At 70.6% G+C, this 56631-nt stretch carries 56 protein-coding genes, 1 tRNA gene and 2 pseudogenes (1 of these 59 only partly in view); 35 read left to right on the top strand and 24 right to left on the bottom strand.

The window, feature by feature from the left end; all coding sequences use genetic code 11:
- Positions 1-163 precede the first annotated feature (163 nt).
- Both BU204_RS23470 and BU204_RS23475 read left to right on the top strand, forming a co-directional pair.
- Positions 164-679: an RNA polymerase sigma factor gene (locus BU204_RS23470; RefSeq protein WP_075127902.1), complete on the top strand. Its 516-nt coding sequence runs from the start codon at positions 164-166 to the stop codon at positions 677-679.
- Between the two features lie 5 nt (positions 680-684).
- Positions 685-1590 (top strand): FHA domain-containing protein, encoded by a 906-nt coding sequence (locus BU204_RS23475; RefSeq protein ID WP_143229674.1) that lies wholly within the window; start codon positions 685-687, stop codon positions 1588-1590.
- A 78-nt stretch (positions 1591-1668) separates the two neighbouring features.
- On the opposite strand, the gene BU204_RS23480 is transcribed toward BU204_RS23475, so the two are convergent.
- The 4 genes from BU204_RS23480 to BU204_RS23495 are packed head-to-tail and all read right to left on the bottom strand — an operon-like array spanning position 1669 to position 6471.
- A complete protein-coding gene (locus BU204_RS23480) occupies positions 1669-2421 on the bottom strand; it encodes a hypothetical protein (RefSeq protein WP_143229675.1) in 753 nt (250 codons plus the stop codon).
- A 5-nt stretch (positions 2422-2426) separates the two neighbouring features.
- Positions 2427-3071 (bottom strand): hypothetical protein, encoded by a 645-nt coding sequence (locus BU204_RS23485; protein WP_075127904.1) that lies wholly within the window; start codon positions 3069-3071, stop codon positions 2427-2429.
- A 2-nt stretch (positions 3072-3073) separates the two neighbouring features.
- Entirely contained in the window at positions 3074-5509 is a 2436-nt protein-coding gene (locus BU204_RS23490; RefSeq protein ID WP_075127905.1) for an nSTAND1 domain-containing NTPase, read from the bottom strand.
- Positions 5506-6471 carry an SIR2 family NAD-dependent protein deacylase gene (locus BU204_RS23495; protein ID WP_158073501.1) on the bottom strand — a complete coding sequence of 322 codons (966 nt, stop codon included), beginning with the start codon at positions 6469-6471 and terminating at the stop codon, positions 5506-5508. Before BU204_RS23495 ends, BU204_RS23490 begins: the two co-directional genes overlap by 4 nt.
- Positions 6472-7187: 716 nt before the next feature.
- On the opposite strand from BU204_RS23495, the gene BU204_RS39290 reads away from it, so the two are divergent.
- Complete coding sequence (locus BU204_RS39290; RefSeq protein ID WP_143229676.1) at positions 7188-7448, top strand: hypothetical protein; 261 nt, start codon at positions 7188-7190, stop codon at positions 7446-7448.
- Positions 7449-7864: 416 nt separating this feature from the next.
- On the opposite strand, the gene BU204_RS23500 is transcribed toward BU204_RS39290, so the two are convergent.
- Positions 7865-7941, bottom strand: a tRNA-Leu gene (locus BU204_RS23500).
- 192 nt (positions 7942-8133) lie between these two features.
- Between BU204_RS23500 and BU204_RS23505 the strand changes: the two genes are divergently transcribed.
- Complete coding sequence (locus BU204_RS23505; protein ID WP_075127907.1) at positions 8134-8742, top strand: ANTAR domain-containing response regulator; 609 nt, start codon at positions 8134-8136, stop codon at positions 8740-8742.
- Here the strand turns inward: BU204_RS23505 and BU204_RS39295 are convergent.
- Positions 8735-10690 carry a fibronectin type III domain-containing protein gene (locus BU204_RS39295; protein ID WP_075127908.1) on the bottom strand — a complete coding sequence of 652 codons (1956 nt, stop codon included), beginning with the start codon at positions 10688-10690 and terminating at the stop codon, positions 8735-8737. The genes BU204_RS23505 and BU204_RS39295 overlap by 8 nt on opposite strands.
- A gap of 273 nt (positions 10691-10963) precedes the next feature.
- Here BU204_RS39295 and BU204_RS23515 point away from each other — a divergent pair, with 273 nt between their 5' ends.
- From BU204_RS23515 to BU204_RS23535, 5 genes are all read left to right on the top strand, one after another.
- Entirely contained in the window at positions 10964-12202 is a 1239-nt protein-coding gene (locus tag BU204_RS23515) for a branched-chain amino acid ABC transporter substrate-binding protein (RefSeq protein ID WP_075127909.1), read from the top strand.
- An 87-nt stretch (positions 12203-12289) separates the two neighbouring features.
- On the top strand, positions 12290-13207 hold the full coding sequence (locus BU204_RS23520; RefSeq protein ID WP_075127910.1) for a branched-chain amino acid ABC transporter permease: 918 nt from the start codon (positions 12290-12292) through the stop codon (positions 13205-13207).
- The gene (locus BU204_RS23525; RefSeq protein WP_075127911.1) at positions 13204-14973 is read left to right on the top strand and encodes a branched-chain amino acid ABC transporter permease; all 1770 of its coding nucleotides are present in this window, start codon (positions 13204-13206) and stop codon (positions 14971-14973) included. The genes BU204_RS23520 and BU204_RS23525 overlap by 4 nt, the downstream gene beginning before the upstream one ends.
- On the top strand, positions 14970-15839 hold the full coding sequence (locus tag BU204_RS23530) for an ABC transporter ATP-binding protein (protein ID WP_075127912.1): 870 nt from the start codon (positions 14970-14972) through the stop codon (positions 15837-15839). The genes BU204_RS23525 and BU204_RS23530 overlap by 4 nt, the downstream gene beginning before the upstream one ends.
- A complete protein-coding gene (locus tag BU204_RS23535; RefSeq protein WP_075127913.1) occupies positions 15836-16552 on the top strand; it encodes an ABC transporter ATP-binding protein in 717 nt (238 codons plus the stop codon). Before BU204_RS23530 ends, BU204_RS23535 begins: the two co-directional genes overlap by 4 nt.
- A gap of 53 nt (positions 16553-16605) precedes the next feature.
- Here the strand turns inward: BU204_RS23535 and BU204_RS23540 are convergent, their stop codons facing one another.
- Positions 16606-17487, bottom strand: a complete 882-nt coding sequence (locus BU204_RS23540; protein ID WP_075127914.1) for an LLM class flavin-dependent oxidoreductase — start codon at positions 17485-17487, stop codon at positions 16606-16608.
- Complete coding sequence (locus BU204_RS23545) at positions 17484-17888, bottom strand: PaaI family thioesterase (RefSeq protein WP_075127981.1); 405 nt, start codon at positions 17886-17888, stop codon at positions 17484-17486. Before BU204_RS23545 ends, BU204_RS23540 begins: the two co-directional genes overlap by 4 nt.
- A 93-nt stretch (positions 17889-17981) precedes the next feature.
- Here BU204_RS23545 and polA point away from each other — a divergent pair, with 93 nt between their 5' ends.
- From polA to BU204_RS23565, 4 genes are all read left to right on the top strand, one after another.
- Positions 17982-20714, top strand: a complete 2733-nt coding sequence (gene polA, locus BU204_RS23550; protein WP_269844655.1) for a DNA polymerase I — start codon at positions 17982-17984, stop codon at positions 20712-20714.
- Positions 20698-21132 (top strand): helix-turn-helix domain-containing protein, encoded by a 435-nt coding sequence (locus BU204_RS23555; protein ID WP_075127915.1) that lies wholly within the window; start codon positions 20698-20700, stop codon positions 21130-21132. The genes polA and BU204_RS23555 overlap by 17 nt, the downstream gene beginning before the upstream one ends.
- 32 nt (positions 21133-21164) lie before the next feature.
- The gene (locus BU204_RS23560) at positions 21165-21602 is read left to right on the top strand and encodes a VOC family protein (protein ID WP_075127916.1); all 438 of its coding nucleotides are present in this window, start codon (positions 21165-21167) and stop codon (positions 21600-21602) included.
- A gap of 63 nt (positions 21603-21665) precedes the next feature.
- A complete protein-coding gene (locus BU204_RS23565) occupies positions 21666-22208 on the top strand; it encodes a Rossmann-fold NAD(P)-binding domain-containing protein (RefSeq protein ID WP_198942975.1) in 543 nt (180 codons plus the stop codon).
- Between the two features lie 18 nt (positions 22209-22226).
- Here the strand turns inward: BU204_RS23565 and BU204_RS23570 are convergent, their stop codons facing one another.
- Positions 22227-22964, bottom strand: a complete 738-nt coding sequence (locus tag BU204_RS23570) for an AfsR/SARP family transcriptional regulator (protein ID WP_075127917.1) — start codon at positions 22962-22964, stop codon at positions 22227-22229.
- Between the two features lie 144 nt (positions 22965-23108).
- Between BU204_RS23570 and BU204_RS23575 the strand changes: the two genes are divergently transcribed.
- Complete coding sequence (locus tag BU204_RS23575; RefSeq protein ID WP_075127918.1) at positions 23109-23567, top strand: hypothetical protein; 459 nt, start codon at positions 23109-23111, stop codon at positions 23565-23567.
- 57 nt (positions 23568-23624) lie between these two features.
- Here BU204_RS23575 and BU204_RS23580 read toward each other — a convergent pair whose 3' ends face one another.
- Complete coding sequence (locus BU204_RS23580; RefSeq protein ID WP_075127919.1) at positions 23625-24557, bottom strand: GNAT family N-acetyltransferase; 933 nt, start codon at positions 24555-24557, stop codon at positions 23625-23627.
- The gene (locus BU204_RS23585) at positions 24554-25441 is read right to left on the bottom strand and encodes a class I SAM-dependent methyltransferase (RefSeq protein ID WP_075127984.1); all 888 of its coding nucleotides are present in this window, start codon (positions 25439-25441) and stop codon (positions 24554-24556) included. Before BU204_RS23585 ends, BU204_RS23580 begins: the two co-directional genes overlap by 4 nt.
- 263 nt (positions 25442-25704) lie before the next feature.
- Here BU204_RS23585 and rpsA point away from each other — a divergent pair, with 263 nt between their 5' ends.
- Positions 25705-27204: a 30S ribosomal protein S1 gene (gene rpsA, locus BU204_RS23590; RefSeq protein WP_075127920.1), complete on the top strand. Its 1500-nt coding sequence runs from the start codon at positions 25705-25707 to the stop codon at positions 27202-27204.
- Positions 27205-27621: 417 nt separating this feature from the next.
- Here the strand turns inward: rpsA and BU204_RS23595 are convergent, their stop codons facing one another.
- Positions 27622-27840, bottom strand: a complete 219-nt coding sequence (locus BU204_RS23595) for a hypothetical protein (protein ID WP_075127921.1) — start codon at positions 27838-27840, stop codon at positions 27622-27624.
- A 142-nt stretch (positions 27841-27982) separates the two neighbouring features.
- Here BU204_RS23595 and coaE point away from each other — a divergent pair, with 142 nt between their 5' ends.
- Positions 27983-29155: a dephospho-CoA kinase gene (coaE, locus tag BU204_RS23600; RefSeq protein ID WP_075127922.1), complete on the top strand. Its 1173-nt coding sequence runs from the start codon at positions 27983-27985 to the stop codon at positions 29153-29155.
- Here the strand turns inward: coaE and moaA are convergent.
- The 5 genes from moaA to BU204_RS23625 form a co-directional block, all read right to left on the bottom strand.
- Complete coding sequence (gene moaA, locus BU204_RS23605; RefSeq protein WP_075127923.1) at positions 29152-30192, bottom strand: GTP 3',8-cyclase MoaA; 1041 nt, start codon at positions 30190-30192, stop codon at positions 29152-29154. The genes coaE and moaA overlap by 4 nt on opposite strands.
- 103 nt (positions 30193-30295) lie before the next feature.
- Complete coding sequence (locus tag BU204_RS23610) at positions 30296-30916, bottom strand: response regulator (RefSeq protein WP_075127985.1); 621 nt, start codon at positions 30914-30916, stop codon at positions 30296-30298.
- Positions 30917-30933: 17 nt separating this feature from the next.
- On the bottom strand, positions 30934-32217 hold the full coding sequence (locus tag BU204_RS23615; RefSeq protein WP_075127924.1) for a sensor histidine kinase: 1284 nt from the start codon (positions 32215-32217) through the stop codon (positions 30934-30936).
- A 178-nt stretch (positions 32218-32395) separates the two neighbouring features.
- A complete protein-coding gene (locus BU204_RS23620; protein ID WP_075127925.1) occupies positions 32396-32917 on the bottom strand; it encodes a DUF402 domain-containing protein in 522 nt (173 codons plus the stop codon).
- Positions 32918-33052: 135 nt separating this feature from the next.
- The gene (locus BU204_RS23625) at positions 33053-33562 is read right to left on the bottom strand and encodes a DUF402 domain-containing protein (RefSeq protein ID WP_233160531.1); all 510 of its coding nucleotides are present in this window, start codon (positions 33560-33562) and stop codon (positions 33053-33055) included.
- A gap of 81 nt (positions 33563-33643) precedes the next feature.
- Here BU204_RS23625 and uvrB point away from each other — a divergent pair, with 81 nt between their 5' ends.
- Complete coding sequence (uvrB, locus tag BU204_RS23630; RefSeq protein ID WP_075127926.1) at positions 33644-35785, top strand: excinuclease ABC subunit UvrB; 2142 nt, start codon at positions 33644-33646, stop codon at positions 35783-35785.
- Positions 35786-35962: 177 nt separating this feature from the next.
- On the opposite strand, the pseudogene BU204_RS42415 reads toward uvrB, so the two are convergent.
- Positions 35963-36120 (bottom strand): annotated as a pseudogene (locus BU204_RS42415) (IS110 family transposase); the annotation flags it as partial.
- 256 nt (positions 36121-36376) lie between these two features.
- On the opposite strand from BU204_RS42415, the gene BU204_RS39305 reads away from it, so the two are divergent.
- Both BU204_RS39305 and BU204_RS23635 read left to right on the top strand, forming a co-directional pair.
- Positions 36377-36835 carry a hypothetical protein gene (locus BU204_RS39305; protein WP_143229677.1) on the top strand — a complete coding sequence of 153 codons (459 nt, stop codon included), beginning with the start codon at positions 36377-36379 and terminating at the stop codon, positions 36833-36835.
- Positions 36836-37959: 1124 nt separating this feature from the next.
- The gene (locus tag BU204_RS23635; protein ID WP_075127987.1) at positions 37960-38697 is read left to right on the top strand and encodes a DinB family protein; all 738 of its coding nucleotides are present in this window, start codon (positions 37960-37962) and stop codon (positions 38695-38697) included.
- Positions 38698-38703: 6 nt separating this feature from the next.
- On the opposite strand, the gene BU204_RS23640 is transcribed toward BU204_RS23635, so the two are convergent.
- Entirely contained in the window at positions 38704-39024 is a 321-nt protein-coding gene (locus BU204_RS23640) for a hypothetical protein (RefSeq protein ID WP_158073502.1), read from the bottom strand.
- Between BU204_RS23640 and BU204_RS40210 the strand changes: the two genes are divergently transcribed.
- From BU204_RS40210 to BU204_RS23660, 4 genes are all read left to right on the top strand, one after another.
- The gene (locus BU204_RS40210) at positions 38998-39498 is read left to right on the top strand and encodes a hypothetical protein (protein WP_158073503.1); all 501 of its coding nucleotides are present in this window, start codon (positions 38998-39000) and stop codon (positions 39496-39498) included. The genes BU204_RS23640 and BU204_RS40210 overlap by 27 nt on opposite strands.
- Positions 39499-39528: 30 nt before the next feature.
- Entirely contained in the window at positions 39529-40101 is a 573-nt protein-coding gene (locus tag BU204_RS23650) for a dihydrofolate reductase family protein (protein ID WP_075127929.1), read from the top strand.
- Positions 40102-40167: 66 nt separating this feature from the next.
- On the top strand, positions 40168-40824 hold the full coding sequence (locus BU204_RS23655; RefSeq protein WP_233160533.1) for a hypothetical protein: 657 nt from the start codon (positions 40168-40170) through the stop codon (positions 40822-40824).
- Positions 40825-40840: 16 nt separating this feature from the next.
- The gene (locus BU204_RS23660) at positions 40841-42763 is read left to right on the top strand and encodes a hypothetical protein (protein WP_075127930.1); all 1923 of its coding nucleotides are present in this window, start codon (positions 40841-40843) and stop codon (positions 42761-42763) included.
- Between the two features lie 16 nt (positions 42764-42779).
- On the opposite strand, the gene BU204_RS23665 is transcribed toward BU204_RS23660, so the two are convergent.
- The 3 genes from BU204_RS23665 to BU204_RS23675 form a co-directional block, all read right to left on the bottom strand.
- Entirely contained in the window at positions 42780-43421 is a 642-nt protein-coding gene (locus BU204_RS23665; protein ID WP_083661570.1) for a TetR/AcrR family transcriptional regulator, read from the bottom strand.
- A complete protein-coding gene (locus BU204_RS23670) occupies positions 43393-44955 on the bottom strand; it encodes an MFS transporter (RefSeq protein WP_075127931.1) in 1563 nt (520 codons plus the stop codon). The genes BU204_RS23665 and BU204_RS23670 overlap by 29 nt, the downstream gene beginning before the upstream one ends.
- Positions 44956-45062: 107 nt before the next feature.
- On the bottom strand, positions 45063-45302 hold the full coding sequence (locus tag BU204_RS23675) for a hypothetical protein (protein ID WP_075127932.1): 240 nt from the start codon (positions 45300-45302) through the stop codon (positions 45063-45065).
- Between the two features lie 172 nt (positions 45303-45474).
- Here BU204_RS23675 and BU204_RS23680 point away from each other — a divergent pair, with 172 nt between their 5' ends.
- Both BU204_RS23680 and BU204_RS23685 read left to right on the top strand, forming a co-directional pair.
- On the top strand, positions 45475-46308 hold the full coding sequence (locus tag BU204_RS23680) for a crotonase/enoyl-CoA hydratase family protein (RefSeq protein WP_075127933.1): 834 nt from the start codon (positions 45475-45477) through the stop codon (positions 46306-46308).
- Between the two features lie 30 nt (positions 46309-46338).
- On the top strand, positions 46339-48045 hold the full coding sequence (locus BU204_RS23685; protein ID WP_075127934.1) for an AMP-binding protein: 1707 nt from the start codon (positions 46339-46341) through the stop codon (positions 48043-48045).
- Positions 48046-48069: 24 nt separating this feature from the next.
- Here BU204_RS23685 and BU204_RS23690 read toward each other — a convergent pair whose 3' ends face one another.
- Complete coding sequence (locus BU204_RS23690; protein WP_075127935.1) at positions 48070-49611, bottom strand: FAD-binding oxidoreductase; 1542 nt, start codon at positions 49609-49611, stop codon at positions 48070-48072.
- A gap of 78 nt (positions 49612-49689) precedes the next feature.
- On the opposite strand from BU204_RS23690, the gene BU204_RS23695 reads away from it, so the two are divergent.
- Both BU204_RS23695 and BU204_RS23700 read left to right on the top strand, forming a co-directional pair.
- Complete coding sequence (locus tag BU204_RS23695) at positions 49690-50496, top strand: TetR/AcrR family transcriptional regulator (RefSeq protein WP_083661571.1); 807 nt, start codon at positions 49690-49692, stop codon at positions 50494-50496.
- Between the two features lie 130 nt (positions 50497-50626).
- Positions 50627-50765: pseudogene (locus tag BU204_RS23700) on the top strand (helix-turn-helix domain-containing protein); the annotation flags it as partial.
- Positions 50766-50892: 127 nt separating this feature from the next.
- On the opposite strand, the gene BU204_RS23705 reads toward BU204_RS23700, so the two are convergent.
- On the bottom strand, positions 50893-51279 hold the full coding sequence (locus BU204_RS23705) for a MerR family transcriptional regulator (RefSeq protein ID WP_408608041.1): 387 nt from the start codon (positions 51277-51279) through the stop codon (positions 50893-50895).
- 60 nt (positions 51280-51339) lie between these two features.
- Between BU204_RS23705 and BU204_RS23710 the strand changes: the two genes are divergently transcribed.
- The 8 genes from BU204_RS23710 to ftsR all read left to right on the top strand — a co-directional run.
- The gene (locus BU204_RS23710; RefSeq protein WP_233160535.1) at positions 51340-52545 is read left to right on the top strand and encodes an MFS transporter; all 1206 of its coding nucleotides are present in this window, start codon (positions 51340-51342) and stop codon (positions 52543-52545) included.
- Positions 52545-53432, top strand: a complete 888-nt coding sequence (locus BU204_RS23715; RefSeq protein ID WP_075127936.1) for an NADP-dependent oxidoreductase — start codon at positions 52545-52547, stop codon at positions 53430-53432. Before BU204_RS23710 ends, BU204_RS23715 begins: the two co-directional genes overlap by 1 nt.
- Before the next feature lie 181 nt (positions 53433-53613).
- Positions 53614-54411, top strand: a complete 798-nt coding sequence (locus BU204_RS23720; protein WP_083661572.1) for a class I SAM-dependent methyltransferase — start codon at positions 53614-53616, stop codon at positions 54409-54411.
- A 98-nt stretch (positions 54412-54509) separates the two neighbouring features.
- Positions 54510-54722, top strand: a complete 213-nt coding sequence (locus BU204_RS23725; protein ID WP_075127938.1) for a hypothetical protein — start codon at positions 54510-54512, stop codon at positions 54720-54722.
- 36 nt (positions 54723-54758) lie between these two features.
- On the top strand, positions 54759-55379 hold the full coding sequence (locus BU204_RS23730) for a CDP-alcohol phosphatidyltransferase family protein (protein WP_075127939.1): 621 nt from the start codon (positions 54759-54761) through the stop codon (positions 55377-55379).
- 42 nt (positions 55380-55421) lie between these two features.
- Positions 55422-55805 (top strand): glycine cleavage system protein GcvH, encoded by a 384-nt coding sequence (gcvH, locus tag BU204_RS23735; RefSeq protein WP_075127940.1) that lies wholly within the window; start codon positions 55422-55424, stop codon positions 55803-55805.
- A gap of 115 nt (positions 55806-55920) precedes the next feature.
- Positions 55921-56367 (top strand): glycogen accumulation regulator GarA, encoded by a 447-nt coding sequence (gene garA, locus BU204_RS23740; RefSeq protein ID WP_075127941.1) that lies wholly within the window; start codon positions 55921-55923, stop codon positions 56365-56367.
- Positions 56368-56385: 18 nt separating this feature from the next.
- Positions 56386-56631 carry the start of a transcriptional regulator FtsR gene (gene ftsR, locus BU204_RS23745; RefSeq protein ID WP_075127942.1) on the top strand. The gene runs 492 nt beyond the window's last position, so 246 of the gene's 738 nt are visible here — the first part of the coding sequence; it begins with the start codon at positions 56386-56388; the stop codon falls past the right edge of the window.

Here is a 56631-nt window from a genome sequence, read left to right on the forward strand (position 1 = left end):
GACCTGGCCACCCTCACCCTCTGGCTTTGAGGACGCTCCCTAGGGACGTGGCCCGTCGGAGGAGCCTCGAACATCTCGTCGGTAGCGTTACCGCGCCGGTGCGAGTCACCGACCGGGCAGCCGACGGTGGCGTGATCGAGATCGTTGTTGATCGGTGTGATCAGTGACAGACTCAGTCGAGGACTTCTACCTCTCGACGGCCGAGCGGACCTTCGCAGCCGCACGCAGGGTTTCGGGCAATCTGCATGTCGCCCGGGACGCCACTCACGACGCGTATGTGGTGATGTTGGACCGGTGGGCGGAGCGGATGAACTGTTCCCTTGCCGACAACCAGCGCTATGTGATCGGCATCGCGGTCAAGAAGGTCGCGGACTGGTACCGAGCGCACGGGCGTTTCGTGGCACTGCCCGAGGATGACGACCCACCAGCGGTGGACCATTCCTATGACGACGTGCTCGATCAACTGTCCTTGTGTAAGGAAGTACGCCGGTTTCTGGAGGACCGACCCGTCGTGTCACGAACAGTCGGCATCCTTTACTTCCTCGAGGACTTCCCACAAGCGGAGATAGCGGAGATCATCGGCATCGATGCGTCTACCGTCCGCACCCACGTGTACCGCCTGCGGAAACAGCTACGGCCAATGGTCGAACGCATCAGCAAGCTGGACGAAAGGAGGTGACCGGGATGGCCGACCACAACGACGACACGTACGAAGACGAAGCCGCCCGTGAACTGGTTCGTCGGGCGTACGCCGCTGCCCCGGAAACGGGAGACTTCGACGCGTTGGCTGGACTCCAACGGCTTCGGTCCCGCCAGCCGGTCCCGGTGACATCGGGAAGCAACGCCGAGCCCGGCGTGGAGCCCCTCGGCGACGACGGCGGGGGTCTGCTGACCGTGATGTCGGTACACGGCGGATTTCGCATGGCCCGGCGCGAAGGAGCGACCCTCCTGTTTGGCCGGCATGTGAGCAACGTGCAGGTCGCGTTCGGAGTGGACGATCGGCGTGTGAGCCGGCTACAGGGTGAGGTGGTTTGCCGCGATGGTCAGTGGTGGCTGCGGAACCGCGGCCGAAACCCGATCCGAGCCGACTCTCGGTTCCTGTTGCCCGGCGACGAGTGGGGTCCGTTGCCGATCGGGCCGGCACAGGTGTTCGTCACTGGTGAGGAGGGCCGGCAGCACATGCTCGCGCTACATGTTGCCAGCCAGGGGGACTATCGGCGGCACCTGGACCCGGATCACGCGACCTCCCCTCCGCGTGCGTGGCCGCTGGACCAGAAGGAACGACTGGTACTCGTCGTCGTGTTCCAGCGGTACCTCCGTGGTGACGTGCTCCCCAGGCCGCTGCCTCGGCGGCGGGCCGCCGAACAACTCATGGCACTGGACGCGACCGGCGAATGGACGCCGAAGCAGGTCGAGCACGTGATGAGCGCTCTCCGGGAGCGACTGTCCAGCGCCGGTGTTTATGGCCTGACCTTGGAGGATGCTGAAACGCTGTCCCCAGACAGGTTGCAGCACAACCTGATCACCGAGCTGATGTCGTCCGCGACGCTAAGGCGCACTGACCTGTGGCTGCTCGAACGGACGGAATGATCCGTACCTTCCGCGCCCATGTTGAGCGACGTCGGCGGGCTGCCGACACGCTTCGGTGAGATCGACGTGCGAGCGCGACTACGGCAGCCGTGCGTTCGACCAGAGTTCCTCGAACTGGTGCGCCCAGTAGCGAAACCACCGGTCGCTGTCGCGGCGGGTCAGCGTGATGTGCATTCTCGAACCGGTGGCCTCGTTACGATAGCCGTGGAATTCGACGACGATGCGGCCGTCCCGGTGTGTCGGGTTGATGGCGACGATGCTGAAACCGGGGTTGTAGTCGACGAAGCGGTACGCGAAGTTGCCCGCGACCTGCCAGGACGACATCCGACGCAGCTGGCTCACGCTGGTGGACAGCGACGCCCGCAAGTCCTGGACGGGGTACTGGAGCGACTCGTCCAGCTGTCTCACGCCGAGAGCCACGGCCGCCTCGTTGTCCGGGTCGAGCACCGCCACCCGGACATCACCCGTGCCCTTGACCAGCACCAGCTCGCGGATTGCCGTGCAGTGTTGCGGGTTCAGTAGATTGATCGCAGACGGCGCGAAGATCCACAGCTGTGTCGCGTCGCGCAACAGGCTCGTGAACTGCACGTTGACGAACTCGTCGCGGTCCGCGAGCAGCCCGTCAACGGTAGGCGCCGGAGCAGCCGGCAGCGTGATCCGGAAGAGCAGCAGGGCCAACGCCGCGAACACCGCCGACCATTTCAGCGCCTCCGGTACCAGGTCGCCGATCACGCCGAGCGCGGCGAAGACCGCGGCAATCATGGTGACCACGTAGGCGTCGAGATTTCGCCCGGCCCGCACGTCGGACCACATCTGGCGCACGGCACGCATGTCGCTCACGCTCCCCGCGATCGCCGACGACGGCTGCCCACCATGCCGGCGAGCCCGCCAAGTACCCACAGCGCGACCGTGAGCACCGTCCAACCGAGCACCGTGATATCGACGGCCACAGTGGCGTCGAGGCGCACCTGCGCCAGTACGGAGCCAAGCGCGAACCCGCCGCACCAGCCGAAGAACCCATTGCCGAGTCGCCTCAACTGCGCCACCGCGGTGACGAGCAACAGTGCGCTCATCGCGATCTCGCTCGGTCGGATACCGACGAGCATGCCGTAGTGGTACAGGTCCGCCAGATCCCTGTCGAGGACCCCGATCGCGAGCGCCGTCATGCTGGCCGCCACCCCGAAACCGAGGGACGCCGCAGGAAGGCCCTTCCCCACGTAGAAGGTCAGGACAGCGCGGCGGATGTCGAACGAGTTCTCCGCCGCCTGCGCGCGGCCCGCGGCGAGCATCTTCGGATCCTGAAGGTCGTCGATGGCTGCCAGGAGGAACAACGTCAGCACAACCTGCAGCGCAAGCGCGTAGCCGGCCAGCGTCGGGAGCCCGCCCCGCACGGTGGGCTGGGCGACCGGGGCGAGCAACAACAGCAGGGCGCCGATGACCGTGAACGCGATTGCCGGGGAGCTGAGCCTGTACAGCCGCATCGTCATCCTCCCTGGCCCGGTGTCCGGACGACCGACAGATCCAATGTGGATCGTCCCTCCGGGGCCTGCGTGTGGCTGAACCAGAACGTGCACCTGGCGTTCCCGGCAACGTAGGCGAGAAGTCGACCGTTGACGGTGGTCATCACCTCATCCGCTTGCCTGTCGCACAACAGGGACGCGGACAGCTCGGCGGGTAGTTCCGCGGTGAGCACCGCGTCCTCGGCGAGCCGGACGGCGACGGCGCTCGTCGCCACGTCGGCGTGCAGCCCGACGCGGTAGACGCCGAAGGTGCTCAGCGCGTCGCCGCTGAACGAGCGCACGGACAGTGTGCACGCGACGCCGCCCAGGTGGTCAGCTGCGCTGGCGAGCACGATGCTGTACTCACCCGGCTGCAGCCTCAGCGGAACGATGCTGGGTTCCGGGCCGAACTGGCTTTCGACCGCGGCGTCCTCCTGGGTGTCGTTCCTGGACACGGCCACGTGCGCCGACGGGCTGCATCGGCCCTGGAGCCCGAGCGGCGTGGGGGAGTCCGGGACGGTGAAGGACACGACCTGGGCGCGGGAGAAACTGAGCGGGATCACCTCGTCCTGGTTCATCGGGCGCGGCCCGGGGAGCCGCTCGCGAAGTACCGTCGCGGACGCCGGCGGATCCGTCGACGTCAGGTCCTCCAACTGGAGCACCGTGATCTGGTCGTCGCGCGTACCTTCCACGACGGCCAACTCATCGACGTAGACCAGCACGTTCCCGCCACTCACGCCCACCAGGTCGCCGCCGTGCACGGACACGAGATGGCGTTCGTGCTCGGCCAGCACCACGCCGAGCCGCCCGTCGGACACCTCCGACACGCGCTCCGCGCCCTCCGGCATCAGCGGGAGGTCGGAGACCGACAACTGGTAGCTGACCTCGTCATCGGGTCGCTCGGCGCGCAGCACCACCTCGTACCACCGGTCGGAGCGGGTTCGAGCACCGACGAGCGAGCCCACCGCCGTGCCCGGAACGAGCTCCACCGTGTCCTCCGCGAGAACGTCGGCCGATCCACCGCGGGGCACCACCCGTAGGGTCAGCGACTGCGCCCGGGTCTGCGGGAGTGCGGAAACCCAGATGTCGACGACGACGGCCTGCTCGCCTCCCTGGAACGACACCCGGGTCTCGGTCTCTCCCAACGCCCCCGACGTCTCGGCGAGCCTGCCCTCCTCGGTGATCAGCAGGAACGGAAATGCTCCGAGCAGACCCAACAAGATCACGAACAACAGTGCCGAGACGCGGCGACGGATCTGAGCCCGCACTCGCAGCCACGCCTCGTTGGACGCGCGTACGCCGTCGGTCATGCTGTCGTGCGTCAGCTCGACGAGCCGGGAGCCGTGCCGCTGCTCGAGCTGTACCAGCTTCACCTCGGCCAGCCCTGTCAGCAGCGCGTTCGGCAGTCCGGCGGAGTCCTCCTCACCGACCTGGACGAACGCGCGCCGGCCGGACGACGTGATCAGCCGATGGCTCAGCCACCAGCGGACCGCCGCCTCGGCCCGATGGTTGTGGCCGACCGCCGCGGCGATCGCGTCGTCCACGAAACGCACCATCGAGTCGGTGAGGCTGACAGCGGAGCCGGAGGCGAGCACGGCCTGCACCGGGCCTTCCTGCTGCCGCACCTCCTCCCAGAGTTGGCGGCACACGATCTGTAGCTGGATCGTGTTGACGTAGCGGGCGCGTACGTGCGGCCGGACCGGGTCCACCAGCAACATGTCCATCAACGTCCGCAGGTCGCCGCTGGCAAGGGTGAGGCCCGTCGCCGTGAACGCCGCCCGGACCGCCTCCGTCGCCGCCTCCTCGGACAGCGGTTCCAGCTGGTAGCGGACGGTCAGACCGTCGTCCGGCAGGAGCCGCTCGTACGGCGCGAGCTCGGCCAGGTAGTCGCTGCGCAGGGCGATGATCGCGCGCAACCAGGTGTGCCGGTCCAGGGTCGAGGACAGGGTCGCGAAGAACTCCTCCCGCTCCACCCACAGCTCCGGGTCGGCGAATACCTCCTCGAACTGGTCGAGAACCAGGAGTACACGCCCCGCGGTGTCCGCCGGCCGGCACCGCTCGACCACGTCGTTGAGGTCACCCGGGTCGCCGGAGCCGCCGGAGATCGCGTCCCGTACGGCGCGGATGAAGGGGTTGGCCACGTTGCCGCCCCCGTCGGTGCGGGCTCCGGTACCAAGGTGCACAGCCGGCAGGACCCTGAAGTCGAACCGCTGCTCGAGGTGCGGCGCCACACCCGCCTGTACCAGCGACGACTTCCCGGTGCCGGAAGGCGCGTACAGGAGGGTTGTACTGGTCGACAGGACGAGCGAGGTGAGGTCCTCGATCTCGTTGGTCCGTCCGAAGAACCAGTCCCGCTCGTTCCGGCCGTAGGCCTGCGGCCCGGGAAACGGGTTGGTCTGGCACTGGCTGTCGACGGTCACGACGCCACCCGGGGTTTGGGCGACCGCTCGACCCGGCGCAGCAACTCGGCCAGGAAGGGACCGGCGTCGCCCCAGTGAACGTCAACGGACGAGGACGTCTTGAGGTAGACCTCGAGAAACTTCTCGGCTCGCCTGCGCCGGTCGGGCGGCATCCTGTTGTTGGCCAGCTGGATGCTGATGCTGTTGCGGGCGTTGTGCGGCTGGATCTTCTGCTGCTTCATGAGGTGGCGCATCAGAACCCGGAAGTTCCAGTCCTCGAGGCTGTAGCCGATGAACAGCAGGTTCGTGTTGGCCAACGCTCGCCGAACGTAGAGCGGGACCATCGGGTTCTTCTGGTTGTTGCGCTGGGCGAGGCTCACCGTGAAGTCCACGTAGTCGTCCTCGGTGAGCAGCAGGGAGCTGGGCGTCCGAAGGTGGCCGTGCAGGTGGAAGATCCGGGGGGTCGCGGCGGACTGTTCCCGCCGCGCGGGCCGGCCTGGCTCCGACTCGAACTGGTCGTGCCAGCGACATATCTCCACCAGGGGCTGGACACCGGTGATGGACGCGACCGCCCGCTCCAGGTAGTCGTCATAGTTCGTCGTGACGTAGATGGGCAGGCCGAGCCTGGCCAGGCGCAGGTGGTTCGCCGGGAGCCCGCCGCCGAGTTTCCGCTCGGCAACCCTCTGCTTTCGCTCGAGGTAAGCGCACACCCGCCGTTTGACGAAGGCCGGTTCGTGCGAGCTCGCGATGTACTGGGCGACCCGGGCGAGGTTGGTGACGTCGTCGAGCGGATACTCGTACCTTCTGGCCAGCACTTTCGCCAGAAGACCACCGGTCGGGAGGTAGGGGACGGCCACGCCGGCGCCAAGAAAGGGCGTACATTCCCCGTGCACCACCGAATCCACCAGGGTTTCCCACGTCTCTGGTTTCAGCGACTGCCCGTCCGCGTCGCCCTCGGCCGCGCCGGCGTTCAGAGAACTCATGAGGGCGTCATCCTCCCCGTACCCGCTGCATGTGAGGATCCTCGCGCGGGAGCGAGAAAATGTTTCGTCACGTCCCTGGGGCGGGGGGTTTCGCGACTGTTCTGAAACATCTGTCGGCCAACGCCAACCGAACAACGTCCATTCAGGACAATGGTGCTTCGTAAGCCCACTCGACCATGGGCTGCTCGAGCCGCCGCGGGGCGTGGACCCTCGTGGCGAGGGCGGAGCACCTCCGCGGCCACGGCAACGACCGAACCTGACAGCGTGTCCTCCGCGTCGCGGTACGCCGTCGTGTCCGTTCCTCGGATGGTCCGTCGCCATGCGCGTGCGTGCCCGAGCTCGGCTGAGACATGTACGCACATGGAACACGCTGTAACGGTTCGTCGGCGTCAGCCGACTTCACACGACAAGAGGCAACGTCGATGGCAGGGGGCGTCGGTGGCGGACCCTGGAAGCCTGTGCCTGATCTGAAACGGCACCTTGGGATCCTTGATGTCGGCATATCAAACGTACCGTTGTCTGGGAAGCGCCAGCGAGTCGCCTTCGGTGCCCGAATCTGGTGTCTGGGGCGAGGAAGCCGTAGTGGATGTCCGGGCGGCGGTCCAGCGGTCGGGTTGTGTCGAGGGGTGTCCGAGCTCCCGCGGACTGCGGGGGATCGCGTTCAATTAGACCGGTGGCGTGTAGGGGTTGAACGTATACCTCTACCCTGGTGAGCCATGAATAGAACAGATGCGCAGGCGATCGCGAAATCGGTCTGTGAGGAAGTCGCAGGATGGCCGACGCAGTTGATCGCGGATTTGTTGAATGATAAGCAGCGGCGATCGGTAAGTTTGAACGGCGTAGATTATACTGTTGTTATAGACGCTCTAGACGAATCCGATGACGAAAATATCATTCACGTCATCGTCTCGGTTGACGACGGCACCGCCATGGGTGCGATCCGTCCAGAAGTATGGGGTGCGTGGATTCGATCTTGACCGTCGCTCTCGCGGAAGCGATACGTCTTCCGGCGCCGGTCGACGACAACATCGCCCGCCCGTGCCGCATGATCACCAGCGGTAGGCCGATGAGCGCCGGCCTCTCGGGGCTTCTCGCCGAGTAAACCCACACCCGTTCGACGGGGTGCTCGCTCAGCGACGCCAACGAGCGGCGCGCCCAACTCCGCACCCAGCGCGGACAGCTCGAAGCACAGCTCGTAGAAGTCGAACAGCGCATCCTGCCCGCAACCTGCCGGGTCACTCTCACCGGGCCCACCATCACCGCCGCGAGCCGGACCGCCCACGACGCGGCAGTCGTCTCGCTCGGCAACGCGCGACAGCGTCGTGATCAGCGCAAACAAGCCGACAGGGAACCGGAGTCACCCGTAACGGGCGGCGACCTGTTCCCATCCTCGTGGTGCCCCCGGTGCGATTCGAACGCACACTGGACGGGTTTTGAATCCGTTGCCTCTGCCGGTTGGGCTACGGGGGCTGGCGGGCTAAGACTTTACGGGATCACCCACCCGCCCCCTCCCAGGCCCCGGCCCCACCCGCCATGACCCAGGTCACGGTGAATGTTGCCGGTTCGTTACGGTGTGGTGATCACCGTCTCTGGGGACGGCTCTCGGGGGGCTCCCGCCGGTAGGCTGGGGTTTCAGCGCACCGATACATCAGGAGGACCCCGGTGACCGAGCAGGCTGCCGAGGCCCAGTCCGGCCCGGCCGTACAGCGTAGTGTCCTTGTCGCCGAAGACGAGGCCTTGATCCGGCTCGACCTCGTCGAGATGCTCAAGGAAGAGGGCTATCACGTCGCGGGCGAGGCTGCCGACGGCGAGCAGGCTGTCGCCATGGCCACGGAGTTGCGGCCCGACCTCGTCATTCTCGACGTCAAGATGCCCAAGATGGACGGTATCGACGCCGCCGCGGCCATCGCGGGGGAGCGGATCGCCCCCGTCGTCATCCTCACGGCGTTCAGCCAGCGGGACCTGGTCGAGCGAGCGCGGGACGCGGGGGCCATGGCCTACCTCGTCAAACCGTTCGCCAAGCAGGATCTCGTGCCGGCCATCGAGCTCGCCGTCTCCCGCTTCTCCGAGCTGCACGCCCTCGAGACCGAGGTCGCCACGCTCACCGAGCGCATGGAGACCCGCAAGCTCATCGAACGGGCCAAGGGCCTCCTGATGACCAAGCAGGGCCTCACCGAGCCCGAGGCCTTCCGCTGGATCCAGCGCACGGCCATGGACCGGCGCGCCACCATGAAGGCCGTCGCCCAGGCCGTGGTGGAGAACATCAACTAGTCACCGTGAACGTCAGCAGCGCGGACTGGGGACGCTCGTCACCCAGCTGATACTGCCGTACCTCCACGGTGTGGTCCTCCACGCTCAGGCCCCCGACGGCCAGTGACAGCTTGTAGGTACCGCCCACCCCGGGACCATCCGTCGCGGTAGGGATGCCGGCGATCAGGGTGCCGTCCAGCCGCACCTCGATCCCGGTCACCCCGGCCACGGTCCCGGTGTCCCACTGCGCCTCGGTCGCGTCCGAGCGCACGGTCAGCACGAGCTGCCCCCGCCTCGGCACCGTCCGCGTGTCCAGCGGCTCACCGGCGGCGTTGCCCAGCTCGGGCACCACCTCCGGCGCGGCGTCCGGCACACGACGCTCCCGGTCCTCGGCCGCCCTCTCCGGCGCCCGCCAGGCCGGTGTGGGCGTGATCTCCAGGTACGTCTCGAGCACGGCCGCTGTCGGGTTCGCCCCGGCCGCGCGCAGGACGAACGGCGTGACCGTCGTCGAGCCGCGCGGGCCGAGCAACGCCGCCGGCACCTCGGCGACGACGGTCAGCGACGCTCCCTGGTGCCGCGCCGGTCTCGCCACGGCCGGTCTGGCCGGCACCCGCACCTCGCCGAACTGCACCGCGACCGCCCGCGGGTCCAGCTCACGGTTCACCATCAGCGTCGCGACCAGCCGTGCCCGGGTGGCCGAGCGCAGCGGCGTCCTCGCCATGCCCACGCCCGGCGCCGGGTCCCCCGGGGCCAGGACGCGCTGGGTCGCCAGGATCACCGGGGCCTCCACCACCGCCGGCCGCGGGCTCGACGGCCCGCTGAACCCGGCCGAGGCCAGGTGCACCCGCGCCTGCCGCCCGTCCGGACCGCGGAACCCCAGCAGCACCCACGCCTCCCGCCACTGCGGCACCACCGCGCGACCGGCCACCGCCAGGCCGTCCTGGTACACCCGCACCCCCGACGTCGTCAGCACGACCTCGAACAGATGCGTCACCCCTGGCCCGCGCCGCGGCGCGGGGTGGACCTCCGCCGACTGCGCCGAGGACCCTGGCACGTCCGGGGCGACGCCGACGAGCGTGCCCGCGTCCGAGACCGACACCCGCACCGAGCCGCCCGGCAGCGCAGGGTCCCGTTCCTCGGCCCGAGCGGCCCGCAGCGTCCCCACCCCGACCTGGTCCGCGCGGCCGGGAACCAGGTCGACGGTCAGCTCACCGCCCGGCCCGGCCGCGTCGGTGCGCACCACCACCCGCCCGAGCTCGCCCCGCCCTCCGCTCAGCCGCAGCGGCGTTCGCGCCCGCAGCACGGCCGTGTCCGCTCCGCAGTCCAGGTCGATCGGCAGCCCGCGACGGTCGGCCTGGCCGGCCCGCACCCGAACGCAGCCGCGGTAGCCGGACACGTGCCACCGCGACCCCGGGTAGTCCGCCGACACCGCGGACGTCCCGTTCGCCCCCGGCTCGGTGAAGTCCTCGTAGAGACCGGTCAGGCCGTTGCGCCAGGACCGGTCACCCCGTCCCGGTACGCCCGTCTCCTCCGTGGGCGGTGAGCGCCGGCCGTAGGCGTCCACGGTCCGCACCCGGATCCGGTAGCGGTGGCCGTCGTCCAGGCCGTCGAGCTGCACGTCCGGGGCCGCGACCAGGCGGACCCGCTCCCGCCCGACGCCGTCCACCCGCGCCCAGCGCACCTCGTAGCCGGACGCCCCGGCCAGTGGCCGGCCGGCCGGGACCGCGTCCGCCCAGTACACGCGCAGCTGGCCGGGTTCGGGGCTGACCAGGAGCCGGCGCGGCTGCTCGGGCCGGCGACCGGGGGCGGGGAGGACCACGCTGTCCGCGGCGTACCTCTCCACTACATGGCGTGACGACTCCTCGCCCTCGTCACGCGTTCCGGGGTCGGTCTCGCGTAGGACGACCACCGCGGACGTCACCAGGACCACGCCTGCGAGCCAGGCGAGCAGCCGCCTCCGTTTCGCCACGCATGCAGGGTATGAGCAGGCAGGAACCTCGGCGCTACCCGTTGTGAAGTTGGAACAGTGTTAAAGGGACATGACCGATTGGTGGGAGTTCGTCCGGTCAGCGGACGGTCGTGGCGGTTTCGTTGCAGTCTGGTCACGAGCGGTCCAGGCGCGTGACGAGCATGGCCAGGGGTTACTACGTTCCGCCCCAGCCCTCTGTCATCCCCGAGGGCGGGGTTCGGCATGCTATGCGCCAAAGCTCGGACGAACAGTGTGTGAATGAAGGGACGTCACGTGCGAAACCAGACGGTGAAGGCCGCGGCCCTGGTAGCAGCTGGAGTACTGCTACTGGCGGCCTGCAGCACGAACAAGGAGGAGACGCCGGCTGGCGAGGGCGGCAACAACAGCGCCGCCTGTGACACCAGCAAGGGCACGCTCGTGCTCGGCGTCATCGCTCCGCTGAGCGGCGAGCTGTCCGCGCTGGGCAAGGGCATCGAGAACTCGGCCCGGCTCGCCGTCGACGAGGCCAACGAGAAGTGCACCGTTCCCGGCTACAAGGTCGCCGTCCAGGCCGAGGACGACCAGAAGAACCCGCAGCTGGGTGCCCAGGCCGCGACCAAGCTCTCCGCGACCCCGAACGTGGTCGGCGTGGTGTCCACGCTGAACTCGTCGGTCTCCCAGACCGTGCAGCCGATCCTGGACCAGGCGGGCATCGTGCAGATCTCGCCGGCCAACACGGCCGACACGCTCACCAAGGGCGAGGACTTCCTCAACAGCCCGAAGCGGGCCTACAAGACCTACTTCCGTACCTGCACCGTCGACTCGCTGCAGGGCCCGTACGCGGCCGACTACCTCATCGAGAAGTCGGGCAAGAAGAGCATCGCGATCGTCACCGACGGTCTGACCTACGGCGAGGGCCTGGCCGACTCCTTCGCCAAGCGCGCGCAGGAGAAGGGCGCCACGATCGTCACCCGCCAGAAGGTCGGTGACAAGGACACCGACTTCTCCGGTGTGATCGCCACGGTCAAGCAGTTCAACCCGGACGCTGTCTACTTCGGAGGCCAGTACCCGCAGGCGGGTCCGTTCTCCAAGCAGCTCGCCAGTGCGGGCCTGAACGTCCCGGTGATGGGTGGCGACGGCATCTTCGACGACACCTTCATGGAGCTCGGCGGCAAGGACGGCGACCTCGCCACCTCCGTCGGCGCGCCGACCGAGGACCTGGACAGCGCCAAGGCGTTCGTCGAGGCCTACGAGGGCAAGGACTACGCCGAGGGCTTCAGCGCCTACGGTGCGTTCTCCTACGACGCCGCCAACGCGATCCTGTCCGCCCTGGGCGAGACCATCGGTGACGGCGAGTGGTCCGACGACATGCGGCCGGACCTGGTCGAGGCCGTCCAGAACTACGAGGGTGACGGTGCCACCGGCAAGGTCGCGTTCGACGAGTTCGGCGACAGCACGAACAAGGTTCTCACCGTGTACCAGGTGGGTGGCGGCGAGTGGAAGGCCGTCGAGACCGGAGAGTTCGCCGGCTGACAGGTAGATAACACTTCTTTCCACTGTGAACACGAATACGACGGCGGGGGTGGGCCCAGCCCACCCCCGCCGCCTGTGGAGGCGAATGTGACGACCCTGTTACAGCAGATCGCGAACGGGCTCGTGCAGGGCGCGACGATCGGACTGATCGCGCTCGGTTACACGATGGTGTACGGCATCATCCAGCTGATCAACTTCGCTCATGGCGAGGTGTTCATGGTCGGCACGTTCGGTGCTCTCGCGGTCTACCGCTGGGTGCTCCCGGAGAGCGTTCAGGACCAGTGGTACGTCGCCCTGCCCCTGATGCTGCTGGGCGGCATCGTGGTGGCCGTGGTGGTCGCCGTGTTGATGGAGCGGTTCGCCTACAGACCGCTGCGCAACGCACCCAGACTCGCGCCACTGATCACCGCGCTCGGGGTGTCGGTGGCGCTGCAGGAAGTTGTCCGCCTCTGGTTCCCGGACGCGGAGGCTGCCCAGTCGTTCCCGCGGGTCTTCGTCGATGCGCAGGTCGACCTCGGACCGGTCCAGATCTCCGCGACCGGGCTGCTGCTGATCGTGGTCTCGGTCGTGCTGTCGGTGCTGCTGCAGACCTACGTCAACCGCTCCAGGATGGGTCGCGCCATGCGCGCCACCTCCCAGGACCGGGACACCGCGCGCTTGATGGGCGTCAACCCCGACCGCGTCATCGTGCTCACCTTCGTCCTCGGTGCGGCGCTCGCCGGCGTCGCCGGCGTGCTCTACGGCGCCCACCTCAACTCCGTGGACACCAACGACGGTTTCCAGACCGGGATCTTCGCCTTCACCGCGGCCGTGCTCGGCGGCATCGGCAGCCTCCGCGGCGCGGTGATCGGCGCGTTCATCATCGGGCTGATCAAGACCCTGGGCGGCCAGTACCTGCCCGGGGGTACCCAGTACGACTACGTGTGGATCTTCGTGGTGCTGATCCTGGTCCTGGTGTTCCGGCCGCAGGGCCTGTTCGGTGAGGCGGAGAGGGTGCGGGCATGACGAGGTTGACCGGATTCCTTCCGCCCGCGCTCGCGCGTCCGTTCAACGCGGTGGGGGCGGCCCTGCTCGTCATCGCGGCGCTGCTGCCGTGGGCGACGTTCCTGCTCAACGACGGGGCCTTCCCGGACAAGGCGACGCTCCAGTTCTTCGACGCGCCGCTCGCGGTCACGGGCTTCCGCTGGCAGCTGCTGCTGATCGGGGTCGCCGCGCTGGTGCTGGCGTTCGTGCGGATTCCCGGCCAGGGTCGCGTGCTCCGGGCGCTCGGCTGGGGCGGCCTTGCCATCGGCGTCGTGGGTGCGATCTTCATCGCCAGCGAGGGCGGCGGCCTGGGTGCCATCACCGCGGCCGACGGCACGACGGCGTTCGGCAGCATCGTCGCCGTGCTCGGCGGCGTCGCGCTGGTCCTCGGCTCGACCGCCCTGGGCATCCCGGACATCCCGGACTGGCCGACGCGGTTCTTCGGCCTGAGCGGCTGGCCGCTGCGGCTGGCCGCGTGGGTCGTGCTGGTCGTCGCGTTCGGCGGCGTGCTCTATCTGGTGTCGCTGACGCTCACCGCCGGCGGCATCGGCGGTGCGGCCGACCCCTACGCCGGTCCGATCTTCCTCGCGTTCCTCGGGTTCGCCGGCGCACTGCTCGGCGCCCTGCACGGCGCGGGGGTCACCCGCTGGGTGTCCCGCCTGTCCGAGGAGCACCGGGGGTTCAGCATCCTGGTGCTGGTGGCCTGCGCCTTCGCCCTGCCGTTCACCGAGGCCGGCAGCCAGTACTGGATGCAGGTCGCGGCCACCATCGGCGTGTACGCGGCGACGGCGATCGGGTTGAACATCGTGGTGGGCCTGGCCGGCCTGCTCGACCTCGGCTACGTCGCCTTCCTGGGCATCGGCGCGTTCGTGGCGGCCAACCTGTCCGGGGCGGGCGCCTCGGCGCTCGGCTGGGACCTGCCCTTCCCGGTGGCCGCGCTGATCGCGGCGGCCGTCGCCGGCGTCTTCGGCGCGATCGTCGGCTCGCCGACGCTGCGGGTGCGGGGTGACTACCTGGCCATCGTGACCCTCGCCTTCGGCGAGATCTTCTACCGCTCCGCCCAGAACGACATCGGCGAGCTGACCGGCGGCGCGAGCGCCATCCCCGGCATTCCGCCGATCTCGATGTTCGGTACCGCGTTCAACGAGCCGCTCGAGCTGTTCGGCGCCGAGCTGCCAAGCGGTGTCCTGTACTACTTCCTGATCGTGCTGGTGGTCGCGGCCATCATGGCGGTGTTCGCGAACCTCAAGAACAGCAGGATGGGCCGGGCCTGGATCGCGATCCGGGAGGACGAGGACGCCGCCAGGGCCATGGGCATCCGCACCGGCAAGGCGAAGATCCTCGCGTTCCTGGTCGGCGCCACGCTGGCCGGGCTCGCCGGCGCGATCTTCGTGCACAAGCTGGGCACCGCCTCCTACGAGAGCTTCCAGTTCCTGGAGTCGGTGACGCTGCTGGCCGCGGTGATCCTCGGCGGCATGGGCACGATCCCGGGCGCGGTGCTCGGCGCCTCGCTGCTGTTCGTGCTCCCGGAGAAGCTGCGGGAGTTCGACGAGTACCGGCTGCTGGTGTTCGGTCTCGCGCTGATCCTCATCATGCGTTTCCGCCCGCAGGGGCTGGTGCCCGACCGGGTCCGGCGAGCCGAGCTCGCCGGGGAGACCGCGATGGGCAAGTCCATCGAGGAGGCCGAGGAACAGGCAGTGCTCGAACACGAAGAGGCGCTCTCCGCCCAGAAGGAGGACCGGCGATGAACGCGGCACGGCACAGTGCCGAGACGGTGCTCGAGGCGAGCGGCGTCACGATGGTCTTCGGCGGTCTGACCGCGCTCAACGACGTGTCGCTGTCCCTCCCCGAGGGGCGCATCGTCGGCCTGATCGGACCCAACGGCGCGGGCAAGACGACGTTCTTCAACTGCCTGACCGGCCTGTACACCCCGACCAGGGGCGCTGTCCGGTTGCGCGGCAAGGAACTGCCGCACGACCCGGCGAAGGTGACCACGGCCGGTATCGCCAGGACGTTCCAGAACATCCGGCTGTTCCCGAACATGTCGGTGCTGGAGAACGTGCTGGTGGGCCGGCACATCCGGATGCGCCAGGGCCCGCTGGCCTCGCTCTTCCACGGACCCGGGTTCCGGCGCGACGAGCGCCGGGCCCGGGAGAAGTCGCTGGAGCTGCTCGAGTTCGTCGGGCTGCGCGGTGTGGAGGACGAGGTCGCGCGCAACCTGCCCTACGGCGACCAGCGCCGGCTGGAGATCGCGCGGGCGCTCGCGACCGAGCCGGACGTGCTGCTGCTCGACGAGCCGACCGCGGGGATGAACCCGCAGGAGACCGAGGACGCCCGGCAGCTGATCTTCCGGATCCGGGAGACCGGCATCTCGGTCGTGGTGATCGAGCACGACACGAAGTTCATCTTCAGCCTGTGCGACACCGTCTCGGTGCTGGTGCAGGGCGAGGTGCTGGTCGAGGGGTCGCCCGACGTCGTCCGCGAGGACCCGCGGGTGATCGAGGCCTACCTCGGCAAGCCACGCGAGGAGGTCGAGGCGGAGGTCGCCGAGGCCGCGGCGCACCACGGGGCCGACCACCAGGGCCCGGCAGCGGGCAGGAGGGATGACGCGTGAGCGCGCTTCTCGAGGTATCCGAGCTCAGCGTCGCCTACGGCGCGATCGAGGCCGTGCGGAGCGTGTCGTTCGTGGTCGAGGAGGGGCAGATCGTCTGCCTCATCGGCGCGAACGGCGCGGGCAAGACGACGACCCTGCGCACGATCTCCGGCCTGCTCCGGCCGCGGGCGGGGGACATCCGGTTCGACGGCGAGTCGATCGCCAAGGCACCCGCGCACCTGATCCTCGGTCGGGGCATCGCGCACTCGCCCGAGGGGCGTCGGGTGTTCGCTCGGATGACGGTCGAGGAGAACCTGCTGCTCGGGGCGTACACCCGCAGGGACGAGTCCGGTGTCCAGCAGGACATGAACCGGGTGTTCGAGCTGTTCCCGGTGCTCGGCGAGCGGCGCCAGCAGAAGGCCGGCCTGTTCTCCGGCGGCGAGCAGCAGATGCTGGCCATCGGCCGGGCGATGATGTCCCGGCCGCGGCTGCTGATGCTCGACGAGCCCTCGATGGGGCTGTCGCCGATCATGACCCAGCGCATCTTCGACACGATCAGGGAGCTGCAGCAGGGCGGGACGACGATCCTGCTGGTCGAGCAGAACGCGCTGGCGGCGCTGGCGCTGTCCGACCGCGGCTACGTCGTCGACCTCGGGCAGACCACACTCGAGGGCCCGGGGCACGACCTGCTCGCCGACGAGCGGGTGCGGGCCGCCTACCTCGGTCAGGGCTGACCTCGAACGCCACGGCGCCCCCCACCCCGACCGGGTGGGGGGCGCCGTTTCGGCTACCTGACCGGCGGCACCAGCTCGCGGACCTGCTCGGCGGTGAACCGGACGAGACCCTCGAGGTCCGGCTCGTCGGCGGCGTGCTGCAGGATGACGCGGTCGGCGCCGGCGTCCACGAGCCGCAGGGCGGCCTCGGCGACGGCACCGGCGTCGCCGGCGGCGCCGAGTTCGGGACCCGGCTCGTCGCCCCAGATCTCCTTCTCGCGCTCGAGCCGTGCCTGCGCGTCGGGCCCGGTCGTCGTGTGCATGTAGACCACCAGCTCGTGGTGGTCGGTCCGACCGGCCGCGGCCCGGCCCTCGTCGATGTGGTCGCGGGCCCGGCGGACGGCCGCCGGACCGTGGCTGGCGTGGAGGACGGTGCCGTCGGCGAGCTCACCGGACAGCCGCAGGGACCGCTCGCCTTCCGCGCCGACGAAGATCTTCGGCGGCGACGGTGGCGGCCAGTCCAGTGCCACCTCCTCCAGCCGCACGTAGCGGCCCGACGTGGTGACCCGCTCGCCCCGGAGCAGCGCGTGCAGTGCGGTCAGCTGCTCCCGCATGAGGGTCAGCGGGGACTCCGGCCGGACCCCCGCCTGGCCCATCCAGTCCTGTGCGCCGTGCCCGACGCCGAGAACCACCCGATCGGGGAACATGCGGACCAGCGTGGTGGCTTCCATCGCGGTCAGCGCCACGTTGCGCAGCGGGAGGGGCAGGATCCCGACTCCCACCCGGAGCCGGGAGCTCCAGGCCAGCGCCGCGCTCATGCTGGCGATACCGCTCTGGTAGAAGCAGTCCTCCCACAGCCACAGCTCGTCCAGGTTGGACTCCTCGGCCGCCCGCACCACCTCGCGCAGCCGTTCGGGCGGGAGCTGGGGGCGGAAGACAACGCCGAGCGCGGTCACGAGCCCGGAGGCCGTTCGCGGACGATGCAGGTGAGCCGCGCGGTGCAGGTGCGGTGGCCCTCCTCGTCGGTGATCACGATCTCGAACGTCGAGGTGCTGCGGCCCACGTGCAGGGGCGTGGCCACGCCGGTCACCAGGCCGGACCTGGCCGCGCGGTGGTGGGTACAGGACAGCTCCAGCCCCAGCGCCACCTGGTCCTCGCCGGCGTTGAGAGCCGCGGCGACCGAGCCGACGGTCTCGGCCAGGGTCGCGTTCGCGCCGCCGTGCAGCAGGCCGTAGGGCTGGAGGTTCCCCTCCACCGGCATCGTCGCGACCACCCGCTTGGGGTCCAGCTCGGTGATCTCGATACCCATCTTGGTGGGCAGCAACTGGTCGGCAATGTCATGGCGCACGCCGGGCATGCCGGGCGGGAACGCCTTGTCGGGGGTACTCGTCACGCTCTCTCCTCGCTGGCGGGCGTCACCAGTGTCGGTGCTCCACCCTAGACTCGCCATGTGCCTGAGACGCCCGACACGCGCAACCACCCGAACGCCACCCCTGACCAGCGGCTCCTGTTGGTCGACGGCCACTCCATGGCCTACCGGGCGTTCTACGCGCTCCCCAAGGAGAACTTCTCCACGGGCACGGGTCAGCACACCAACGCGGTCTACGGCTTCACCTCGATGCTGATCAACCTGCTCCGCGACGAGCAGCCGACCCACGTCGCCGTCTGCTTCGACGTCTCCCGCAAGACCTTCCGCAGCGAGCAGTACGCCGAGTACAAGGCCAACCGCTCCGCGAGCCCCGACGAGTTCAGGGGGCAGGTCAGCCTGATCGAGGAAGTGCTCCGCGTGCTCGACGTGCCGGCGCTGGCCAAGGAGGGCTACGAGGCCGACGACCTCATCGCCACGCTGACCACGCAGGCAACCGCCCAGGGCTTCGCGGTGTCCATCTGTACCGGCGACCGGGACGCGTTCCAGCTGGTCAACGAGCACGTCACGGTGCTCTACCCCTCGCGCGGCGTGTCGGAGATGGCCAGGATGACCCCGGAGGCGGTGCTGGCCAAGACCGGCGTCCAGCCCGGTCAGTACGCCGACTTCGCCGCGCTGCGGGGCGACCCGTCGGACAACCTGCCCAAGATCCCCGGGGTGGGGGAGAAGACCGTCGCCAAGTGGATCAACCAGTTCGGCTCGCTCGCCGACCTGGTGGACCGGGTCGACGAGGTCAAGGGCAAGGCCGGCGACGCGCTGCGCGAGAACCTGTCCAACGTGATGATGAACCGCCAGCTCACCGAGCTGGTTCGGGACGTCCCGCTGGACGTGACGCCCGAGGAGCTCACCCGTCGGCCGTGGGACCGGGACGCGGTGCACCGGCTGTTCGACGAGCTCGAGTTCCGGGTGCTGCGCGAGCGGCTGTTCGGCGAACTCACCACGGCCGAGCCCGAGGCCGAGCACGGGTTCGAGGTCGCCGGCGGCGCCCTGGAGCCGGGGGAGCTGCCGGGCTGGCTCGCCCGCCACGCCGGGCCTGGTACCCGGGTCGGGCTGTCCTTCCGGGACGTGTCGACGGGCGTGGCCGGGGAGTCGGTCGAGCTGAGGTCGGTCACGCTGGCGCTGGCCGACGGCACCGGCGCGTTCGTCGACGTCACCACGCTCACCGAGGACGACGAGCGCGCCCTTGCGGCCTGGCTCGCCGACCCGGCGGTGCCCAAGCTGGCCTACGACGTCAAGCGGTCGCTGCACGCCCTGCGCCACCGCGGCTGGACGCTCGAGGGCCTGGTGACCGACACCCAGCTGGCCGCCTACCTGGTGCGTCCGGGGCAGCGCTCGTTCGCACTCGACGACCTGGTGCTGCGGTACCTCAAGCGGGAGCTGCGCGTCGAGCAGCAGCCCGAGGAGCGTCAGCTCTCCCTGCTCGACGGCGAGGACGGGGACGCGGCCAAGGTCGCCGAGAGCGAGATCGTGCGTGCCAGGGCCATCGCCGAGTTGGCCGACGCGCTGGACGTGGCGCTGGAGAACACCGGCGGGGCGAAGCTGCTCGCCGAGATCGAGCTGCCGCTGCTGCACGTGCTGGCCGAGCTCGAGGCCGTCGGCATCGCCGTCGACACCGCCCAGCTCGCCTCCCTCGAGGCGCACTTCGCCGCCCGGGTCAAGAGCGCCGAGCAGGAGGCGTTCGCGGTCATCGGCAAGGAGATCAACCTCGGCTCGCCCAAACAGCTGCAGGTCGTGCTGTTCGACGAGCTGCAGATGCCCAAGACCAAGCGCACCAAGACCGGCTACACCACCGACGCCGACGCCCTGACCAGCCTGCACGAGCAGACCGAGCACCCGTTCCTGCGCCACCTGCTCGAGCACCGGGACGCGAGCAGGCTCAAGGTCACGGTCGAGGGCCTGATCAAGTCGGTGTCCGACGACGACCGGATCCACACCACCTACAGCCAGACGATCGCCGCCACCGGCCGGCTGTCCTCCACCGAGCCCAACCTGCAGAACGTGCCGATCCGCACCGACGAGGGCCGCACCATCCGGGACACGTTCGTGGTCGGCTCCGGCTTCGCCGAGCTGATGACCGCCGACTACAGCCAGATCGAGATGCGGATCATGGCCCACCTGTCCTGCGACGAGGCGCTGATCGAGGCGTTCCAGTCCGGGTTCGACTTCCACGCCGCCACCGCCGCGCGGGTGTTCTCCGTCGAGCCGACCGAGGTCAGCGGCGGGCAGCGGGCCAAGATCAAGGCGATGAACTACGGGTTGGCCTACGGCCTGTCCGCCTACGGGCTGTCCCAGCAGCTGCGGATCTCCACCGAGGAGGCCCGAGGGCTGATGGAGGAGTACTTCGACCGCTTCGGCGGCGTTCGGGACTACCTCAACGAGATCGTCGCCAAGGCGCGCAAGGACGGGTACACCTCCACGATCTTCGGTCGCCGCCGCTACCTGCCCGACCTCACCAGCGACAACCGGCAGCGCCGCGAGATGGCCGAGCGGATGGCGCTCAACGCGCCGATCCAGGGCAGCGCCGCCGACATCATCAAGGTCGCGATGCTCAACGTGCACCGCGAGCTGACCGGAGCCGGGCTGCGCACCAGGACGCTGCTCCAGGTCCACGATGAGCTCGTTCTGGAGGTCGCCGAGGGCGAGCGGGAGGCGGCCGAGGCCTTGGTGCGCAAGGGAATGGGCAGCGCCTGCGAGCTCGCCGTGCCGCTCGACGTGTCGGTCGGCTTCGGACGGTCATGGAATGACGCTGCCCACTGAGTTCCACCTGAGGCGGGCGCGCGACCTCATCGACGCGCGCTACGGCGAGCCCCTCGAGCTCGACGACCTGGCCGCCGCGGCGGGGTTCTCCCGCTACCACTTCGCCCGCGAGTTCCGCAGCGCGTTCGGGGAGACCCCCGGCGGTTACCTGAGCCGGCGCCGCGTCGAGCGGGCCAAGGACCTGCTCGCCTCGGCGAACCTCACCGTGACCGAGATCTGCGTGCTGGTCGGGTTCACCAGCCTGGGGTCCTTCTCCCGCCGGTTCACCGAGCTGGTCGGCTGCTCGCCCAGCGAGTACCGGCGACGCATGGTCGCCCGCGGCGGCCCACCGCCGATCCCCGGCTGCATCGCCATGGCCTGGACACGTCCGCTGCCCCCAGCAATCGCGGATAAGCAGCCCGAGGGGCCGCGCTCGTAGGTTGGTGTCCTCATCGAACAGGAGGGCCCCAGATGATCACCAAGCTGACCCACACCACCGTCTACGTGCTCGACCAGGACCGGGCCAAGGAGTTCTACCTGGAGAAGCTGGGGTTCGAGCTGCGGACCGACTTCGCCATGGGGGAGGGGTTCGAGGAGGGCGGCCAGGGCTTCCGGTGGCTGACCGTGAGCCCGCCCGGTCAGCCGGACCTGCAGTTCGTCCTCGCCGACTGCCGGATGGGGCACTCGCCCGAGAACGCCGAGGAGCTGCGGGCGCTCGTGGCCAAGGGCGCCCTCGGCGGCGGCGTGCTGGCCGCCGACGACTGCCACCAGACCTACAAGGAGCTCAGCGAGCGGGGCGTGGTGTTCCTGTCCGAGCCCGCCGAGCGCCCCTACGGCATCGAGGCCGTCTTCCGCGACGACTCCGGAAACATGTTCAGCCTGACCCAGGGCCACGCCACCGAGTCCTGATTTCGCGCGCCCGCACGAAAAGATCGGTAGTCTGGCAGAAGCTTCCCTGGTAGCGGAGGTCGGATGACCGGACAGCGGGCTCTCGTTCTCGGTGGGACCGGCATGCTGGCGGGTTGCGCCGAGGCGCTCGTCGCCGACGGCTGGCGTGTCGTCCTGCCCAGTCGGCGTTCCACCCCGATCGCGGACGGCAACGGCGAACACCGCAAAGCGGTATGGGTCAAGGCCGACTGGTTCGACCTGCCGGCGCTGGCCCGAGACGCGCGCGAGGCCCTCGAGGGCCCGGCCGACCTGCTCGTCGCCTGGGTGCACCGCGAGGTGCGGGTGGCCGTGCTGCGCGCCGTCGCGCCGCTGCTCGCCCCGGGCGCCCCGGTGGTGGAGGTCCACGGCAGCGCGTCGGCCAACCCGGTCGGCGGCTGCCCGGACCCGGTCCTGCCCGACCACCCCACCCAACAGATCGTCCTGGGCTTCGTGCGCCACGCGGGCCGCACCCGTTGGCTCAACCACCAGGAGATCTCGGCCGGCGTGCTGGACGGCGTCCGCCGCGCCGTGGACGGAAGGCCTCCGGCGGTGCACCAGGTGGGAGAGTTCCGCCCGGTGCACCGCTGAGCCCGCGTCGGGGCTGAGTCACCCCCCTGGCCCGGTCACCACGCCGCGCCGGTCGGCCCGCAGCACCTCCTCGTGAGCGCGCCGCAGCTCGGCACCGGGGTCGACGCCGAACTCCTCGGCGAGTCGTTCCCGCACCGTCACGTAGCAGCCCAACGCCTCCGCGAGCCGACCGGCCGTGGCCAACGCCCGCATCAGCACGGCCGCGGCGGACTCGGCCGTCGGATGGTCGACGGTCAGCCGCCGCAGTCGGTGGATCACCAGGTCCGGCCCGCCGGCACACAGCTCGGCCGCTGACCAGGCGACCACCGCGTCGAGATGCCGTCGGCGCCAGGCCTCCCGCACCCGTTCCGCCCACGCGCCGGGGACACCGCAGAACGGCTCACCGCGCCACACCGTGAGCGCCTCCCGCAGCAGCAGGAGCCGGTGGTGGTCTGCCGGCTCGCACGTCCTGGCCCGGTCGACCAACCGGTCGAACCGGTGCAGGTCGACGTCGTCGGGGTCCACACCGGCCGAGTAGCCGCCCGAGTGATACGGCAGCGGGACCGTGGCGCCGGCCTGCTCGAGCAGCCGGCGCAACCGCGTCAGGTGGCTGTGCAGGGTGCGGCGCGCGTGCGGCGGCGGTCGCTCGCCCCACACGCGTTCGACCACGGTGTCGACCGGCACCACCCGGTCCGCGTCAACCACCAACGCCGCGAGCACCGCGCAGCGCTGGGGTGGGCCGACCGCCCACACCCGTTCTCCCGAACAGATCGCCATTCTTCCGAGCACGTGAACACGCACCACGCTCATCCCCCCAGTCGCCGCCCCCCGGCGGCCCGCGTCAACAGTGCGTCAATCCTGTGACAAGCGCCAGGGGTGAGGCTAGAACGCGAAGTTGTCCAGGGGGAAAGGACTTTCGTCATGAGAAACCGAGTTCTCGCCGCGGCCGCCACCTTCGCGATGACCGCGGCGGCGGTGCTCACGTTCACCGCCCCGGCCGGTGCGGAGGTGACCGTCAAGCCGAAACCGGTGCCGGCGGCGCAGGCGCCGGACACGCCCACTCCACGGCACTGTTCGGGCCACACACCGCACAACGACATCGACCAGCGCGGCTACGCCCGGTTGGTCACCGGGGACAACGTCAACCAACGCCGGTACCCGCACACCGGCTGCGTCTCCGACGGGCAGGCCCAGCGCACGCACTCCATCGACTACCACTGCTGGCGCGACGGGGACGCGGTCACCCGCAACGGCGTCACCTACTACACGTGGACCTACCTGCGCAACGACACGACGGAGGTGCAGGGCTGGGTCAGTGACGCCTACCTGGCCAGCAACCCGAACGGAACGACGGGGAGCACGGTCCACTGCGACGACTGACCACACGGGAGGCGGCCACTGACCGCGTGGCCGCCTCCCGGCGGCACTCGTCCGGGCTCAGCGCAGGGCACCGGCCGGCCGGACCTCCCAGATCGTCCAGAGTGGACGGTAGCCCTGTCGCGCCCAGAACACCGACGCGAGGGGGTTCGGGGGGTTGTAGTACAGAAAGGTCCCCAGCGCCCCGTAGGTCGCCAGCTCGGCGTGCGCCACCGCCATCAACCGCCGCCCCACGCCCGTCCCGCGGGCCTCCGGCCGCACCGACACGCAGTTGACGTACCCCCAGCGGCCCGCCGGCAGCCGCGTCGCGCTGACCGCCCCGGGCCCGGCGTCCACCAGCCGGCAGTGGGCCAGGCCGACCGGCACCCCGTCCCGCTCGGCGAGCCAGATCGGGTCGCCCTGCTCCAGGTGTCGGCTCAGCGCCGCCCGTTTCACCGCCCGCTCGTCCGGCCGCCGCACCGCCGCACCGACCAGCGCCGAGTAGGCCAGCTCGGCCAGCTCCAGCTCGAGTGCCACGTCGAGGTCGCGCATCGTCGCCAGCCGCACGGCGGTCCCACCGGCCGGCCCGCCCACCTCGGGGTCCGCCGAGGCCTGCCGCACGGCCAGGCTCGACAGCGGCGCGAAGCCGTGCGCGAGCAACGCCCGCACCGCCTGCGCGTCCCGGCTGGGCCAGGTCACCACGCACGCCGAGTCGGGGCCGGGCGTGAGCCGGTCCAGGACCCGGCGCCATTCCCGCAGCAGGACGTCCAGCCCCGCACCGCCCGCCGCGCCGACCAGCGGGTGCAGCTCCCAGACCTCCCGGGCCGACCACAGTGTCGGCGCCGTGCCCGCCTCGTACCGGTCGCGGACCAGCACGCCGGCCACCCGTTCCCCGTCGGGCAGGGCCGCGGTCAGCACGTCCCCGTCCGGCGGCGGTGCCGCGGGCGGCAGCGACCGGTCGACGAACTCGAACCACGCGGTCTGGGCCTGCAGCAGCGCTCCGGCCACGCTCATGGAGCCTGCCGGCACACGAAGATCGCCGTGCCGGGGAACAGCGCCCCGCGCAGCGGGCTCCACTGGCCCCACACCTCGGTCAACCCGTCCGGCCACTCCGGCTCGACCAGGTCCACCAGCCGGAACCCGGCCCCGGTCAGCGCGCGCACGAAGTCGCCGAGCGTGCGGTGGTGCTCGACGTAGGTGGCCCTGCCGTCCCCGTCGACCTCCACGTAGGGGGTGCGGTCGAAGTAGGAGCCGGTGACCCGCAGCCCATCCAGGCCGGGGTCGTCCGGGAAGATCCAGCGCATCGGATGGGTCACCGCGAACACCCAGCTCCCGCCGGGCCGCAGCACCCGCGCCACCTCGCCGAACACCGACTCCAGCGACGCCACGAACGGCACCGCGCCGAACGCCGAGCAGGCGATGTCGAAGGAGCGGTCGGCGAAGGGCAGGCCCTCGGCGTTGGCCCGCACCAGCGGCACGTCGATCCCGGTGGCCTCGTTCGCCGCCGACGCGTAACGCAGCATGCCGGCCGACAGGTCCAGCCCCACCACCCGCGCGCCCTGGTCGGCGAGCCACCGGGCGCAGGGAGCGGACCCGCAGCCGACCTCGAGCACGTCCCGGCCGGCGACGTCGCCGAGCAGCCGGACGTCGGCCTCCCGCACCGCCTCCGGGCACCACACGAAGTCGGCGACGCCGAGGAACTCGCCGTGCTCCACGTGGTAGTCGTCGGCGTCGGCGTCCCACCAGGCGCTGTTGGCCGCGGCCGACTCCGCCGACGAGGCGGGCCTCCGCTCGCTGCCGACGGTGCCGAGCAGCCGTTCCGCCCTGCGGACCGCCGGGTCCTCGGTGCCGCTGTCCCGACCGGCCGGTCCGGTGCTCGGCTGGCCCGGTAACGGCATCGACATGCGTTCCCCCTCGTACGCGCGCGTGCGCTGATCGGGCACCCACGTTTGCCCGGCCGACGTGCGGCCACGTAGGATACCGGCGCGCAGTGGTTTCGCGCTGCCGTCCGTCCACCTTGCTGGGAATCAGAGTCGGTCGCGCGGCGTTGGCGGTGTCGTACACACTCGTTCGCACCCGTCGGCGAACTATGCCGCCGCGCGCCGACAACTGCAAATCCTGCCCGCCTTCTCAACCAATCCGTACCGGAGCCACCTAGCCAATGTCCACCGACACCACCACTGTCCCGGCTGACACCGCGCCGAATCAGCAGGTCGCCGTTAACGACGTCGGGACGGGGGAGGACTTCCTCGCCGCCATCGACAAGACCATCAAGTACTTCAACGATGGTGACATCGTCGAGGGCACCATCGTGAAGGTCGATCGGGACGAGGTCCTGCTCGACATCGGCTACAAGACCGAGGGGGTCATCCCCTCTCGTGAGTTGTCGATCAAGCATGACGTCGACCCGAACGAGGTCGTCAAGGTCGGTGACGAGGTCGAGGCCCTCGTCCTCCAGAAGGAGGACAAGGAGGGCCGGCTGATCCTGTCCAAGAAGCGTGCTCAGTACGAGCGCGCCTGGGGCACGATCGAGGCACTCAAGGAGTCCGACGAGCCGGTCAAGGGCACGGTCATCGAGGTCGTCAAGGGTGGTCTCATCCTGGACATCGGCCTGCGTGGCTTCCTGCCGGCATCGCTGGTCGAGATGCGCCGGGTCCGCGACCTGCAGCCCTACGTGGGCCGCGAGCTCGAGGCGAAGATCATCGAGCTGGACAAGAACCGCAACAACGTGGTGCTGTCCCGCCGCGCCTGGCTCGAGCAGACCCAGTCCGAGGTGCGCAGCGAGTTCCTCAACCAGCTGCAGCGCGGCCAGGTCCGCAAGGGCGTCGTCTCCTCGATCGTCAACTTCGGTGCGTTCGTGGACCTCGGCGGCGTCGACGGTCTGGTGCACGTGTCCGAGCTGTCCTGGAAGCACATCGACCACCCCTCCGAGGTCGTCGAGGTCGGCCAGGAGGTCACGGTCGAGGTGCTGGACGTGGACATGGAGCGCGAGCGCGTGTCGCTGTCGCTCAAGGCCACCCAGGAAGACCCGTGGCGCCAGTTCGCCCGCACCCACGCGATCGGTCAGATCGTGCCGGGCAAGGTCACCAAGCTGGTTCCGTTCGGTGCGTTCGTCCGCGTGGACGAGGGCATCGAGGGCCTGGTGCACATCTCCGAGCTGGCCGAGCGCCACGTGGAGATCCCCGAGCAGGTCGTCCAGGTCGGCAACGACGTCATGGTCAAGGTCATCGACATCGACCTCGAGCGCCGTCGGATCTCGCTGTCGCTCAAGCAGGCCAACGAGGGCTTCACTCCGGACACGGAGTTCGACCCGACGCAGTACGGCATGGCCGCCGAGTACGACAACGAGGGCAACTACATCTACCCCGAGGGCTTCGACCCGGACACCCAGGAGTGGCAGGAAGGCTTCGACAAGCAGCGCGAGGAGTGGGAGCGCCAGTACGCCGAGGCGCACACCCGCTACGAGCAGCACATGAAGCAGGTCGTGAAGGCTGCCGAGGCCGAGGCCGAGGCGGAGTCCGAGGGCGGCGCCGAAGGTGCCGACGCGGGCGACGGCAACTACTCGTCGGGTGGCGGTGACGCCCAGAAGAAGAGCGGCGGCACCCTCGCCAGCGACGAGCAGCTGGCGGCCCTGCGCGAGAAGCTCTCCGGCGGTATGTGAGTGTTGTAGACACCAAGGGCCCCGCCGCCAGGCGGGGCCCTGTGTTTATTTGTATGTGTTTATTGTTCGCTTCGCTCAGTCGCTGACCCACCGTCTTCCCTCGTCACGTCCTCGGCGCTGGCGCGCCTGCGGGCGCTCCTCAGTCCAGACGGTGGACGCTCCTTCGCTTTCGCTCACGCAGCCGCGGGCCTCACCTCGCCCGAAGGAGTTGGCTGTTGTGCGTCCCGGCATGGGCAGCTGCGCGGGGTTGTGTGCACCTGGGAGTTGACTGTTGGTGCATCCGGGCCTGGGCAGCTGCGCGGGGTCGGGTGCGCTCGGGAGTGGGTGTGCTCCCGCGCTTCCGTTGATCTCTGCTCCGGTGGCGTCCGAGGACGCCCTCGTCCTCGCCGCGTCGTCGAACCCTCGCTCGACGAAGGGTCAGCCGACCGCGGGTGCCCAGGCTCGTTCGGCGGCTGCCGCGGCGGCGCGTCTGCGTAGCCCGGCCAGGCTGTGCTTCGCCGTCGGGACGAGGATCGCCGTCCACCACGTCCGCCGGTACTCCTCGAGCGCTTGCGCGACGGCGGCGTGGTCCAGACAGTGCCTCAGGCCGGGCGCACCGAGCCGGTGCCTCCCCGGCTGCCTGCGGCGACGTGGCATGGGGCCTCCATGTGGGTGACGCGGTGGCGGTCACCGTAGGGCATCGGGTGGGCCGGTCGGCGGATCTCGTGCCGCGTGTCCGGCTGACCTGACCCGAACAGGTGGCGGCAGCGGCCGGTGATCTCCCTGCCAGAATGCGGGCATGCTGCGAGTAGGTCTGACCGGTGGCATCGGCTCCGGAAAATCCACTGTGGCCGGTCGGCTGGCCGAGCACGGTGCCGTCGTGATCGACTCCGACCGGCTCGCCCGCGAGGTCGTCGAGCCGGGAACCCCCGGGCTCGCCGCGGTGGTCGCCGCGTTCGGCACGGACATCCTCGACGAGGCGGGCGCGTTGGACCGCGCCCGGTTGGCGAGCCGGGTCTTCGCCGACGAGGAGGCGCGCAAGACCCTCACCGGCATCGTGCACCCGCTGATCGGCGAGCGGACCGCGGAACTCATGTCCGCGGCCCCGGCCGACGCGATCGTCGTGCACGACGTTCCCCTGCTGGTGGAGAACAACCTCGGGCCGGCCTACCACCTGGTGATCGTGGTGGACGCGCCGGTCGACACCCGGGTGGCGCGGGTGGTGCGCGACCGGGGCATGACCGAGGCCGACGCCCGGGCCCGGATCGCGGCCCAGGCGACCGAGGAGGCCCGGCGCGCGGCGGCGGACGTGTGGCTGGACAACGGTGGCGCCATCGACGAGGTGCTCGCCGCGGTCGACGCGCTCTGGGCGGACCGGCTGGTCCGCTACGAGGGCAACCTCCGGCTCGGCCACCACAACCGCTACGGCGGGCCTCGGCTGGTGCCCTCCGACCCCACCTGGCCGGCTCAGGCCCGCCGGTTGGCCGCCCGGATCCGCACGGCGATCGGCGACCTGTCGGCGCGGGTGGACCACATCGGCTCCACCTCGGTACCCGGCCTGCCGGCCAGGGACCTCGTCGACCTCCAGCTCGGGGTCGACTCGCTCGACCGGGCCGACGCCCTCGCCGGTGCGCTGGCCGCGGCCGGGTTCCCGCGCCACCCGGGGGGCGACCGCGACGAGCCCGACGAGTGGCGTCTGCACGTCTCCGCCGACCCGGGCCGGCTCGCGCACCTGCACGTCCGGGTGACCGGCGGACCGGGCTGGCGGCTGGCCCTGCTCGTCCCCGCCTGGCTGCGCGCCGACGACGCGGCCCGCGCCGAGTACCTGGCGGTCAAGGAGGACCTCGCCAGCCGCCACGACGGTGAGGACGACATGACCGGCTACACGCGGGACAAGAAGCCCTGGTTCGCCGAGGCGGCCTCCCGGGCGGAGGACTGGGCGCGGCGCACGGGCTGGTCGCCGGAGGCCTAGCCGCCCCTGGTGTGCATCTCGAGGTGCGGGTTGGACCGCAGCATGGCGAGCGGGACGAACGGTGTCCGGTCCCGCTCGGCGAGGCGGTCGACGGCGCCGCGGTCGGTCCTGGCCGCCCACCTGCCGGTGATCAGCTGGCGCAGCTCCTCGAACGAGGCGCCGTCCCGGAGCGGGTCGCGCAGGTTGGTGCCCTCGATCGCGTAGAGGCAGCGGAACCACATGCCGTCCGCGGTGAGCCGGCTGCGGTCGCAGGTGGCGCAGAACGGCTGGGTGGTCGAGGAGATGATCCCGAACGTCGTCCCGTCGGGCAGGGCGAACCGGTCGGCCGGCGCGACGTCGGAGGCGGGCAGGGGGGTGATCGGGCCGTAGTGCGCGGTCAGCGTCTCCAGCATGTCCGCACGCGAGAGCACCAGGTCCGGCGACCAGGTCGTGGCGCCGCCGACGTCCATGTACTCGATGAACCGCACCTCGGCCGGCACCGTGCGGGCGTACTCGACCAGGTCCACCAGCTCGTCGTCGTTGATCCCGCGCAGGGCGACGGTGTCGATCTTCGTGTCGGTGAAGCCCGCCGGCGCGATCGAGGCAAGCCCGGCCAGCACCTGCGGATGGGTGTTGCGCTGGGACAGTGTCTTGGACCGCTCGGCCCGCAGGGTGTCGAGGCTGACCGTCAGCCGGCGAAGCCCCGCCGCCCGCAGCGCCTCGACGTGGTCGGCGAGCAGCACGCCGTTGGTGGTCATGGCGAGGTCGCGCAGGGGCTTGGCGGCCAGCATGCCCACCAGCGTCGGCAGGTCGTGGCGCAGCAGCGGCTCGCCGCCGGTGACCCGGACCTTGTCCACGCCCAGCGACATGAACACGTCCACCAACGTCGAGATCTCCTCGAACGTCAGCAGGTCGCGGCGCGGGAGCCAGACGTACTCCGCCTCCGGCATGCAGTACCGGCACCGCAGGTTGCACCGGTCGGTGACCGAGATCCGCAGGTTCCGCAGGGGGCGTCGGTAGCGGTCGAGGACAGGGCCGGAGGCGTCGGTGGCTGACACCCCGTCACGGTATACACAACGGCCGACAAGCGCCAGAAACAGGAAAGCGCCTTTATCGGTCGATCAATTCAGGTGATTGCGGCACATTTCCGCGGAATCGCGGTCACCGCCCCGTGCTGAGGTAGCCGCGTTCGAACGCGACGGCAACCGCGGCGGCACGGTCCTTCACCCCGAGCTTCGCGTACACGTGCAGCAGGTGGGTCTTCACCGTCGCCTCGCTGATGAACAGCGCGGCGGCCGCCTCCCGGTTGGTCGAGCCGCGGGCGATCAGGCCGAGCACCTCCAGCTCCCGCTGCGAGAGCGGTTCCGAGACTGGCTGGCGCATCTGTCCCATGAGCCTGCTCGCCACCGCGGGGGAGAGCGCGGCCTGGCCCCGGGCAGCCGACCGCACCGCCCGGAGCAGCTCCTCGCGCGGGGCGTCCTTGAGCATGAACCCGGTCGCGCCCGCCTCGATGGCCGGCAACACATCCCGGTCGGTGTCGTAGGTGGTCAGCACGAGCACCCGCGAGGGCACGCCGCGCCTGGCCAGCTCCCGGATCGCGGTGACACCGTCGACCTCGGGCATGCGCAGGTCCATGAGGATCACGTCGGGGCGCAGTCGTTCGCCCACCGCGATCGCCTCGGCCCCGTTCGCGGCCTCGCCGAGCACCTCGAACCCGGGCTCGCCGGTGAACATGCCGCGCAGCCCGTCGCGGACGACCGGGTGGTCGTCGACGATCAGCATCGTGATGGACGTCCCGCTCACCGCGCTCCCTCCGCCGGAATGGCCGGAACGGTAGCGGACACCGCCGTTCCACCCCCCGGCTCCGACTCGATCTCCAGGCGACCGGCCAGCCGCTGCACCCGCTGCCGCATGCCGGTCAGGCCGAAACCCCCGGTCGCCGAGGCCGGAGCGCTCGCGCGCCGTCCGTTCGGCTCGAACCCGACGCCGTCGTCCCGGACGTCGAGGGTGACCAGGTCCTCCATGTAGGACAGGGTCAACCCGACCCGGGTCGCCCTGGCGTGCTTGGCCACGTTGGCCAGTGCCTCCTGCGCGGCGCGCAGCAGCGTGACCTCGACCTCCGGGTGCATGGGCCGCGCGTCGCCGGTGGTGGTCAGCACGGCCGGTACCTCGTGCGTCGAGGTCCAGTTGCGGACGACCTCGCCGATCGCGTCGGGGAGCCGCGCCTGCTCGAGCGCCGCCGGTTCGACCGCGTGCACCGAGCGGCGCGCCTCGGTGAGGCTCTCCCTGGCCAGCGCCGACGCCGTCTCGACGTGCCGCTGCCACTCGGCGCGCTGGTCGTACGCCTGCTGGGCGGCCTGGAGCTGGGTGAGGATCCCGGCCAGCCCCTGCGCCAGCGTGTCGTGGATCTCCCTGGCCATCCGCTGGCGTTCGTCGTGCACGCCGGCCTCCCGGGCCTGCACGAGCAGCTGGGCGTGCAGCGCGGCGTTCTCCTCCAGCGCCGCCTCGAGCTTGGCGTTGGCCTCGCCCAGCTCGGTCAGCGCCCGCCGCTGGCGGCGCGTGCGCTGCTCGGACTGCTCGCCGGAGTACGCGAACGTCCCGGCCACGAGCGCGTTGAACACCACCAGCACCAGCCAGGCCCACCAGGTCCGGTCGTTGATGTTGGCCACCCCGCCGATCTGGCTCGTCCCGGCCAGTGCCGCCGTGACCACGACCCCGAGGATCTGCCAGCGACCGACGAGGACCTCCATCGCCTGGATGTAGCCGATGAACGAGAAGACGCCGTACCAGGGGGACACCACCACGAGGGCGGTGGCCAGCACCATGAGGCCGGCGTAGTAGACGCCCATCAGCCCGCGCCGTGTCCGCCACTGCGGATGGGTGGTGTGCAGGACGGCGATCCACCCGACGGCCAGGACCGTGAGCGATATGACCAGGGTGGACCTGTCCGGCATTCCCCACAGCGGCTGGAGCAGGGCGATGAGGGTGCCGACGGCCAGCAGGAAGTAGGGGAGTGCCCGCAGCAGCGCCGACTCCTTGCGCTCCCAGCGTTCCTGCTGGGCGACGAGCTCCGCCTCGGTCATCTCGCACCCACTCCCAGCGGACGTCGCCCGGTGATCGTACGTCCGCGTGGAGCGGTTGCCGCACGTGTCCAGTCTCGTCGTTCGGGGTCGCCGGCGGATCGCCCGCGCGGTCAGCGTGGGCCGACCCGCCGGTGGGCGGGGGCATCAACCGATCGGTGGAGCCCAATCGGGGGACGGTTCAGTACGGCGGCCAGACGTCGAAGATGTGCTTGTGGGCGAGCCAGGCGGACAGGTCGTGGCGCAGCCTGCTGAACTCCTCGAGCGTCTTGTGCACGGTGCACAGCGCGAGGTCGGCGTCGCTCGCGCGCAGGACCCGGCCCGCCACGGCCGCCGCGAACTCCTCGCAGCGCACGATCCGGGCCGTGGTGCCGCCGGGCACGGCCAGTCCCAGGAGCAGGTCGGTCGTCTTCCAGTACCGGCCGTCGCTGGTCGCCCGGACCACGGTCAGCACGCTGGGGTTGGGCTTGGCGTGGCGGGAGCGCGGCCGGTGGTGGGTCAGCCGCAGGTTCAGCTCGGGGAGCAGCCAGGTGACCTCGGCGTCGTGGAAGGGGTCCTCCGGCGTCGGGCACTCGGTCCGCAGCCCCCACCGCTCGACCTGGCAGGTGCGCAGGCGCCGGTTGCTGCCGGTGGAGACGTAGTTGCGCGACGACGTGAAAGTGTCGACGATGTCGACCAACTGGGGGGTGATCGCCGTGGCCACGGGTCCAGAGGGTAGTCGCCGGCATGCGGTGGGTGATGATCGGATACGATTCGTTATGTCACGACTCGATTCCGAACGTATATCGATCTGAGTACGAAACTCTCGAAATCGACGAGGGCTATTGACGCCTGCCCGTCAATCGGCCGTCCAGGTGAGCGGCAGGTTCAGCCACGACTCGACCACGTGACCAGCGCCGGCGATGCCCGCGACCGCGGCGAACGTCCGCTCGAACGCGCGGTGCGCGGTCGGCGCGTCGAGCAGTCCGGCGACGTGTGCGGCGAGCACCTCGTCGATGTCCAGCACCCGTACGTCACGGCCGTCTCGGACGAGGAGGTCGAGGTAGAGGTCCACCGTCCGCCAGACCGCACCGGCCGAGGTGTCGACAACCTCGATGTCGACGATGTCGATGTAGACGTCGTAGCCGAGCTCCTTGCCCGGGTGCGGCGTCCACCGGCCCAGCCGCAGGCCGTGCTCGGGCAGCAGCCAGGAGCGGAAGTAGGCGATGTCCGGGTGGTCCGCGAGCGGGCGCGCCATGTACAGGCCGAAGTCGGTCACCCGGTAGTGGTCGACCACGCGGTCGATCCCCTTGGGGTCGGTGTTGGTCATACCGGCGACGTCGAAGAGCTCGATCTTGGGCGCGTGCACGGCCCAAGCCTGGCACGTGCGGCCCCTGCCAGCGCAAAGACCTTTCTGTCGGTGCCCGGGCGTAGCCTCGTTCCCGTGGCAATGGTGAAGGCGCACTCCGAGTTCCGACCCATCGGTGACATCCCTCGCACCGAGGGACGCTTCCGCATGGTCAGCGAGTACCAGCCGGCCGGCGACCAGCCTGCCGCCATCGACGAGCTGGAGCGGCGGGTCACCGCGGGGGAGAAGGACATCGTGTTGCTCGGTGCCACCGGCACGGGCAAGTCGGCGACCACCGCCTGGCTGATCGAGCGGCTGCAACGGCCGACGCTGCTGATCGCGCCGAACAAGACGCTGGCCGCCCAGCTGGCCAACGAGCTGCGCGAGTTCTTCCCGCACAACGCGGTCGAGTACTTCGTCAGCTACTACGACTACTACCAGCCCGAGGCGTACGTCCCGCAGACCGACACCTACATCGAGAAGGACTCCTCGATCAACGAGGACGTGGAGCGGCTGCGCCACTCCTCCACGTGGAGCCTGCTCTCGCGCCGGGACGTGATCGTCGTGGCATCGGTGTCCTGCATCTACGGCCTGGGTAGCCCGCAGGAGTATCTGGACCGGACGATCGCCCTGCAGGTGGGCCAGGAGGTCGACCGCGACATGCTGCTGCGGGCTCTCGTCGACACCCAGTACACCCGCAACGACATCGCGTTCAGCCGCGGCACCTTCCGGGTCCGGGGCGACACCGTCGAGATCATCCCGGCCTACGAGGAGCTCGCCGTCCGCATCGAGTTCTTCGGCGACGAGGTCGAGGCGCTCTACTACCTGCACCCGCTCACCGGAGAGATCGTCAAGCAGGTCGACACGCTGCGGATCTCGCCCGCCACCCACTACGTGGCCGGTCCCGAGCGGATGGAGCGGGCGATCCACGGCATCGAGGCCGAGCTCGAGACCCAGCTCGCGGCGCTGGAGAAGCAGGGCAAGCTGCTGGAGGCCCAGCGCCTGCGGATGCGCACGAGCTACGACATCGAGATGATGCGCCAGGTCGGGTTCTGCTCGGGCATCGAGAACTACTCGCGGCACATCGACTGGCGCGACGCCGGCACCGCGCCGGCGACCCTGCTCGACTACTTCCCCGAGGACTTCCTGCTGGTCATCGACGAGTCGCACGTGACGGTGCCGCAGATCGGCGGCATGTACGAGGGCGACATGTCCCGCAAGCGGACGCTGGTCGAGCACGGCTTCCGCCTGCCGAGCGCGATGGACAACCGGCCGCTGACCTGGGAGGAGTTCCAGGACCGGATCGGCCAGACGGTGTACCTGTCGGCCACGCCCGGCCCCTACGAGATGGGCCAGACCGGCGGCGAGTTCGTCGAGCAGGTCATCCGCCCGACGGGCCTGGTCGACCCCCAGGTGATCGTGAAGCCCACCGAGGGCCAGATCGACGACCTCGTGCACGAGATCCGCCTCCGCGCCGAACGCGACGAGCGCGTCCTGGTCACCACGCTGACGAAGAAGATGTCCGAGGACCTCACCGACTACCTGCTCGAGCTGGGCATCCGGGTCCGCTACCTACACTCCGAGGTCGACACCCTGCGCCGCGTGGAGCTGCTCCGCCAGCTTCGCCTGGGCGAGTTCGACGTGCTCGTCGGCATCAACCTGCTCCGCGAGGGCCTCGACCTCCCCGAGGTCTCCCTGGTCGCGATCCTCGACGCGGACAAGGAGGGCTTCCTTCGCTCGGGCACCAGCCTGGTGCAGACCATCGGCCGAGCCGCCCGAAACGTGTCCGGCGAGGTCCACATGTACGCCGACCGCATCACCGACTCGATGAAGCACGCCATCGACGAGACCAACCGCCGCCGTGCGAAGCAGATCGCCTACAACGAGGAGCGCGGTCTCGACCCCCAGCCCCTCCGCAAGAAGATCGCCGACATCCTCGACCGCGTCTACAACGAGGCCGAGGACTCCGACGCCGAGGCGGTGCCGATCGGCGGCTCCGGCCGCAACGCCTCCCGCGGGCGCCGGGCGGCCGGCGAACCGGGCGGCCGCTCCTCGGGCGTGTACGTCAAGGAGAAGGTCGGCTCCATGGCCCGCTCCGAACTGGCCGACCTCGTCCAGCAACTCACCGACCAGATGATGAACGCCGCCCGCGACCTCCAGTTCGAACTGGCCGCCCGCCTCCGCGACGAGATAGCCGACCTCAAGAAGGAACTCCGAGGCATGGACGCCGCCGGCGTCAAGTAACAGGCCCCTGACCACGGTCTCCGGCCGACCAGCGACAAGACACCGGCGCGGGCGGATACCGGTCCCGGTTCCGCCGGTGCCTCCCACTGGTTGCCCCGGTGGCCGCCCGCGGTGTCGCGGCGGGGTCTCGAGAGCGGTGGTGATCGCTGCGACGAGCTAGTCGCCCATCGGTGGTGCGTGCGCGGCTCCGATCGATATCAGCGACCGCGGCTTGGGTTCACTGTTGGGCAGCGGCCCGTCGTGCAGCCGCTTCCCATCCGGGTCCAGACCGACCGCGCGGGGTTCACCCTTGTGCCGGCATCCAGGCCGAGGAGCACGGCGAAACCGCTGCTCATCCACTATGCCGCTGGTCACGACGAGACCTACAGGCTCCTTGATCAGGAAAAGGTGACTGGCCGCCCGGTGCGGAGGGTGCGGTCGGCTCGATGCGGATTCATCCCCGGTCCGTGGAATGCAGCGGACTCGCTCGCACTGGCCCGCCCCGAACGGACCAGTGCAAGAGCAGCTCGAGGCCCGTTGTCGCGTGGCAGTCCCACCACGTATGTCAACCAACTACCGTCAAGACGGCGTCTACCAGCGAGGATACCGATCATGAGCGCACCGACACGCCGAAACCGTCGCCGGTTCAAGAAGCAGACTCCCGAACGGCAGGCGGTTGTGCCGTTCACGTCGGACGACGACGCGGCGTTGTGCTGTATCCGTCAATCGCACTTTTCGGACGAGAGCACTTCCGGTGAGGTCCAGAAGCGGGAGACGCACCGATGGGCGAACGCTTACGGTGTTCCGATCGTCGACGTCGTTGCTGCCGATGGTTTGCATTGCCCCTGGGGTCGGCGATTCGTGCGGGCGCGGGGCCCCTGGGTTTCTCGGTTCGCGACCGACGGAGAACCCTCGGCACTTGGCGGAGGGTTCTCCGTCATCAGGGTCGGCCAGGTAACCGCCAGGCCCTCGGTCAGCGGGTCGCTAGTGAAGTCGCTGCACGCGGCTCAGCACTTCGCACACTGCACCGATCCTGGTCGCCACCTGGTGGACATCGGCTCCGTCAACTGACGCCCAGAGCGCGCCATCTGGACCCTGCGTGAGCGTCGCCGGAACCTGATCGGTAGCCGGCGCAGCATGTTCGTCGTGGCCGTAACCCCTTCTCGGTGGCGGTACTGTCACCGTCCGGTAGGTGCTAGTGAGATCGAAAGCATACAAGTGATCGAGGGAAAAACTTTTGATTCATTTGATTTCCATGCCGGGTTGGAGATATGGGTATACCCGGCAAGGAATGAAGGCTGGCCAAAGACCGGGCGACTCAACGGTGATATTCCGAACAAGAATACCTATCGCGGGCAGATATTCTCTCTGGCGAATGCTGGCTGCCTCCGCGCCGTGCCAACGCGGGGACGCAACGGCGCGAACATCGCCCGATCCTTTCGCCGGAAGCCCTCATGCTTTCCTCCGACGCACGTCTATGTCACCAACGTCCCTGCCGAGCGTAGACCCCCGTGGCTGTCGCGTACGGCAGGTCGAGGAGAAGCGGTGCGTCCGTCCCCAGGACGTCCTCGTGGTCCCGTTCGATCCCGGGTTCAGCCCGACCGAGCTGAAGGCCCATCAGATGGCAGATCGATGCTGCGCAACTGGGGACGATCAAGAGGTGGTATAGGCGGGTCGGCCTTGCCTCGCGAGATCTCTACCAGTCTGCCGATGCGGACACGCATCTCCGACTTTGCCGATCGAACCATGACGATCGCGAACCCGAGCAAACTCACGACGAGCGCCACTACGGCGACGGCAGCCCAGGGGCCGACGGTTGCCCATACCGATCCGGTCACCGCTAGACACCTCTCTCCTTAAATGATCAAGATGAGAGAGGAGAGGAGGTGGATGAGATATACCTAGATCGAAAACTTGTTGTCAAGGGATGCTGGGTCCCATTAAAGGGGGTGGAGACCTTGGGTTCAGGAGTTTTCGCACGTCAGAGCAGCACCCGAACGTGTGTCACCTGAACCATAGTATTGACGTGGCGTGTGGTGTTGTCGGCTGACGGACTTGGCAGGCATCCGACGCCACCGCCGAACGCCCGCAAGAACTACGCGGGAGCGCGCCTACTACGGCGGGCAATGAGCCCACAGCAGTTCCGTCGTCTGAGGAGCTGCGTGCGGGGCCTGTTGTCGGTGCTCGGACCTACCATGCAGAGCAGGACGCGGTACGTCGACGAAGATCTGCATGGTGCGGAGTTCCGCGAGTGCGACCTGACCGGGGCACGCCTGATCGGCGTGGTCATGCAGGACGCCGTGATCGACGGGCACATCACCAACCTCGTGGTGAACGGTGTCGAGGTCACCGAGTACGTCGAGGCAGAGCGTGACCGGCGGCATCCGGTGCGGGTGTTGATCCGCTCCGAGGACCCCGCCGATCTGCGCGAGGCATCGCGTCAGCTCCATGCCGGCTGGGCCGCCACCGTCGAGCGGATCCGCCGTACGCCCGGCATCGAGCGCCGCGGCGTGAACGACGAGTGGTCGGCGGCGCAGACGATGCGCCACCTGGTCTTCGTCCACGACTCGTGGTTCCGCCGTTGCTGCCTCGGCTCGACGGACCTGTTCACGCCGATGGGCATCGGGCCGACCGACGAGCCCTACCGTGAAGCACACGGGCTCGACCCCTCACTCGATCCGGCCTTCGACGAGATCGTGCGCGTGCGCGAGGCACAGGCAGCCGAGCTCGAGGCCTGGCTCGACGAGGTCACCACCGCGCGGCTCGCAACGCCAGCGCCAGTCCCCGACGACGATGTCTGGCCGCCGTACTCCCGGGGCCGCTCGGTGCGGCAGTGCCTCGCCACGGTGCTCAACGAGACCTTCGAGCACCACCGCTTCTGCGTCCGCGACCTCGACCTGATGGAGGCACAGGACCCCGAGTCCGGCCGCTGATCTGCGTCACGGATCTCCTCGCCACGAGGCCTGCCCGCGCTGATGGCCGCCGATCGACGACAACATAGGCGCTGGCCGAGCCAGGACGGCCGCACGCCTGCCCGCAGCGGCGCGGTAGGCGCCGTGGTGGTCGTGGAACCGGTCCACCACGATCAGGTCTCCTCGGACGCTGCCGTTCACGACCTCGACCTCGCCCTCGACCTCGTGGCCGGTTCGGGTCGCTTCCGGGTACTCGAGCAGCACCTCGGCGGCGAACTCGCGCCAGTCCGGGACACCGGTGGACTTGGTCAGATCGGCGAGGTGGACGAGCACCACCTCGAGATTCACCAGCCCTCGTCGAGCGTGCAGTTCGGGCGGCACCCCCGGTTCGAACAGCAGGACCAACCGGCGAAGGTAGTCAGCCAGCTCCTGCCAGCACTCCGCCGTGCCGCACCCCGGCTCGTCGCGCCCCGAGGGCAACGCCTCGTCAAGCTCGTCGAACAGCGCTTCGGTGGTGGCAGCCAGTACCCGAACCCGGTGCTCCGCATGTCATCCACTGCCAAGGAGACAACAATGCGGTCGATACCTCACCAGAATGAGCCCCGCCTCGACGTGATCGTGTTTCTGGCGGTGCTGGCCTGCGGCCTGCTGTTGGTGTGCCTCGGCGTGCCGGTCGGGTCCCTGGCCACCGCCTCCATCGCGATGTCCGGGCTGTACGGCTCGTGGTCTTCCGGGGCGCGGCGGGCGGCGGAGGGCCGCGCCGGTGATCTGGGTCACGGATTTCCCAGCCGCGATGAGTCCGGCGGGGTGCGGCGGTCGTAGTGTCCACATCCATACCGAGGAGGACTTCCGATGCGCAGCGTGACCTATTCGATGGGCGTCTCAGTGGACGGCTACATCGCCGGGCCGGACGGGGACTTCGACTGGTCGGCGTCCGACGACGAGCTCTTCCGCTTCGCCACCGACCAGCTCCGTGAGGTCGGCGTGCACTTCATGGGCCGGCGGCTGTACGAGTTGATGCTCTACTGGGAGACGGCCGACCAGGACCCGTCGCTCGACGAGGCGCGGCTGGAGTGGGCCGCGCTCTGGAAGGCGCTCCCGAAGGTCGTGTTCTCCACCACGCTCTCGACCGTGCGGGGCAGCAACACCCGCCTGGCCTCCGGCGGCCTGGCGGAGGAGATCGAGACGTGGCGCGCCGAGCCGGGGGAGGGCAACATCGCGCTCGGCGGCGCGACCCTCGCCGCCGAGGCGGCCGCCCTCGGCCTGATCGACGAGTACCGGCCCAAGGTCCACCCGGTGCTGGTCGGCGGTGGGACCCCGTTCTTTCCCCAGCACGAGCGCCGGGTGGACCTCGAGATCGTCGAGACCCGCGCCTTCACCTCCCCCTCGAAGGTGATCTACCTCCGCTACCGCGTCGCCCGCTAGTGGATACGGGCCAGGACGGCGTGCGGCGGCAGAAGGAAGCGCGTCCGGGGTGACAGACTGCGATCTGTGAATCCGATCGTTGCGCAGGTGTTGACCATAGCCGGTGTCCTGCTCGGCGCGGCCGCCACGTTCGTGGTCACCTCGGCCACCGAGCGGACCCGTTGGCAACGGGCGCAGTCCGTCCGGTGGGATGACAAACGCCTTGTCGGATATGCGGAGTACGCCAACGCGGTCAAGCACATGGTCCGACTGTGCCGCCGCATCGCCGAGACCAAGGGACTGCTGTCGACAGGTCAACCCGTCGACATCGACTCCACCTTCGCAGCCCTCGCCGACGCGGAAACCCAACGGGCCGCGCAATGGGAGACCGTCCTGCTCCTCGGCGAACCGACGACTATCGTCGCCGCACGCGCCTGGAGCGAGCAGGTATGGCGACTGGAGCACATCCTTCGTCAGGATCACCCCGAGGCGTCCTCGTTCATCGACGCCTATCAGGAGACCATGCGGCGACGCAACCGAGTTCTACGCCCGTGCCCGCGCAGACCTCGGCATCACCAGCGGCCCGCTACCCGAGCTCACCTGGCAATCCCTTCGGCCCTCGCTCGACGAGCCCACCCCGTCCTGACGACCGGTCCAGCGCACCCGGGGACGTCACGGTATGCATGGCAACGTGAACGTTCCCCACCTATGGGCTGCCTCCGTGGTCTAGAAAAGGCGCCATGAGCCGGAGCCTGGACAGATGACCCCGCCCGAGACCGAGACGGCCACCGCGACCGAGGAACCCGAGACCACCCGGCCGCCGGCGGCAGCGCGGGTCGCCGTCGTCGCCACCTTTCTGGTCGGGGTCGGCGCGGTCGGCGCCTCCTCGGTCCTCTCGTCGGCCGGGGCCCGGGTTGTCCTGTCGCTCGCGGTGATCGCCGTGGGGTGGGGTATCGCGCGGCGGGCCGAGGAGTCACCGGTGGGGGAGCGGGTGGTCCGGGCCACCGGCACCTCGCTCGCCGTGCTCGGTGCCTACCTGTTCGGGCTCGCGCTGGTCACCGCGTCCGTGGGCAGCGGGCCGGCCGCCGTCGCGCCCTCGCCGACGATGGTCGTCCTGCTCGTCTACGGGTTCCCGACGCTGGCGCTGCTCCTGGCCACCGCCACCGGCATGCGGGCCTGGGCTTCCGGCGCCGGCGCGATCCTGCCGATGCTCGCCGTGCTCCTGCTCGCCGCGTCCGGTGCCTCCGCCGGGCTCGTGGCGGTCCTCATGCTCGGCGTCGCGGTGGTACTGCTCTGGCCGGCGGTGCGAACCCCGGCCCACTCGGTCCCGGGCAACCTCGCCGGGGCCGCCGCCGCGATGGCGGCCTCGTTCGCCTTCGGGGCGGGCAGCTCGCCGTTCGGGTCACTCGGCACCACCCAGCTCGGCGCCGCGGAGACCGAGGACACGGGCGGCGCGCTGAGCGGCGGACCCCAGGCCGCGGTCGTCGCCGGGGCGCTGCTCGTGGCGGTGGTCCTGCTGGTCGCCGCCGTCCTCCGGCGGGACCTCGCGACCGGCGTGCTCGCCGGCTCGCTGTTCGCCACGCCGCCACTGGCGCTGGTCGCCGACCCGGTCGTCGCCGACTGGCCGCTCGCGGTGCGGATCGTCCTGGTCGCGGTGCCGCTGGTCGTGGCGCTTGCCGCCGCGATCGCGACGCGGACGCCTCCACTCCGGACAGCCTCGGCGCGGGCATGGTGTGCGGTGGTGGTGGCGGGGGCCGCGGTGGCGCTGCTCACGCTGGGACTGCCGGTGCTCGGCTGGGCGCCCGTTGCGCAGGGTGCGGTTTCGCTGGTGGTGCTCGTCGGGGTGGTGGCCCTGGCGTACTGGTTACCCGGCCTCCCGGGAGCGGCGGCCGCCGTCGTGGCGTTGCTCGGCCTGGCCTGGGCCTCGCCGTGGTTCCCGCTGCTCGGCGGCGGGCTCGGCATGGACACGGGCACCCGCCCGCTCATCGGGGCGCTCGATGTCGGCGCCGCGGCGGTCGTGGTCTGGCTGCTGCTCCGCCGGCATCCCCGCGTCGGCGTCTTCGCCGCGTCGGCGTACTCCCTGGCCGCCTCCCTCGCGGCGTTCTTCGGCCTGCTGCTGTTCGACCCCGGCTACTTCGGCGGAACGACGGGGCCGTTCCCCGGCGAGTGGGCGCCGGTGCTGGTCGTCGGGCTGCCGCTGCTGCTGCTCGTGCTTCCCGCGGCGGCGCTCGCGTTCGGACGGTGGGCGGCGACCGCCCAGGCGGTCGGTGCGGTCGCGCTGGCCGCCGCCGGGTTCGTGCCGCTGAAGGTGATGGCCGCCGGGATCGGCGGGAGCGGCGTCGACGGCTACGGCGCACGCCTCGCACTGCAGCCGCTGACCCCGACCGACTGGCTGATGACCTCCAGCACGCTGTCGGAGGTCAGCGGGACCGCGGCCGTCGCGCTGCTGCTGGTGGTCCTGGCCGCCCTGGTACTGGCCGCGTCCCTGGCCGGACGCCCGTCGGCGCCGCTCGCCGCCGCGATCGCACTGGTGCTGCTCGCGACCGTGCAGGCCGCGTTGCTCACCGCGCTCGCCGAGTGGTCGGCGGACGAGGCCGAGACGCTCGGCTGGGTGCTCGGCGCCGCCGCGCTGGTGGCCGGCGCGGTGGCCTGGCTGTCGGTGCGGGTGGCGGAGCGCCGCTGACTAGGGCGGACGTGCCCTACACCGTCGTCCCGGACTCGAGCCGGAGCAGGGCCTCGTCGATCAGCGGGACGATGTCCAGGTTCGGGTTCTTGACCCAGTCCAGCGCGACGACGAGCAGCACCCCGACGATGGCGCCGACGGTCTGCCGGACCGCCGGGTCGGTCGGCTCCCGGCCGAGGCGGCGCGCGCTCAGCTCGGTCATCGTGTCGATGCCGCGGGTGATGTTGGGCAGCGACGCCGCCCACAGCTCGGGTACCGACAGGGCGAGCAGGCCGCGTCCGCGCTCGGCGTCGACCTCGCTGTCGGAGAGCCTCGCGAAGGACTCCATCATCGCGTTGCGCCAGGCTCCCAGCAGGCTCAGCTCGGCCGGCTGGGCCTCGAACGCGGCGAAGACCACCGGGTCGACGAGGTCGGTGGTGACCAGGTCCTCCTTGGTGGGGAAGTACCGGAACACCGTGCTCGGCGAGACCTCGGCTGCCTCCGCCACCTGCTCGACGGTCGTCGCGGCGAAGCCCTGCGCCCGGAACAGGCGGATGGCGTGCTGCTGGATCGCGGCCTTGGTCCTCGCCTTCTTCCGCTCACGCAACCCGCCCGGGGCCCCGCCTCCGGCGATGGCCTCAGCGATGGCCTCAGCGTTGGGTCGGGACGCCGAGCTCATGGTCCGATTCTGCTTTCCGGGCTGCCGCGGCGGCGAGCCGGGGGGCGCGCGCCGGCAGGAAGGCCAAGGTCAGCACGGCCCCCAGGACGGCCAGCCCGGCCGCGACCCAGAGCATCTGGCCGAACCCGTCCACGAACGCCGTGCGCACGTCCAGCAGCAGCTCGGGCGACCCCAGCCGCCCGGCGGCCGCGACGCCGGCGTGCACGCTCTCCCGCACGGCCGCGGCCACCCGGTCCGGTAAGCCGGACAGGTCCAGCCCGGAGGTGTAGCCGGAGTTCAGCACGCTGCCGAGAACCGCCGCGGACAGCGGGGCACCGAGCTTCTGCACGGCCTGGATGACCGCCGAGGCGACGCCCGAGCGCTCGGTGTCGACCGTTGCCAGGGCGGCGGCGGTAGCGGTGGCCAGCGCGAGGCCGGCGCCGAATCCGCCGATCGCGGTCCAGGTGGCGGCGAGGCCGTACCCTGTCGCGGCCGTGGTGCCGGTGGCCAGCACGAGCGCGGCGCCCAGCACCACGAAGCCGGCCGCCACCGTGATCTTGGCTCCGAGCTTGTCGACGAGCTTGTCGGCCAGCCCCGCACCGAGGATCATCCCGCCGAGCAGCGGGAGCAGCCGGATCCCGCTGCCCATCGGGTCGGCGCCGAGCACGGCCTGGAAGTACTGCGGGGTCGCGAACATGAGCCCGAAGAACGCGAAGAGCCCGAGGGCCGTGAGGATCGTCCCCCAGGTGAACCGGGCCGAGGAGAACAGCGAGAGGTCGACGAGTGCGCGGCCGGGGGAGCGCCGGTCCAGGGCCCGCTCCCAGAGCGCGAAGGCCCCCAGGAGCACGAGGCCGACGAGCATCCCGCCCACCGCCCCGGCCGACCCCCAACCGTCCTGACCGGCCCGGACCAGCCCGAAGGTGAGCACGGCGAGGCCGGCACTGGAGGTGAGCACGCCGACCGGGTCGAGCGCGGGCGGGACCTCGCTACGCGACTCCGGCAGCAGTACGGCCACCGCGACCAGCGCGAGCGCGATCACTGGCAGGTTCATCAGGAAGACCCAGCCCCACCAGAAGTTCGACAGCATCCAGCCGCCGACGATCGGCCCGAGCGGAAGCGCGATGAAGTTGGCCGCCGACCACACGCCGACCGCCCGTGGTCGCTCCTCCGGGGTGAACATCACCGCGAGCGCGGACAACACGAGCGGCAGCACCATCGCGGCGCCGAGCCCGAGCACGGCCTGCGCCGCGATGAACATCTCCGGCGTGGTCGAGAGCGCCGCCAGGACCGAACCGCCCGCGTACACCACGAGCGCGACGAGCAGCATCCGCTTGCGCCCGAACCGGTCGCCGAGCAGCCCGCCGGGCAGCACCCCCGCCGCGAGCACCAGCGTGTAGGCGGAGACGAACCACTGCAGCTCCGAGGCGGACGCGTGCAGCGCCGGCGCCAACGTAGACAGTGCCACCGTGAGGATCGTGACCGGCAGCGCCACCGCGATCACCACCACGCTCAACGCCCCGAGCGCCCACCACCGCCGAGCCCCGACCCCATCCATGACCCCTCCAGTTGTCACGTGAAAGCTAACTCTGAACTGAAAGTACACTGTCAGTTCAGAGCTGGCTACCACTTTCCGCGCGGCGGGAGCGCGGCTGGAGGTGCGGGCTACTCCGCGCGGTGGCGGCGACCGCGGGTGGGGCGGGCGGCGTCGGGTGACGGCGGCGCGGAGGACGGGGTGGCCGCCGGTGCGGGGGCGGTCGTGGCCGAGGCCCCGGTGCTCGGCGAGGGGCCCGGGATGGGGCGCTCGGTGGGGGGCGGGCTCGGGGTGGCGGGGTCGCTTCGGCCGGCCATCTCGCGCAGCAGCTCGTCGAAGATGGGTGTCGCCGACACGTCGTCCGGGGTCATGCGAGCTCCTAGGGGCCTGTGGAACGGACGGTGACGCCCGCACCGACACAGCGTGCCAAAGCGATCCGCCCACGATCGGGCTAACTCCTCGCCGCCCTCGTGGCCACGGCGCGTACGCGAGCTTCGACCGGTGGAGTGGCCGCGGGGCCACCGCCTAGGTGAGGATGAACCCATGACTGCGACGCTGGACGATCTTGTCAGCCTCCGGGTGGCCACTGTGGACGGGGTCGCCGAGGTGACCCTCGTCGGCCCGGGCAAGGGCAACGCCATGGGGCCGGACTTCTGGCGAGAGCTCCCCCTGGTCTTCGGCGCGCTCGACGCCGACCCCGAGGTTCGCGCGGTCATCCTGACCGGCGCCGGCCCGAACTTCTCCTACGGCCTCGACCTCCCGGCGATGATGTCCACCTGGGCACCCCTGCTCGCCGACCGCGCGCTCGCCGGACCCCGCTCGGCCTTCCTCGACGAGATCCGCGCCCTGCAGGCGGCGGTCACCTCCGTAGCCGTCTGCCGCAAGCCGGTCGTCGCCGCCGTCGCGGGGTGGTGCATCGGCGGCGGGGTCGACCTGATCGCCGCCGCCGACGTGCGGCTGGCCAGCGCCGACGCCCGGTTCAGCGTGCGCGAGGTGAAGGTGGCGATCGTGGCCGACCTCGGCAGCCTCCAGCGGCTCGCCGGGATCGTCGGCGAGGGGCACCTGCGCGAGCTCGCCTTCACCGGCAAGGACATCGACGCGAGCCGGGCGGAGCGGATCGGGCTGGTGAACGACGTCCACCCCGACCGGGACGCGGTGCTCGCCGCCGCGCGCGAGCTGGCGGGCGAGGTCGCCGCGAACCCCCCGCTGGTCGTGCAGGGCGTCAAGGACGTGCTCGGCCAACGGCGCGAGCAGCAGGTGGCCGACGGTTTGCGGTACGTGTCGGCGTGGAACGCGGCGTTCCTGCCCAGCGAGGACCTCGGCGAGGCGACCAGCGCGTTCCTCGAGCGGCGGGCCCCGCGGTTCCGGGGTGAGTGAGATGGCCAGCAGAGACAGGAGGCGACACGCGTGACGAGCGCGACCGACACGTTCCAGGCAGCCAGGGACTTCCTGCTCGAGTACCGGGAGGACTACCACCGCGCCAGCGCCGACTTCGCGTGGCCGAGCCTGACCGAGTTCAACTGGGCACTCGACTGGTTCGACGTGGTCGCCTCGCGGGAGCCGACCGCGAGCCGCCCCGCGCTCTGGATCGTCGAGGAGGACGGCCGGGAGACCCGGTGGACCTTCGCCGACCTGTCCCGACGGTCCAACCAGGTCGCCAACTGGTTACGCGCCAACGGTGTCCGGCGCGGTGACCGGGTGGTCCTCATGCTGGGCAACCAGGGTGAGCTGTGGGAGACGATTCTCGCGGCGATGAAGCTCGGCGCGGTGCTGATCCCCGCGTCGACCCTGCTGGGCGCCGCGGACCTGCGCGACCGGGTGGACCGCGGCCGGGTCGCGCACGTGGTGGCACGTGCGGAGGACACGCCGAAGTTCGCCGACGTGCCGGGCTCCTACACCAGGATCGCCGTGGGGGAGCGGGTCGAGGGCTGGCTGGCGTTCGCCGACTCGGCGGGGGCGTCGGGGGAGTTCACCCCGGACGGCGTCACCTCTGCCGAGGACACTCTGCTGCTGTACTTCACCTCCGGGACCACGGCCAAGCCCAAGCTGGTGCGGCACACCCACGTTTCCTACCCGGTCGGCCATCTGTCCACGATGTACTGGATCGGGCTCGAGCCGGGCGACGTGCACCTCAACATCTCCTCGCCGGGCTGGGCGAAGCACGCCTGGAGCAACGTCTTCGCGCCCTGGAACGCCGAGGCGACGGTGTTCATCCACAACTACTCCCGCTTCGACGCGACCGCCCTGATGTCCCAGATGGATCGCTGTGGCGTCACCTCGTTCTGCGCTCCGCCGACGGTGTGGCGGATGCTCATCCAAGCCGACCTGTCCCAGCTGCGCACGCCGCCGGCGAAGGTCGTCGGTGCCGGCGAGCCCCTCAACCCGGAGGTGATCGAGCAGGTCTCCAAGGCGTGGAACGTCACGATCCGGGACGGCTTCGGCCAGACCGAGACCTCGGTCCAGGTAGCGAACACGCCGGGTCAGCCGGTGAAGCCGGGCTCGATGGGCCGCGCCCTGCCCGGCTTCGGCATCGCGCTGCTCGACGCGGCCGGGGTGCCCAGCGACGAGGGCGAGATCTGCATCGACCTGTCCCGCCGGCCGGTCGGCCTGATGGCCGACTACGCCGACGACGAGGAACGCACCGCCGAGGTCATGCGTGAGGGCTACTACCACACCGGCGACGTCGGCTCGCGCGACGCGGACGGCTACATCACCTATGTCGGGCGCGCCGACGACGTGTTCAAGGCGTCGGACTACCGGATCTCGCCGTTCGAGCTGGAGAGCGTGCTCATCGAGCATGAGGCCGTGGCCGAGGCCGCCGTGGTCCCCTCGCCCGACCCCATCCGCCTCGCCGTGCCCAAGGCCTACGTCGTCCTGACCGCCGGGCACCGCCCGGACGCCGACACGGCCCGCTCGATCCTCGCCTTCGCCCGGGAGCACCTGGCTCCCTACAAGCGGATCCGCCGGCTCGAGTTCGCCGACCTGCCCAAGACGATCTCCGGCAAGATTCGCCGCGTCGAGCTGCGCGGTCGGGAGCGGGAGGTCCACCAGGACCCCTCGGCCACGGTCGGCGGCGAGTACCGCGAGGAGGACTTCCCCGATCTCAAGGCGTGAGGGCGATCGTCGACGGGCGCCGGGTCACCGCACGGAGAGCGCGTGCCGAAAGACGTTCCCGGGGTCCCAGCGTGACTTCGCGGCACGCAGGCGGGGGTAGTTCGCGTCGTAGTAGAGGGTGTGCCAGGGCCTGCCGGACGTGTTCTGGGTCGGGTCCGCCAGGTCGACGTCGGGGTAGTTGACGTAGGCGCCGGCCGCGGGAACGCCGCCGGTGTCGGCGTACACGTCCCGGTAGAGCTCGCGCAGCCAGTCGACGTGCCGGGCGTCCTGCGCCGGGTCGGCCCAACCCGTGAGGTAGAAGGCCAACATCGTCGAGTCGCGCCGTGCGGTCGCCGTGGCGTCCGCGCGGAGGGAGTTGATCGCGCCGCCGTAGGTGTTGAGGCTCACCGACCCGGCCGCCGTCTCGTAGCCGGTGCGGGTCAGGTGGTGGTACAGGGCGGCGCGCTGCCGCTCGGTCAGGCCGGTGCGGTGGAAGGCGGACTTCACCTTCAGCCGCCACCTCTTGCCGTCGTCCTCGACGTGTCGAAGCGTCGCCGCCAGCCAGGGCAGCGTCTCCTGGGACCGGGACGGCGTGACGTCGACGCCGTCGCTCAGCGCGGCGACCTGGTCGTCCAGCACGTGGGCCGCGTCGGCGGGGACCTGTCCGGACAGGACGTGCACGCCCGTGCTCCGGCGGTTGAGGACCAGTTCGCCGTAGAGGCTCGTTCCAGGGTCGCCGGGTGCGCTGTTGCGTTCGCACCAGGTGCCGAAGTTGCCCGCGAGTCGGTGGAAGCCGCGCTCGTCCATGCCGTCCCAGGGCCAGCTGACGTGGAAGTTCAGCACCCGTGCGGGAGGGGCGGGCAGCGACCGGAACCAGTACCGGGTGACCACGCCGAAGTTCCCCCCGCCGCCTCCGGTGTGCGCCCACCACAGCTCCCGGCGCGGATCGGACAGTTCGCTGGTGGCGACCACGGCGCCCACCTCGCCCGACTGGTCCACGACGACGACCTCGACCGCGTACAGGTGGTCGCTCGCGAGGCCGTGCAGCCGGGACAACCGGCCGTAGCCGCCGCCCGCGACGTGCCCGCCCGCCCCGACGCCGGGGCACGAGCCACCCGGGATCGTGACGCCCCAGCCGAGGTAGAGCGCGCGGTACACCTCGCCGAGCGTCGCGCCCGCCTCGACCGCGTACGCCGCCCGCCTCCGGTCGAAGTAGACACGGTTCAGGCCGGCCAGGTCGATCAGCACCCGCACCTCCGGGTCGTCGACGAACCCCTCGAACCCGTGCCCGCCGGCGCGCACCGCGACCCGGCGTCCCGAGCGGACCGCGTCCCGCACGGCGTCCACGACCGCGGCGGTGGACCCGACGACCCGCACCTCCTCCGGTGCGCCGACGAAGCGGCTGTTGCCCCGGCGCACGAGGTCCTCGTACCGCGGGTCGCCCGGGAGCACGTGAACCGGGCCGAGCGGCGGCGGGCAGTTCTCGGGGTCGCTGTTCGGCGACGTCGCGCCGAGGCCGGCGGTGGACGCGGCGGCGCCGGCCGCCGCGCCGGCGCGCAGGAGGTTTCGGCGGCTGTGCTGGGTCATGGCGCAAGCCTCTCGGCGCGCACGGCCCACGACGAGTAGTTTCGTCACACGAGCTGATGTGACGAAAAGGAGTCGGGGGTGGAGTGTGTCGAATGCGCGGGTTCGTTGCCGCGCGACCCGGGGCGGGGACGCCCGCGGCGGTACTGCTCGCGCGCCTGCCAGGCACGGGCGTACCGGCGCCGACGCGACCACGTCGCGGCCGGGCGACGCCGCGAACCCGCCGGTCGCCCCGCGACGACCGCCACCACCGTGCGCGAGGGCCTCGTGGAGCTCGCGATCAGGACCGCCGACGCCGCCGGTCTCGGCGCTGTCGCCATGCGCACCCTCGCCGAACGTGCCGGGCTACCAGTGCACGCGCTGTACCAGGCCGTCCATGACCGCGCCGAACTGCTCGCCGCGATGGCGGAGCGCACCATCGGCGACCGCATGCCCCAACGCCCCGCCCCGGCGGACCCGCGCGCCGCGCTCGACCAGCTTGCCCGCGACGAATGGGCGATGTACCGCCGCCACCCCTGGCTGGTCACGATCCTCGCCACCGGGCGGCCGCCGACCGGTCCCGCGGTGCTGTCCATCGTGGACCGCGCGGTCGAGGCGCTCACCCTCGCCGGCTACTCGCCGGCCGACGCGTTCGCCGGCTACCTCGCCCTCGACGGCTACGTCCAGGGGATGGCTCTGCTCGTCGACCGCGAGACCGCCGACACCACCTACCACACCTGGCGAACAGCCACCCTCCACCGCCTGGAGCGCACCGGCCGCGTCCAGCGCCACCCGTGGCTGGCCGCCGTCCGGCACAGCGACCCACGGCGAGCCGCCAGGGAGCTGGACACCTGGTTCGACTTCGGGCTCCGCCGCCTGCTCGACGGCCTGCTCCCCGCCCTCCCGTAGCCGTGGGCGCTCAGACCAAGGCGCTAGGTGACTTGGTCATGAGGTTGGTGACGGTGTGTTGGCTTGATCATGGGTGAGGCCTCCGGTGCGGTGGTGATTGCGAAGTCAGTCACCACACTCGGAGGCCTCGATGGGACACGCTAACGCTCGTTTGACCGTGCATGGACGCCTGGTGTTGGTTGAGCGGGTCGCTGCTGGCAGACCGGTCGCTCATGTGGCGAAAGAACTCGGTGTGTCCCGGCAGTGTGCGCATCGGTGGGTGCGCAGCCGCCGGGCACCGCCCGGACGCCGACACGGCTCGCTCGATCCTCGCCTTCGCCCGGGAGCACCTGGCTCCCTACAAGCGGATCCGCCGGCTCGAGTTCGCCGACCACGGCCTGCCGTCTCGTGTCCGGCTCAGTTCGCCGGGCTCGGTGTGGACGGTGCCGCGGTGATCACTGTGTTCAGGATCTGGCGGGACGTGGTGAGGTCCTCGATGGCCTGGTCGATCCGGTCGCGTTCCCGCCGCAGCCGCGCCACGAGGTCCGGACAGATCGGCACCAGTCGCTCGCCGTCCTCCCGGATGCACGGCAACACCGAGGAGATCGTCGCGGTGGACAGGCCAGCAGCCAGCAGGCCCCGGATCCGGCGCACCACGGCGACGTCGGAGGACAGGTACTCCCGGTACCCGCTTGGTCGGCGTTGCGGTTGGAGCAATCCCTGCTCCTCGTAGTAGCGCAACAGCCGTTGGCTCACTCCGCTGCGTCGGGACAACTCCCCGATCCTGATCGTCTGCACCGACACTGCGACTCCCGCCACACGGCATTGACTCTCACATTCGTGTGAGACTTTACGGTCCGCGGTGTGACGCCCACAACGATCCCACCCGGTACTCCGGCGCCCGCCACGACGAGGCGCGCGGCCCCGATCATCGTCGGTTTCCTCCTGTGCATCTTCGCGATCGGCACAGCCGAGCTGCTGGTGAGCGGCCTGTTACCGCAGATCGCGGCCAGCATGCAGGTCTCCGTGGCCAGCACCGGTCAACTCGTTACCGCATACGCCCTCGGGGTGGTGGTCGGCGGGCCGCTGATCACCGTGCTCACCGCACGGATGCCCCGCAAAGGTCTGGTTCTTGGTCTGGTCGCGTTGTTCATCGCCGGGAGCCTGGTCAGCGCGGCGGCGACCTCCTATGGCCTGCTGGTGGTCAGCCGGGTGCTGGCGGCGCTGTCGCAGGGAACCCTGTATGCGATCTCCCTGGTCGTGGTCACGGCCGTCGTGCCACCCGAGCGGGCAGGCCGGGCCATCGCCATCGTGGTTTCCGGCCTCACCGTCGCGACCGTGCTGGGTGTTCCCCTCGGCGCCCTGCTCGGCCAGGCCTTCGGCTGGCGAACACCGTTCCTCGCCGTCGCGTTGATCGCCGCCGCGGGTGGTGCGGTCCTGGCCGTGGCGATGCCGCGCACACCGGCCTCGGCCACTGGCGCCCGGTCCGAGCTTCGGGTCCTGGCGCGTCGCCCGGTGCTGTTGGCCATCACCACGACCGCCGTCGGGTTCGCCGGCGTCGGCATCGTGCTGACCTACCTCGTGCCGCTGTTGACCGAGGTCAGCGGCTTTTCTGGCGGTGCGGCGTCCGCCCTGCTGCTCGCCTACGGCGTCGGCAGCCTGCTGGGCAACCTGGCCGCCGGCCGGCTGACCGACGTTTCGCCGCTCATGACGGTGCGGATCGTGTTCCTCGGCCTGACGGTGGTCCTGGCCACCCTCCCGTTCGCGGCCACCTGGCAACCGACCACCTTCGTCGCGGTGCTGGCCTTCGGCCTGCTGGCCACTGCCACGATCGCGCCATTACAGGGCCTGCTCCTCCAGCACGCCGCCGACGCGCCCACCCTGTCGGTCACCGTCAACGTCAGCGGGTTCAACCTCGCCAACGCGTTCGGCGCCGCGCTCGGCGGGGGCATCGTCGCCGCGGGCGCGTTGCGGTGGAACGGCCTGGCCGGAGCCACCCTCGCGCTGGCCGGTCTCGGCCTGTCCTGGCTGGCCATGTCCCGCACGGCAACCGCCCCTCAGGAGGCATGATGCGCGCTGTCCAACTCGACCGGCCCGGCGGGCCCGACGCACTGACGGTGCGCGACATCCCGGTCCCCACCCGAGCAGACGGCGAGATCCTCATCCGCACCGTCGCCAGCAGCATCAATCCGGTGGACTGGAAGACCCGGACCATGGTCGGCGCCGACCGGCTGCCGATGACCCTCGGCTGGGACCTCGCCGGGGTCGTACTCGCGAGCGATCATCCCGGCTTCGGCACGGGTGACCGCGTGATCGCGATGTCCGCACAGTTCGCCACCGGCCGGGGCACCTGGACCGACATCGTCTCGCTGCCCGCCGACCTGGTCGCCGCCGCGCCGGCGACCGTCAGCCTGCCCGAAGCCGCGACGTTGCCGCTGGCCGGCCTGACCGCATTACAGGTTCTGAACAGACTGCGGCTCACACCGGGACAGACACTGCTGGTCACGGGTGCGGCAGGCGCGGTCGGAGGACTGGCCGTGCAGCTCGCCGCCCACGAAGGAATCGTCGTCCACGGCCTCGTGTCCCGACCGGAACACCTCGACGCCGTCCGTCAACTCGGAGCCGACGAGGTGACCGACCAGACGGGAGCGTTGGGCCGTTACGACGCCGTCTTCGACACAGCCGGGGTCCACGTCCCGCACGCGGTCAAGGACGGTGGTCGATACATCACCGTCGGCGCTGACGCCGTGACCGACGAACTCGCCGAGCGCACGATCGACGCCGGCCCCAACTACGTCGAGCAGGACGGCGCCGGTCTGACCCGGCTCGCCGCGCTGGTCGACGCCGGGGGACTGCGCCTGCGAATCGGCACTCACTACCCGATCCACCAGATACACCACGCACATCGACGAGCGGAGCGGGGCGGCATGCTCGGCAAGGTCGTGCTGACCTTCTGACCGCGCGCCGTCCACGAGAGCGAGTCCGCCCGCCGGAGGGGACCAGGCGCTCGCCGGGAGGGTGCCGGCGGACCCGCCCGGTCTAAGGCACTGGGCCATCCGATCTGAGTCTTTGCCCGATGCGTAGCGCTGGCGCCTGATCGACGATGAAACACGTCGGACTCGGTGGCAGGAGACGAGAATGCCCTCAGCAGTGATCGACGGACTGGCACGCGGCGCGCGGGAGCAGGACTGGCCGCCGCTGCCGGAGTGGGAGCACCGCCCGCTGCACCGGGCCGTGCTCGGCGCGCTCGGGCCGGTGGACGGCCTCCGCCTGCTGGACGTCGGCTGCGGTGTCGGCCTGCTGCTGCGCTCGGCGGAGAGCCGGGGTGCGCTGGTCGCCGGGGTCGACTCCGCCGTCGAATCGCTCGAGATCGCCCGGTGGGCGTTGCCCGAGGTCGACCTGCGGGTCGGCGACGCGACCGCGGTGCCGTTCCCCGACGCCGCCTTCGACGTGGTCACCGCGAGCACCGCGGTGCCACCCGGCGGGCGGGACCGAGTAGCCGTCCTCGCCGAGCTCGCCCGGGTGACGCGAGCCGGTGGACGGGTGGCCGTCGGAGGTTGGGCGCACCCCGCCGGCTGCTGGGCCCAGGAGTTCGGCAGCCGCCTGCGCCGGTTGGCGCCGGACGGACCGCTGACCACCGGGACCGGTGCCGAGCCCGGCCTCGCGGGTGACCTGTCCGCCGCCGGGCTGACCGTGCTCGGCGGCGGCGAGCTCGACTGCCCGGCCGTGTACCCCACCCGGGGCGCGATGTGGGCGGCGATGCTCGGGAGCGAGCAGCTGCTGCAGGTCATCGGCTTCGCGGGGGAGCGCGCCGTGCACGAGGCCTTCCTCGCCTCGGTCGAGCCCGTCGTCGCGGCGGACGGCTCGGTCCACGTCAGCAAGGCCTTCCGCTTCTCCGTCGCCGCCGTGGCCGGTCCGCCGTGTTTCGCCCAATGACGATCTTGTGAATACCGGCGAAACCGCTCAGTATCGGTGACCGGCTGTCGACAGAATGGGTGCGAGCACGACCACACCCCGAGACTGTGAGTAGTCCAATGAGCACCGAAACCGCCGTCCTCAACCCGACCCGGACCACCGAGAGCCTGCCCACCGCCCTGTGCAGCGTGGTGTGGAGCCAGGGTCACTGCTACGTCCGCGAGGGTTCCCTCGGCCGGTCGCGCTGGGTCGGGATGGACCACCGGGGACGCGCGGTCTCGCTCACCGACGCCGACCTGCGCCGCCGCGGCTGGAGCCTGCGGCGCGCGTGACCTCGCCCGCCGGCGGCGGCCCTATAGGGTCGCGCCATGGCGGAGAGCGTGCGGCCGGCCAGGCCCGAGGACGTCGACGAGCTGCCCGACCGGCTGCTGACGATCCCGAACCTGTTGAGCGTCATCCGGCTCGCCGGCGTGCCGGTGTTCCTCTGGCTGCTGCTGGTGCCGCGAGCGGACGGGTGGGCGCTCGCGATCCTCGTCTTCAGCGGCGTCTCCGACTGGGCCGACGGCAAGATCGCTCGCCGGTTCAACCAGATGAGCCGCTTCGGAGCGGTGCTCGACCCGGCCGCCGACCGCCTCTACACCCTCGCGACCATCGTCGCCTTCGTCGTGCGGGACATCGTCCCCTGGTGGATCGCCGCGATCCTGGTCGGCCGCGACCTCATGGTCGGCCTCTGCATCTGGGTGCTCGGCCGCAACGGCTTCGCCCCGCCCGAGGTCACCTACGTCGGCAAGGCGGCCACGTTCAACCTCATGTACGCGATGCCGTTGATGCTGCTGGCCCAGGGCGGCTCGACCGCGGCCACCCTCGTCCGGCCCGTCGCCTACGCCTTCGCCGTCTGGGGCGGTGCCCTGTTCCTCTGGTCCGGCCTGCTCTACCTGGTGCAGACCCGCGCGGCACTGCGGTCGGCGCCCGCCGCGCGCCCCCTCTAGGCTGTCGGCCGACATATCGCGTCGAGCGTGAAGGACGGGCCTGTGACGACGCCGGAGGACCTCAAGTACACCGAAGAGCACGAGTGGCTGGCGACCACGGCCGAGACCGTGCGGGTCGGCATCACCGACTATGCCCAACAGCAGCTCGGTGACGTGGTTTTCGTCGAGCTGCCGGAGGTCGGGCGGACCGTCAACGCGGGCGACCCGGTGGGGGAGGTCGAGTCCACCAAGAGCGTGTCGGAGATCTTCGCGCCGGTCAGCGGCGAGGTCACCGCGGTCAACACGGCCCTCGACGAGACCCCGGAGCTGATCAACAGCGACCCCTACGGCGACGGCTGGATCATCGAGCTCGCCGTCACCGACCCCGGCGCGGTCGACGCGTTGCTGGACGCGGAGGCCTACCAGGCCCTCACCGAGAAGGACTGATCGGGTACCCGCCGGGCCGCTCCGCACGCGCTGCGGGGAGTCACCGTCTGGCCTGCTGATCGAGCACGGTACGTTTGCTGTCGTAGAGGTCAGCACCAGCAGGAGGAGAGCTCAGGTGAGCACCAACGACGGGCCCGGCGTCCCGCCGGAGCAGTCTCCGGAGCGGACTTCGGTCTTCCGGGCAGACTTCTTCGCCGAGGCCGAGACCACCGAGCCGCCAGCTGAGCCGGCTGTCGCCGGTGTCGACGCCCTGCCTGCCGGCTCGGCGCTGCTGGTGGTCAAGCGCGGCCCCAACGCCGGCTCGCGCTTCCTGCTCGACCGGGACACCACCAGCGCCGGTCGCCACCCGGACAGCGACATCTTCCTCGACGACGTGACGGTCTCCCGCCGGCACGCGGAGTTCCGTCGCGAGGGCGGGGAGTTCGTCGTGATCGACGTCGGCAGCCTGAACGGCACCTACGTGAACCGGGAGCCGGTCGACCAGGCCGTGCTCGCCGGTGGCGACGAGGTGCAGATCGGCAAGTTCCGCCTGGTCTTCCTCACCGGTTCGAACGCCTCCTAGGGTCGCGCGGAGTCGGGTGTGACGGCTGCCGGGCGGCCACGAGGCGACGGGGCGGGCGCGCGGTTGAGCATCGGTGCGGTGCTCGGCCGGTTGCGTCCGGAGTTCCCCGACGTCACGATCTCCAAGATCCGTTTCCTGGAGGCCGAGGGCCTGGTCCGGCCTGCCCGAACCGCCTCCGGCTACCGCCAGTTCACCGAGCCCGACGTGGAGCGGTTGCGGTTCGTGCTGGCCGCCCAGCGCGACCACTACCTCCCGCTGAAGGTC

Source organism: Actinophytocola xanthii (assembly GCF_001921205.1).
Lineage (GTDB): Bacteria > Actinomycetota > Actinomycetes > Mycobacteriales > Pseudonocardiaceae > Actinophytocola > Actinophytocola xanthii.

Bases quoted from the DNA above. Each gene is read 5' to 3' on its own strand.
- BU204_RS23475 (WP_143229674.1), top strand. From the start codon at position 685: ATGGCCGACCACAACGACGACACGTACGAAGACGAAGCCGCCCGTGAA.
- BU204_RS23480 (WP_143229675.1), bottom strand. From the start codon at position 2,421: ATGCGTGCCGTGCGCCAGATGTGGTCCGACGTGCGGGCCGGGCGAAAT.
- BU204_RS23485 (WP_075127904.1), bottom strand. From the start codon at position 3,071: ATGCGGCTGTACAGGCTCAGCTCCCCGGCAATCGCGTTCACGGTCATC.
- BU204_RS23495 (WP_158073501.1), bottom strand. From the start codon at position 6,471: ATGAGTTCTCTGAACGCCGGCGCGGCCGAGGGCGACGCGGACGGGCAG.
- BU204_RS39290 (WP_143229676.1), top strand. From the start codon at position 7,188: ATGAATAGAACAGATGCGCAGGCGATCGCGAAATCGGTCTGTGAGGAA.
- BU204_RS23525 (WP_075127911.1), top strand. From the start codon at position 13,204: ATGACGAGGTTGACCGGATTCCTTCCGCCCGCGCTCGCGCGTCCGTTC.
- BU204_RS23530 (WP_075127912.1), top strand. From the start codon at position 14,970: ATGAACGCGGCACGGCACAGTGCCGAGACGGTGCTCGAGGCGAGCGGC.
- BU204_RS23545 (WP_075127981.1), bottom strand. From the start codon at position 17,888: ATGCCCGGCGTGCGCCATGACATTGCCGACCAGTTGCTGCCCACCAAG.
- BU204_RS23555 (WP_075127915.1), top strand. From the start codon at position 20,698: ATGACGCTGCCCACTGAGTTCCACCTGAGGCGGGCGCGCGACCTCATC.
- BU204_RS23560 (WP_075127916.1), top strand. From the start codon at position 21,165: ATGATCACCAAGCTGACCCACACCACCGTCTACGTGCTCGACCAGGAC.
- BU204_RS23565 (WP_198942975.1), top strand. From the start codon at position 21,666: ATGACCGGACAGCGGGCTCTCGTTCTCGGTGGGACCGGCATGCTGGCG.
- BU204_RS23570 (WP_075127917.1), bottom strand. From the start codon at position 22,964: ATGGCGATCTGTTCGGGAGAACGGGTGTGGGCGGTCGGCCCACCCCAG.
- BU204_RS23575 (WP_075127918.1), top strand. From the start codon at position 23,109: ATGAGAAACCGAGTTCTCGCCGCGGCCGCCACCTTCGCGATGACCGCG.
- BU204_RS23580 (WP_075127919.1), bottom strand. From the start codon at position 24,557: ATGAGCGTGGCCGGAGCGCTGCTGCAGGCCCAGACCGCGTGGTTCGAG.
- BU204_RS23585 (WP_075127984.1), bottom strand. From the start codon at position 25,441: ATGCCGTTACCGGGCCAGCCGAGCACCGGACCGGCCGGTCGGGACAGC.
- rpsA (WP_075127920.1), top strand. From the start codon at position 25,705: ATGTCCACCGACACCACCACTGTCCCGGCTGACACCGCGCCGAATCAG.
- BU204_RS23595 (WP_075127921.1), bottom strand. From the start codon at position 27,840: ATGCCACGTCGCCGCAGGCAGCCGGGGAGGCACCGGCTCGGTGCGCCC.
- coaE (WP_075127922.1), top strand. From the start codon at position 27,983: ATGCTGCGAGTAGGTCTGACCGGTGGCATCGGCTCCGGAAAATCCACT.
- BU204_RS23610 (WP_075127985.1), bottom strand. From the start codon at position 30,916: ATGCTGATCGTCGACGACCACCCGGTCGTCCGCGACGGGCTGCGCGGC.
- BU204_RS23615 (WP_075127924.1), bottom strand. From the start codon at position 32,217: ATGACCGAGGCGGAGCTCGTCGCCCAGCAGGAACGCTGGGAGCGCAAG.
- uvrB (WP_075127926.1), top strand. From the start codon at position 33,644: ATGGTGAAGGCGCACTCCGAGTTCCGACCCATCGGTGACATCCCTCGC.
- BU204_RS39305 (WP_143229677.1), top strand. From the start codon at position 36,377: ATGAGCGCACCGACACGCCGAAACCGTCGCCGGTTCAAGAAGCAGACT.
- BU204_RS23635 (WP_075127987.1), top strand. From the start codon at position 37,960: ATGCAGAGCAGGACGCGGTACGTCGACGAAGATCTGCATGGTGCGGAG.
- BU204_RS23650 (WP_075127929.1), top strand. From the start codon at position 39,529: ATGCGCAGCGTGACCTATTCGATGGGCGTCTCAGTGGACGGCTACATC.
- BU204_RS23660 (WP_075127930.1), top strand. From the start codon at position 40,841: ATGACCCCGCCCGAGACCGAGACGGCCACCGCGACCGAGGAACCCGAG.
- BU204_RS23665 (WP_083661570.1), bottom strand. From the start codon at position 43,421: ATGAGCTCGGCGTCCCGACCCAACGCTGAGGCCATCGCTGAGGCCATC.
- BU204_RS23670 (WP_075127931.1), bottom strand. From the start codon at position 44,955: ATGGATGGGGTCGGGGCTCGGCGGTGGTGGGCGCTCGGGGCGTTGAGC.
- BU204_RS23675 (WP_075127932.1), bottom strand. From the start codon at position 45,302: ATGACCCCGGACGACGTGTCGGCGACACCCATCTTCGACGAGCTGCTG.
- BU204_RS23680 (WP_075127933.1), top strand. From the start codon at position 45,475: ATGACTGCGACGCTGGACGATCTTGTCAGCCTCCGGGTGGCCACTGTG.
- BU204_RS23690 (WP_075127935.1), bottom strand. From the start codon at position 49,611: ATGACCCAGCACAGCCGCCGAAACCTCCTGCGCGCCGGCGCGGCGGCC.
- BU204_RS23715 (WP_075127936.1), top strand. From the start codon at position 52,545: ATGCGCGCTGTCCAACTCGACCGGCCCGGCGGGCCCGACGCACTGACG.
- BU204_RS23720 (WP_083661572.1), top strand. From the start codon at position 53,614: ATGCCCTCAGCAGTGATCGACGGACTGGCACGCGGCGCGCGGGAGCAG.
- BU204_RS23725 (WP_075127938.1), top strand. From the start codon at position 54,510: ATGAGCACCGAAACCGCCGTCCTCAACCCGACCCGGACCACCGAGAGC.
- BU204_RS23730 (WP_075127939.1), top strand. From the start codon at position 54,759: ATGGCGGAGAGCGTGCGGCCGGCCAGGCCCGAGGACGTCGACGAGCTG.